This window comes from Streptomyces sp. NPDC002144 (assembly GCF_053593695.1).
Map to the genome: position 1 here is coordinate 57672 of NZ_JBSFDB010000017.1, position 57059 is coordinate 114730.

General features: G+C 72.1%; 49 protein-coding genes and 3 pseudogenes (2 of these 52 cut by a window edge). 24 read left to right on the forward strand and 28 right to left on the reverse strand.

What is annotated here, in order from left to right; genetic code table 11:
• The 3 genes and pseudogenes from ACWCQ1_RS25140 to ACWCQ1_RS25150 form a co-directional block, all read right to left on the reverse strand.
• Positions 1–195: the start of a cytochrome P450 gene (locus ACWCQ1_RS25140; protein ID WP_451027433.1), read on the reverse strand. 1026 nt of this gene lie to the left of the window's left edge; 195 of the gene's 1221 nt are visible here — the first part of the coding sequence; it begins with the start codon at positions 193–195; its stop codon lies off the left edge, out of view.
• An 18-nt stretch (positions 196–213) separates the two neighbouring features.
• A pseudogene (locus ACWCQ1_RS25145) lies at positions 214–495 on the reverse strand (ATP-binding cassette domain-containing protein); the annotation flags it as partial.
• A 143-nt stretch (positions 496–638) separates the two neighbouring features.
• Positions 639–2681 (reverse strand): ArnT family glycosyltransferase, encoded by a 2043-nt coding sequence (locus ACWCQ1_RS25150; protein ID WP_451027434.1) that lies wholly within the window; start codon positions 2679–2681, stop codon positions 639–641.
• Positions 2682–2906: 225 nt separating this feature from the next.
• Between ACWCQ1_RS25150 and ACWCQ1_RS25155 the strand changes: the two genes are divergently transcribed.
• The 3 genes from ACWCQ1_RS25155 to ACWCQ1_RS25165 are packed head-to-tail and all read left to right on the forward strand — an operon-like array spanning position 2907 to position 5406.
• On the forward strand, positions 2907–4034 hold the full coding sequence (locus ACWCQ1_RS25155) for an ABC transporter ATP-binding protein (protein ID WP_133041585.1): 1128 nt from the start codon (positions 2907–2909) through the stop codon (positions 4032–4034).
• Positions 4031–4741, forward strand: a complete 711-nt coding sequence (locus tag ACWCQ1_RS25160) for an ABC transporter permease (protein ID WP_358598516.1) — start codon at positions 4031–4033, stop codon at positions 4739–4741. Before ACWCQ1_RS25155 ends, ACWCQ1_RS25160 begins: the two co-directional genes overlap by 4 nt.
• Positions 4738–5406 (forward strand): ABC transporter permease, encoded by a 669-nt coding sequence (locus ACWCQ1_RS25165; protein ID WP_451027435.1) that lies wholly within the window; start codon positions 4738–4740, stop codon positions 5404–5406. Before ACWCQ1_RS25160 ends, ACWCQ1_RS25165 begins: the two co-directional genes overlap by 4 nt.
• Before the next feature lie 54 nt (positions 5407–5460).
• On the opposite strand, the gene ACWCQ1_RS25170 is transcribed toward ACWCQ1_RS25165, so the two are convergent.
• Genes ACWCQ1_RS25170 through ACWCQ1_RS25185 form a run of 4 tightly spaced genes read right to left on the reverse strand, consistent with a single transcriptional unit; the run spans position 5461 to position 9938 of the window.
• A complete protein-coding gene (locus ACWCQ1_RS25170; protein ID WP_133041588.1) occupies positions 5461–6063 on the reverse strand; it encodes a GTP-binding protein in 603 nt (200 codons plus the stop codon).
• Positions 6050–6469 carry a DUF742 domain-containing protein gene (locus ACWCQ1_RS25175; protein WP_133041589.1) on the reverse strand — a complete coding sequence of 140 codons (420 nt, stop codon included), beginning with the start codon at positions 6467–6469 and terminating at the stop codon, positions 6050–6052. Before ACWCQ1_RS25175 ends, ACWCQ1_RS25170 begins: the two co-directional genes overlap by 14 nt.
• 56 nt (positions 6470–6525) lie before the next feature.
• Positions 6526–7005, reverse strand: a complete 480-nt coding sequence (locus ACWCQ1_RS25180) for a roadblock/LC7 domain-containing protein (RefSeq protein ID WP_133041590.1) — start codon at positions 7003–7005, stop codon at positions 6526–6528.
• Positions 7002–9938 (reverse strand): ATP-binding protein, encoded by a 2937-nt coding sequence (locus ACWCQ1_RS25185; protein ID WP_358598512.1) that lies wholly within the window; start codon positions 9936–9938, stop codon positions 7002–7004. Before ACWCQ1_RS25185 ends, ACWCQ1_RS25180 begins: the two co-directional genes overlap by 4 nt.
• 360 nt (positions 9939–10298) lie before the next feature.
• Between ACWCQ1_RS25185 and ACWCQ1_RS25190 the strand changes: the two genes are divergently transcribed.
• Positions 10299–11264 (forward strand): ABC transporter substrate-binding protein, encoded by a 966-nt coding sequence (locus ACWCQ1_RS25190; protein WP_133041592.1) that lies wholly within the window; start codon positions 10299–10301, stop codon positions 11262–11264.
• Between the two features lie 60 nt (positions 11265–11324).
• Here the strand turns inward: ACWCQ1_RS25190 and ACWCQ1_RS25195 are convergent.
• The 6 genes and pseudogenes from ACWCQ1_RS25195 to ACWCQ1_RS25220 form a co-directional block, all read right to left on the reverse strand.
• Positions 11325–11465: pseudogene (locus tag ACWCQ1_RS25195) on the reverse strand (alpha-L-arabinofuranosidase); the annotation flags it as partial.
• Complete coding sequence (locus ACWCQ1_RS25200) at positions 11464–12426, reverse strand: ROK family protein (RefSeq protein ID WP_358598509.1); 963 nt, start codon at positions 12424–12426, stop codon at positions 11464–11466. The pseudogene ACWCQ1_RS25195 and the gene ACWCQ1_RS25200, both read right to left, overlap by 2 nt.
• Positions 12423–14090: a dipeptide ABC transporter ATP-binding protein gene (locus tag ACWCQ1_RS25205; RefSeq protein WP_451027480.1), complete on the reverse strand. Its 1668-nt coding sequence runs from the start codon at positions 14088–14090 to the stop codon at positions 12423–12425. Before ACWCQ1_RS25205 ends, ACWCQ1_RS25200 begins: the two co-directional genes overlap by 4 nt.
• Positions 14091–14116: 26 nt before the next feature.
• Positions 14117–15001: an ABC transporter permease gene (locus tag ACWCQ1_RS25210; protein ID WP_133041593.1), complete on the reverse strand. Its 885-nt coding sequence runs from the start codon at positions 14999–15001 to the stop codon at positions 14117–14119.
• Positions 14998–15957 (reverse strand): ABC transporter permease, encoded by a 960-nt coding sequence (locus ACWCQ1_RS25215; RefSeq protein WP_451027436.1) that lies wholly within the window; start codon positions 15955–15957, stop codon positions 14998–15000. Before ACWCQ1_RS25215 ends, ACWCQ1_RS25210 begins: the two co-directional genes overlap by 4 nt.
• Positions 15958–15960: 3 nt before the next feature.
• Entirely contained in the window at positions 15961–17700 is a 1740-nt protein-coding gene (locus tag ACWCQ1_RS25220; RefSeq protein WP_451027437.1) for a peptide ABC transporter substrate-binding protein, read from the reverse strand.
• A 182-nt stretch (positions 17701–17882) separates the two neighbouring features.
• Between ACWCQ1_RS25220 and ACWCQ1_RS25225 the strand changes: the two genes are divergently transcribed.
• Complete coding sequence (locus ACWCQ1_RS25225; RefSeq protein WP_133041596.1) at positions 17883–19079, forward strand: ROK family transcriptional regulator; 1197 nt, start codon at positions 17883–17885, stop codon at positions 19077–19079.
• A gap of 16 nt (positions 19080–19095) precedes the next feature.
• Positions 19096–20604 (forward strand): M81 family metallopeptidase, encoded by a 1509-nt coding sequence (locus ACWCQ1_RS25230; protein ID WP_451027438.1) that lies wholly within the window; start codon positions 19096–19098, stop codon positions 20602–20604.
• 19 nt (positions 20605–20623) lie between these two features.
• Here ACWCQ1_RS25230 and ACWCQ1_RS25235 read toward each other — a convergent pair whose 3' ends face one another.
• The 8 genes from ACWCQ1_RS25235 to ACWCQ1_RS25270 form a co-directional block, all read right to left on the reverse strand.
• Positions 20624–21199 carry a GTP-binding protein gene (locus ACWCQ1_RS25235; RefSeq protein WP_358598496.1) on the reverse strand — a complete coding sequence of 192 codons (576 nt, stop codon included), beginning with the start codon at positions 21197–21199 and terminating at the stop codon, positions 20624–20626.
• Positions 21186–21542 carry a DUF742 domain-containing protein gene (locus ACWCQ1_RS25240; RefSeq protein ID WP_133041599.1) on the reverse strand — a complete coding sequence of 119 codons (357 nt, stop codon included), beginning with the start codon at positions 21540–21542 and terminating at the stop codon, positions 21186–21188. Before ACWCQ1_RS25240 ends, ACWCQ1_RS25235 begins: the two co-directional genes overlap by 14 nt.
• 1 nt (position 21543) lies before the next feature.
• Positions 21544–21975 (reverse strand): roadblock/LC7 domain-containing protein, encoded by a 432-nt coding sequence (locus ACWCQ1_RS25245; RefSeq protein WP_133041600.1) that lies wholly within the window; start codon positions 21973–21975, stop codon positions 21544–21546.
• A 13-nt stretch (positions 21976–21988) separates the two neighbouring features.
• Entirely contained in the window at positions 21989–24766 is a 2778-nt protein-coding gene (locus tag ACWCQ1_RS25250; protein ID WP_451027439.1) for a nitrate- and nitrite sensing domain-containing protein, read from the reverse strand.
• 165 nt (positions 24767–24931) lie between these two features.
• Positions 24932–25945 (reverse strand): sugar ABC transporter substrate-binding protein, encoded by a 1014-nt coding sequence (locus tag ACWCQ1_RS25255; RefSeq protein ID WP_133041602.1) that lies wholly within the window; start codon positions 25943–25945, stop codon positions 24932–24934.
• Between the two features lie 193 nt (positions 25946–26138).
• On the reverse strand, positions 26139–26924 hold the full coding sequence (locus ACWCQ1_RS25260; RefSeq protein WP_451027440.1) for an SAM-dependent methyltransferase: 786 nt from the start codon (positions 26922–26924) through the stop codon (positions 26139–26141).
• Positions 26925–27065: 141 nt separating this feature from the next.
• Positions 27066–27500, reverse strand: a complete 435-nt coding sequence (locus tag ACWCQ1_RS25265; RefSeq protein WP_133041604.1) for a DUF6114 domain-containing protein — start codon at positions 27498–27500, stop codon at positions 27066–27068.
• Entirely contained in the window at positions 27500–28153 is a 654-nt protein-coding gene (locus tag ACWCQ1_RS25270; RefSeq protein ID WP_358598485.1) for a DUF6230 family protein, read from the reverse strand. Before ACWCQ1_RS25270 ends, ACWCQ1_RS25265 begins: the two co-directional genes overlap by 1 nt.
• A gap of 679 nt (positions 28154–28832) precedes the next feature.
• Here ACWCQ1_RS25270 and ACWCQ1_RS25275 point away from each other — a divergent pair.
• Positions 28833–29486: a Tat pathway signal sequence domain protein gene (locus ACWCQ1_RS25275; RefSeq protein WP_133041606.1), complete on the forward strand. Its 654-nt coding sequence runs from the start codon at positions 28833–28835 to the stop codon at positions 29484–29486.
• A gap of 18 nt (positions 29487–29504) precedes the next feature.
• On the opposite strand, the gene ACWCQ1_RS25280 is transcribed toward ACWCQ1_RS25275, so the two are convergent.
• Both ACWCQ1_RS25280 and ACWCQ1_RS25285 read right to left on the reverse strand, forming a co-directional pair.
• Positions 29505–30443: a lytic polysaccharide monooxygenase auxiliary activity family 9 protein gene (locus ACWCQ1_RS25280; RefSeq protein ID WP_451027441.1), complete on the reverse strand. Its 939-nt coding sequence runs from the start codon at positions 30441–30443 to the stop codon at positions 29505–29507.
• 197 nt (positions 30444–30640) lie between these two features.
• Positions 30641–31285, reverse strand: a complete 645-nt coding sequence (locus ACWCQ1_RS25285) for a ScbR family autoregulator-binding transcription factor (RefSeq protein ID WP_358598479.1) — start codon at positions 31283–31285, stop codon at positions 30641–30643.
• Positions 31286–31662: 377 nt separating this feature from the next.
• On the opposite strand from ACWCQ1_RS25285, the gene ACWCQ1_RS25290 reads away from it, so the two are divergent.
• Entirely contained in the window at positions 31663–32310 is a 648-nt protein-coding gene (locus ACWCQ1_RS25290; RefSeq protein WP_358598476.1) for a ScbR family autoregulator-binding transcription factor, read from the forward strand.
• Between the two features lie 22 nt (positions 32311–32332).
• Positions 32333–33514 (forward strand): damage-control phosphatase ARMT1 family protein, encoded by a 1182-nt coding sequence (locus tag ACWCQ1_RS25295; protein ID WP_451027442.1) that lies wholly within the window; start codon positions 32333–32335, stop codon positions 33512–33514.
• A 6-nt stretch (positions 33515–33520) separates the two neighbouring features.
• Here ACWCQ1_RS25295 and ACWCQ1_RS25300 read toward each other — a convergent pair whose 3' ends face one another.
• Positions 33521–34783 (reverse strand): cytochrome P450, encoded by a 1263-nt coding sequence (locus ACWCQ1_RS25300; RefSeq protein WP_358598819.1) that lies wholly within the window; start codon positions 34781–34783, stop codon positions 33521–33523.
• Positions 34784–34913: 130 nt separating this feature from the next.
• On the opposite strand from ACWCQ1_RS25300, the gene ACWCQ1_RS25305 reads away from it, so the two are divergent.
• The 12 genes and pseudogenes from ACWCQ1_RS25305 to ACWCQ1_RS25360 all read left to right on the forward strand — a co-directional run bounded on the left by ACWCQ1_RS25305 (position 34914) and on the right by ACWCQ1_RS25360 (position 47485).
• Complete coding sequence (locus ACWCQ1_RS25305; protein ID WP_451027443.1) at positions 34914–35777, forward strand: TIGR03619 family F420-dependent LLM class oxidoreductase; 864 nt, start codon at positions 34914–34916, stop codon at positions 35775–35777.
• Between the two features lie 56 nt (positions 35778–35833).
• Positions 35834–36805, forward strand: coding sequence for an ABC transporter substrate-binding protein (locus ACWCQ1_RS25310; RefSeq protein ID WP_358598467.1), 972 nt, complete (start codon positions 35834–35836; stop codon positions 36803–36805).
• Between the two features lie 17 nt (positions 36806–36822).
• Positions 36823–37599 (forward strand): ABC transporter permease subunit, encoded by a 777-nt coding sequence (locus ACWCQ1_RS25315; RefSeq protein ID WP_133041613.1) that lies wholly within the window; start codon positions 36823–36825, stop codon positions 37597–37599.
• Entirely contained in the window at positions 37596–38429 is an 834-nt protein-coding gene (locus ACWCQ1_RS25320) for an ABC transporter permease (RefSeq protein WP_358598461.1), read from the forward strand. Before ACWCQ1_RS25315 ends, ACWCQ1_RS25320 begins: the two co-directional genes overlap by 4 nt.
• On the forward strand, positions 38426–39178 hold the full coding sequence (locus ACWCQ1_RS25325; protein WP_451027444.1) for an ABC transporter ATP-binding protein: 753 nt from the start codon (positions 38426–38428) through the stop codon (positions 39176–39178). Before ACWCQ1_RS25320 ends, ACWCQ1_RS25325 begins: the two co-directional genes overlap by 4 nt.
• 99 nt (positions 39179–39277) lie before the next feature.
• Complete coding sequence (gene cyc2 / locus ACWCQ1_RS25330; protein WP_451027445.1) at positions 39278–41434, forward strand: germacradienol/geosmin synthase Cyc2; 2157 nt, start codon at positions 39278–39280, stop codon at positions 41432–41434.
• A 101-nt stretch (positions 41435–41535) separates the two neighbouring features.
• Positions 41536–43413, forward strand: coding sequence for an O-aminophenol oxidase PhsA (gene phsA / locus ACWCQ1_RS25335; protein ID WP_451027446.1), 1878 nt, complete (start codon positions 41536–41538; stop codon positions 43411–43413).
• A gap of 89 nt (positions 43414–43502) precedes the next feature.
• Positions 43503–43862, forward strand: a pseudogene (locus ACWCQ1_RS25340) (LysR family transcriptional regulator); the annotation flags it as partial.
• A 117-nt stretch (positions 43863–43979) separates the two neighbouring features.
• Complete coding sequence (locus ACWCQ1_RS25345) at positions 43980–44561, forward strand: PDZ domain-containing protein (RefSeq protein ID WP_358598449.1); 582 nt, start codon at positions 43980–43982, stop codon at positions 44559–44561.
• Between the two features lie 76 nt (positions 44562–44637).
• On the forward strand, positions 44638–45255 hold the full coding sequence (locus ACWCQ1_RS25350) for a LysE family translocator (protein WP_358603282.1): 618 nt from the start codon (positions 44638–44640) through the stop codon (positions 45253–45255).
• 117 nt (positions 45256–45372) lie between these two features.
• On the forward strand, positions 45373–46500 hold the full coding sequence (locus ACWCQ1_RS25355; protein WP_133041620.1) for an aminopeptidase P family protein: 1128 nt from the start codon (positions 45373–45375) through the stop codon (positions 46498–46500).
• Positions 46501–46546: 46 nt separating this feature from the next.
• On the forward strand, positions 46547–47485 hold the full coding sequence (locus ACWCQ1_RS25360; RefSeq protein WP_358603276.1) for an aminoglycoside phosphotransferase family protein: 939 nt from the start codon (positions 46547–46549) through the stop codon (positions 47483–47485).
• Positions 47486–47915: 430 nt separating this feature from the next.
• Here ACWCQ1_RS25360 and treZ read toward each other — a convergent pair whose 3' ends face one another.
• Positions 47916–49661, reverse strand: coding sequence for a malto-oligosyltrehalose trehalohydrolase (gene treZ, locus ACWCQ1_RS25365; RefSeq protein WP_451027447.1), 1746 nt, complete (start codon positions 49659–49661; stop codon positions 47916–47918).
• A gap of 173 nt (positions 49662–49834) precedes the next feature.
• Between treZ and ACWCQ1_RS25370 the strand changes: the two genes are divergently transcribed.
• The 3 genes from ACWCQ1_RS25370 to ACWCQ1_RS25380 all read left to right on the forward strand — a co-directional run bounded on the left by ACWCQ1_RS25370 (position 49835) and on the right by ACWCQ1_RS25380 (position 52313).
• Positions 49835–50386: an FHA domain-containing protein gene (locus ACWCQ1_RS25370; RefSeq protein WP_451027448.1), complete on the forward strand. Its 552-nt coding sequence runs from the start codon at positions 49835–49837 to the stop codon at positions 50384–50386.
• A gap of 164 nt (positions 50387–50550) precedes the next feature.
• Positions 50551–51900 carry a M14 family zinc carboxypeptidase gene (locus ACWCQ1_RS25375; RefSeq protein ID WP_358603298.1) on the forward strand — a complete coding sequence of 450 codons (1350 nt, stop codon included), beginning with the start codon at positions 50551–50553 and terminating at the stop codon, positions 51898–51900.
• The gene (locus tag ACWCQ1_RS25380) at positions 51897–52313 is read left to right on the forward strand and encodes an SSI family serine proteinase inhibitor (RefSeq protein WP_451027449.1); all 417 of its coding nucleotides are present in this window, start codon (positions 51897–51899) and stop codon (positions 52311–52313) included. The genes ACWCQ1_RS25375 and ACWCQ1_RS25380 overlap by 4 nt, the downstream gene beginning before the upstream one ends.
• Positions 52314–52440: 127 nt before the next feature.
• Here the strand turns inward: ACWCQ1_RS25380 and ACWCQ1_RS25385 are convergent, their stop codons facing one another.
• The 3 genes from ACWCQ1_RS25385 to glgX all read right to left on the reverse strand — a co-directional run.
• Positions 52441–53691 (reverse strand): M14 family zinc carboxypeptidase, encoded by a 1251-nt coding sequence (locus ACWCQ1_RS25385; protein ID WP_358603265.1) that lies wholly within the window; start codon positions 53689–53691, stop codon positions 52441–52443.
• A 333-nt stretch (positions 53692–54024) separates the two neighbouring features.
• Positions 54025–56379 (reverse strand): malto-oligosyltrehalose synthase, encoded by a 2355-nt coding sequence (gene treY, locus ACWCQ1_RS25390; RefSeq protein WP_451027450.1) that lies wholly within the window; start codon positions 56377–56379, stop codon positions 54025–54027.
• A 69-nt stretch (positions 56380–56448) separates the two neighbouring features.
• On the reverse strand, positions 56449–57059 hold the final stretch of the coding sequence (gene glgX / locus ACWCQ1_RS25395) for a glycogen debranching protein GlgX (protein ID WP_133041628.1). 1522 nt of this gene lie beyond the right edge of the window; only the last 611 of its 2133 coding nucleotides appear in the window; its start codon lies off the right edge, out of view; it ends in the stop codon at positions 56449–56451.

A 57059-nucleotide genomic window follows, 5' to 3' on the forward strand; every position in this document is an offset into this window, starting at 1 on the left:
GGACACCGTCGACCGGTCCCGGACCAGACGCGGTTCGGTGAGCGCGGCCTTCACGTCCTCGTGCCGGGTGACCAGGCGGACGGGGGTGCTCAGGCCCGGCAGGACGACATGGCCGAGGCCGGGCCGGGAGCGCAGGCCGGCGTAGGCGCCGACGGGGTTCTCGACGAGTTCGGGGGTGAGGGACACGACGTTCATGGCAACTGCCTTTCAGTGGTGGTCGACGGCGGAGAACTGGCCGGTGACGCCGATCGCGGCACGCACGGACTGCGCAGCCTCGCGCACGTCGTGCCCGGCGACGCGGGCCTCGCCGGCGTCGGCGCGGATCAGGGTGGAGAGGATCTGGACGGTGGTGGTCCTGCCGGCGCCGTTCGGGCCGAGCAGCGAGAAGATCGTGCCGCGCGGGACCGAGAGATCGATCCCGTCGAGGACGACCTCGTCGCCGTACGCCTTGCTCGGGCCGGTCACCTCGATGGCCGGTGTCGTCGTCTGGTTCATGCCGCAGAGCGTGCCGGGAGCCGGCTTCAGGGCGGCTTCACGGCGGTTTCAGCGGAAGCCGCGGGCTGAAACCGGAGGCGCGAACGCAAGGGCGGGCCGCCGGCAGGGGAGTCCGGCGGCCCGCTCGCTGGGGGGAGGAGGAGTCAGCCGACGTCGGAGGCGTCCAGGCGGTACAGGCCGCTGTAGGCGCTCACCGCCGTGCCGTGCTTCTTCACCCAGGTGGCGATCTCGGAGCTGGTGGACCGGCCCTCGTCGCCGCTGACCACGACGTAGTGCAACGTGCCCGCCTTCACCAGGGACTTGAGCTTGGCGAGGGTCATCGCGTCGTCGCTGCCCGACCAGCCGCCCATGGAGACCACCGGCTGACCGGACTCCAGGATGATCGAGGAGGCGGTCTGGTCGGTGGCCACGGCGACCAGCCAGGTGGCGCCGTCCTGGTGCTTCCTCAGATACGAGATCATCGCGGAGGAGACCTCACCGTCCATGCCGCCGGCCGTACGACCGCTCTGCGACGGGCTGCCGCTGCTGGTGCCGGTGGCTCCCGCACCGGACGGCGGCTGCCCCATGGACCGCCCACCGGCGTCGCCCGATCCGCTCGGCGCGTTCCCACCGGACCTGCTGCCGCTCGGACCGCCGCCCACGCCGCCGCCCATCCCGCCACCGGTGTTGGGACCGGCCGTCGGGTTGGTGCCGTTGGTGCTCGCGGTGGTCGCCGCCGAGACCGAGTAGGCGGCAGGGCCGGCGAGCAGCGCCACGACCGCCGTCAGCGCGGCGAGACCGACCAGCTTGCGCCGACGCGCCAACCGTCCGGCCACCAGACCGAGCGCCGCCGCGGCGCCGGCGAGCGCGACGACGACCTCCGCGACCGTGTAGAGCGTCCCGGAACCGGACGCCCGCCGCAGCAGGACGACCGCCCAGACCGCGCTGACCGCCACCGCACCCGGCAGCACCCAACCCCACGTCGCCGAACCGTCCTTGAAGGCGCGGTACAGCATCACCCCGCCCGCGCCGGCCAGAGCGGCGATGCCGGGGGCCATGGCGGTGACGTAGTACGGGTGGAAGGTGCCCTCGGCGAGGGAGAAGGTCAGGTAGTGCAGGACGAACCAGCCGCCCCACAGCAGCAGCGCGGCCCGCCCGGCGTCCGTGCGGGGCGCCCGGCCGCGCAGCACCAGCGCGCCGGTCAGGGCGATGGCCGCGAAGGGGATCAGCCAGGAGATCTGGCCGCCCATGATCTCGTTGAACATGCGGTGGAAGCCCGCGCTGCCGCCGAAGCTCGCCCCGTTGCCCTGCGAGCCCACCGAGGAACTCGCCCCGAAGATACGGCCGAAGCCGTTGTAGCCGATGACCAGGTCCCAGACGGTGTTGTCGGTCGAGCCGCCGATGTAGGGGCGCGAGGACGCCGGGATCAGGTCGACGATCACCATCCACCAGGCGCTGGAGACCACCAACGCCACCGTGGCGACGGCCAGGTTGCGGATCCGGCGGCCCAGGCCGCACCGGGCCGCCCACACGTACACCAGGAAGAACGCGGGCAGGACCACGTACGCCTGCATCATCTTGGTGTTGAAGGCGAAGCCGATCGCGACCGCCGACCACACCAGCGGCATCAGCCGGCCGGTCCGCACCGCCTTCAGCAGCGCGGCCGCACCGAGCAGCATCAGGAGGACCAGGACCGGGTCCGGGTTGGTGTCGCGGTTGATGGCGACCGTGATCGGGGTCAGCGTGAGCGTGAGGGCCGCGACGGTGCCCGCCACCACGCCGAAGTCCCGCTTGACCATCCGGTACAGCAGCGCCACCGATCCGCTGCCGACGGCCACCATCGGCAGCATCAACTGCCAGGTGCCGTAACCGAACACGCGGGCCGACAGGCCCATCACCCACAGCGCGAACGGCGGTTTGTCGACGGTGATGAAGCTGCCGGAGTCCAGCGCGCCGAAGAAGAACGCCTTCCAGCTCTTGGTGCCGGAGTAGACGGCCGCGTCGTAGAAGGTGTTGCCGGTGATGGAGGTCAGGTTCCAGGCGTACAGGGCCGTGGCCAGCACCAGGATCGCCCACAGCGCCGGGCGGGCCCAGCGGGGGTCCTCGGGGGCGCCGGTCAGCAGCCTTCTCATGCGGGAGGCGGGCGGGTTCGAGGCCCGGTGCCTGCCCTCCTGGGCCGGCGCGGGAGGCGGGGCGAGGGTCGTCATGACGCGTTCTCCAGTTCGCTCATGGCCATGACGATCGGGGCCCTCACTGTGGGCTCGCTGAGCGGCCGCTGAGCGGGGCGTGAGAACCAGTGGACTCACAGGTCGGTCACAGTGTGATACCGCCTCGGTGCATACCGGTTTTCGCCAGCTTCCCGACTGAATTCGGAAACACATCCGGTCTAGAATCTGCACCCCACGATCCAGTCCCGAAGGGCGTTCGGCGTTTTGATACGGATAGATTCAGTCACCAAGCGCTACCCCGATGGCACGGTGGCGGTCGACAACCTCTCCCTGGAGATACCCGACCGATCCATCACGGTCTTCGTGGGCCCGTCGGGCTGCGGCAAGACGACGACACTGCGCATGATCAACCGGATGATCGAGCCGAGCGAGGGCACGATCACCATCGACGGCAAGGACATCAGCCGGCAGCCGGTGAACACGCTGCGCCGGTCGATGGGATACGTCATCCAGAACGCGGGCCTCTTCCAGCACCGCACGATCATCGACAACATCGCCACCGTGCCCCGCCTGCTGGGCTGGGACAAGGCCAGAGCCCGGGCGCGCGCCCGTGAGTTGATGGAGCGGGTCGGACTCGACGGCTCCCTCGCCAAGCGGTACCCCTACCAGCTCTCCGGCGGCCAGCAGCAGCGCGTCGGCGTGGCCCGGGCGCTCGCCGCCGACCCGCCGGTCCTGCTGATGGACGAGCCCTTCTCCGCCGTCGACCCGGTGGTTCGCAAGGGGCTGCAGGACGAACTCCTGCGCATCCAGGACGAGTTGGGCAAGACCATCGTCTTCGTCACCCATGACATCGACGAGGCCGTGAAGATCGGCACCATGGTCGCCGTGATGCGCACCGGCGGCCATCTCGCCCAGTTCGCCCCGCCCGCCGAGCTGCTGACCGACCCCGCGGACGCCTTCGTCGAGGACTTCCTCGGCGCCGACCGGGGCATCCGGCGCCTGTCCTTCTTCTCCTCCTCCGGCCTCGATCTGCTGACCACCCCGATCGTCGCCGTCGACGCCACCGCCGAGCAGATCGCCGCCCGCACCTCCAAGGACGTGCCCTACCTCCTCGTCACCGACGTCGACGGCCGTCCCCTCGGCTGGAGCGAGCCGGCCGCGCTGACCGCCGGGTCGGTCGACCCGGCCCGACTCCTCTCCCACGGCCGCCCCTTCGAGCACGGCAGGGAGTCCCTGCGTGCCGCCCTCGACGGTGCCGTGCTCTCGCCGACCGGCTGGGCCGTCGCGGTCGGCGCCGACGGCCGGGTCACCGGCGTGGTCTCGCAGCAGATCATCGGCGAGGCCATCCGCGCCGCGCACGCAGAGGGCACCACGGAAAAGGTCGCCGGATGAGCGGCGGCCTCTTCGACATCCCGAGCGACCTGCAGAACACGTACTGGGGCCTGGTCGGACTGCATCTGCGCGAGGCGCTGATCCCGGTCGTCGTCGGCCTGGTGGTGGCGCTGCCCGTCGCCCAGCTCTGCGTGCTGCTGAGATGGCTGTACCCGCCGGTGCTGTGGGTGACGACCGTCCTCTACGCCATCCCCTCGCTGGCCTTCTTCGTCGTGCTCATCGACTACACCGGCCAGACCGAGACCACCGTGATGATCCCGCTGGGCGTCTACAGCCTCGTGGTCTTCGTCCCGGCCATCGTGGACGGCGTCCGCTCGGTCCCGCAGGAGACCCTGGACGCGGCCACCGCGATGGGCCTGGGACCCGTACGGCGTTACTTCCAGGTCCAGTTGCCCATCGCCGCGCCCGCCATCATCGCCGGCCTGCGCGTGGCCACCGTCTCCAGCATCTCCCTCGTCAGCGTCGGCATGCTGATCGGCAACCAGGGCGGGCTCGGCAACCTGCTCAACGACGGCATGATCTACCACCAGTCCCGGCTGATCTGGCTGTCCGTGGTCGGCACGGCCGTCCTCGCCATCCTCGCGGACGCCCTGCTGGTCCTCGTGCGGGTCCTCGTCACCCCCTGGATGCCGCGCGGAAACCGCAAACCCCGCCCCGTCGACGAACCCGAACCCCTGCAGGCAGCCCTGGAGGACGCCGTCCGATGAACGTCCTCCACTTCATCAACAACTTCTTCAGCGACAGCACCCACTGGCACGGCTACGACGGCATCCCCACCCGGCTGCGCGAGCACATCCAGTACTCCCTGATCGCCCTCGCCATCGCGGCCGCCATCGGCCTGCCGGCCGGCCTGCTCACCGGCCACACCGGCCGGGGCGGCAACACCGTCGCCTTCGTCGCCACCGCGGGACGCGCCCTGCCCAGCTTCGGCCTGCTGGTGCTGATGTTCGTCCTCCTGGGACTGGGCCTCACCCCGGTGATGATCCCGCTGGTCGTGCTCGCCGTACCGCCGATCCTGGTCACCACCTACGAGGCGGTGCGCTCCGTCGACCCGTCCCCGGTGGACGCGGCCCGGGGCATGGGCATGGCCGAGTCACGGGTCCTCTTCCAGGTCGAACTCCCTGTCGCGCTCCCCCTGATCCTCAGCGGCCTGCGCTCGGCAGCCATCCAGATCGTCTCGACGGCCACGATCGCGGCCTACGTCTCCCTCGGCGGCCTCGGCCGCTACATCGTGGACGGCCTCTACCAACGCAACTACGAGAAGGTGGTGGGCGGAGCGACCCTGGTGGCCGTACTCGCTCTGGTGACACTCGGGTTCTTCTGGCTGGTGGCCCGCGTGGCTGTCTCGCCCGGAGTGCGGCGGGGCAACTGACCGGCACCGTGGAGGGGCCCGGGGCGCATCTCCGCCCCGGGCCCCTCCCGCGTGTCACCCTCCGCTGCGCGCCAACGCCTGCTCCAGCACAACCAGCAGAGCGTCCCGCACGGACCCCCGCTCCCGCGCGTCGAACACCACCACCGGCACCCGCTCGGCGACGTCCAGCGCCCAGCGGACCTCCTCCAGCGTGTGCTCGACCTTCCCGTCGAACGCGTTGACGGCGACCGCGAACGGGATCTGCTTGTGCTCGAAGTAGTCCACCGCGGCGTAACAGTCGTCCAGACGGCGGGTGTCGACGATGACCAGCCCGCCCACCGCGCCCTCGACGATGTCGTCCCACATGAACCCGAACCGCTCCTGACCGGGCGTGCCGAACAGGTACAGCTTCAGCGTCGGGTCGATGGTGATGCAGCCGAAGTCCATCGCCACCGTGGTGGTGGTCTTGCGGGGCGTGTGGCTGAGGTCGTCCACCCCCGCCGCGACCTCCGTGATGGCGGCCTCGGTGGTCAGCGGCTCGATCTCGGAGATCGAGCCCACGGCGGTGGTCTTGCCCACGCCGAAGCCGCCCGCGATCACCAGCTTGACCGGCAGCGGCGGTGCTACGGCGGCCGCCGGGGCGGCCACGGCGGGGGCGGCCGGTTCAGTCCGAGTCACGGAGTACCCCTCGGGAGTCGGGGATGGCGCGCAGGGCCTCGATGACCCTGCGCAGGACGGAGGCGTCGTGGGTGACGCCGGAGTCGGGCACGTGCACCGTCAGGTAGCCGGCCGCACGCAGGTCCTCGGCGAGGACCCGGACCACGTTCAGGTGCAGCCGCAGCCGGGCCGCGAGTTCCGCGACGGACTGCGGTCGCCGGCAGGCGGCGACGATGTCGTGCTGCTCGAAGTCGAGTTCGTCGAGAACGACGAGACCCTCGGCGGTGGCCACCACCTGGGTCTCCACCGGCACCGGCCGGCCGGCCGCGGTGGGCGCGACGCGGCCGGCGGTGACCAGGAACGGCCGTACGGCGGGGGCGGGGCCGACCGGGTCCGGGTCGCCCGGCGGTGGGGAGCCGTCCGCCATGGGGTGTCTTCCTCCTCGATCGCGCCCTCAGGACGGGTCCCGGGGGCGGCAACCGGTCAGCGCGCGGATGCCGCGCCGACGCTGTTCTTGAGCTGGAGCACCAGCTGCGGGCTGAGGGCGCTGCCGGCCCGGTTGGCGAACAGCGTCATCTCGTAGGCGATGTTGCCCAGCTTGGCCTCCTTGTCGGTGACCACGCCGAGCACGGCGCCGCTGCCGATCGCGGAGACCAGGACATGGCCGCCCTCGAGGTCGATGATGACCTTGTTGAGGGCGCCCAGGCCGTAGTTGCCGGAGGCGCCCGCGGCCAGGGACGTGATGCCGGAGACGATCGCGGCCAGCCGCTCCGAGTCGGCGTGCTCACGCAGCTCGGAGACGGCGATGAGCAGTCCGTCCGAGGAGACGGCGATGGCGTCCACGACGCCCGCGGTCTCGGTCGCGAATCGGTTCAACAGCCAGGTGAAGTCGGCTGCCGCGGCCTGCAGTTCGGCCGGCGTGGTGGCTCCCGCGGGGGGAGTGTCACCTGTCGACGTGCTCACTGCTCGGCTCCTTCCGGGAGGTGGTTCTGGTCGTGCGGGTCGGTGGTCCGACGGGCGGCACCGGACGTGGCGTCCGCACCGCCGGCATTGCCGTTGGCCGCGACGGCACTGTCGCGGTTGGCCCGTTCCACGGCGGCCTCGAACTCGTCGAGTGCGTCGCGGACGGCGTCCGCGTCGGCGGGCCGGGCGACCTGTCGCGCCGCGTGCTGGGCGGCGGCGTCGACGGTCGTACGAAGGGTCGCGCCCCGCACCCGCCGCCGCAGCGGGCGGGCGGAGCCGTCACCGGGGAACGCCGGGCTTGCGCCGCCGCTCGTGCCCTCGGCGGACAACGCCGTCTCGCCGCCCGGGGCTTCGACCGACGATACCCAGTCGCCGGCACCGGAAAGACGCGAGGGCCCCACGTCCTCGGCGGGCCGCGCGGACAGCGCGTCCTCGCTCCAGGGGGAGCGGGTCGGTCGGGCGGGCTCGTGGGAAGCCGGAGCGTCCTCGGCGCGGACGGACGCCGGGGCGTCGGTCCACCCGGAACGCGGTTCGCCGACCGCCTCGTGCGCGTGCGAAGTGTCCTCGGGGCCCGCGTCGGTGTCCCTGGCCCAGCTCGGGCGGGTCGCCTCCTTCGCCCTGGACCGCGGCGGTGCCTCGCTGCGGGCCGGGGGGATGAAGGGCGTGCGTTCAGCGGTGGGCGCGGCAGCCGGAGTGGGGGCGTCGGCCGGAGCCGGAGCCGGAGTCACGGTGTCCGGACGGGACGAGGAGGCGTCCGTGCCCGTGGGGATCTCGCGGCGCGGCACGCGGCGGGGCAGCGGCCCCGGCTGACCGCCCCGCGCGGTGTCGGACGACAACCGCGTGTTCTCCTCGACGGCGGACGACTGCCGGGGTCCGGAAGCGGCTGCCGACGCCGAGGCGATGGAGCCCCGTCGGCCCGTCGAACCGCCGACGGCGACCTCCACCGGGCTCATCGCGAGCAGCAGCGACGGCGGCACCGTCACCTCGGCCGTCACACCGCCGCCCGGGGTGCGGGACAGGTTGACCCCGACGTCCCAGCGCCGCGCCAGGCTGCCGACCACGAACAGGCCGAGCACCTTCGTCGGTACGACGTCCAGTCGCTCGCGGCGGATCAGCCGGCCGTTCTCCTCGGCGAGCCGGTCGGCGCTCATGCCGAGGCCGTGGTCGGCGATGACGATCGCCGCGCCGCCCGGCGCCTCCTCACCGGAGGTGTCCCGCACGTACACCTCGACGGGGCTGCCGGCGGGCGAGAACGACACCGCGTTCTCCAGCAGTTCGGCCACCATCAGCGTGAGGTCGCCGATGATGTCCGGCTCGACCATGACCTCGGTGCGCGCGTGCAGCCGTACCCGCTGGAAGCCCTCGATCTGGCCCAGCGCGGCGCGTACGACGTTGGTCAGCGACGTCGGTCCGGAGTCCAGGACCGTCTCGCGGATACCGGCGAGCAGCATCAGGCTGTCGGCGTTGCGGCGCAGCCGGACGGCGATGTGGTCGATGGAGTAGAGGCGCTCCAGCAGGGCCGGGTCGGTCTCACCGCGCTCCACCGCGTCGATCAACGCGAGCTGACGGGTCGTCAGGTTGCTGACGCGGCGGCCCACGTTGCCGAACATCTCGGCGACGTTGCGCCGGCTGAGCACCTGGCGCTCCAGCAGGGCGATCGAGGTGGTCTGCACGCGGTTGAACACCTCGGACAGCTCACCGATCTCGTCGTTCGCGGTGACCGGCATCTCCCGCAGCCTCGGCGGGCTGTCGTCCTCGGCGTCGTCGTCGGCGACCCGGGCCAGCTCGCGCCCGGCCACGTCGGCGACCTCCTGCGCGGCACGGGTGAGGGCCTGCACCGGCCGCACCACCGAGCGGCGCACCAGCACCGAGAAGGCGATCCACAGTGCGAAGCCGAGCAGACCGATGGCGAGCAGCAGTCCGGCCCGCACCTTCGCGTCGCTGGAGGCGCGGTCGGCGCGGTCGGCGATCTGGTCGATGAGCGAGGTGGTGATCTTCAGCCGGCTCTGCGCCTGCTCGGGGTAGGCGGGGTAGTCGCTGAGGGCGTCCTGGAACGCGGTCTTGATCTCGGCGGGCGTGCCGGCCTGCAGGGTGCTGGGCGCGACCTGGAGTTCGGCGTACGCCTCGGAGATCTCCCGCATCGCGGCGGTGTGCTCGACGCCGGTGAGCTCGTCGGCCTGGTCGGCGGTGGCGAACCGGGCGAAGCGGTCGGCCTGGTTGCCGTAGAGCTCGTAGGCGCCGACGGCGGTGGTGAACTCGATGAGCGCGTTGGTGTCACCGGTGGTCGCCGAGAACACGCCGGTCTCGAAGGAGCCGTGCGCGGCGTCGGCGCGCAGCAGGGAGTCCAGGAGGTTGCCGGTGAAGGTCGCGGCCAGCTCGGCGTTGCGGTCCAGGCCGAGACCGTCGATCAGGGTCTTGGCGGCGTTGTCGTAGGCGGGGTCGATGTTGCTGGCGGGCAGATAGCTCTGCTCGACCGTCCCGCGCAGGCTGGTGAGGCCCTCGACCTCCTTCAGCGCCTGCGCCTCGCTGTCCGGCAGCTCCCCGCCGAAGACCGACCGCACCTTGGCGACCTGGTCGTCCACCGCCCGCTGCGCCTTGCGGTAGGCGGTCCGGGTCGACTCGGCGCCCTTGCCGCCGGCCTCGTAGCGCACGGAGAGCAGGATCGCCAGCTGGTGCTCGCTCTCCACCTCGTTGACCAGGGTGGCCACCTGCTCGCTGTTGCGCACCAGATCCGCCGCGGACGAGGCGTCCTGGGCCTGGCCGATCTGGCCGGCGATCAGATACGAGAGCAGGGCGGCTACGACGGCCAGCGGAACGCCGACCAGGAGGTTGAGCTTGCGCCGGAACGGCCACCGGTCGGCGAACCCCCGGATGCCGCCTCTCGGCGACGGCGGGGCGGGCCGGGCGGTCGCGTCCACCTCTTTCGTGGACACCGGGCCTCCTTCGTGCGGTCTCGGTCGCGCGCGACGACGCGCCTTGACCGATTCTGATCGATGACTGGATCATGAGGAATGGTGCGGATGACACCGCAGCGGCCCCCGCACACCGCTGTGACCGACGCCAACTGCGGTGAGACTACCGTCTCTTTGAATGATCAAGGGCGTCGCCCTACGTCAAGAATCCGTTACAAAGCGCCTCCGCTTCCGCTTCAGTCTGTTCACACCGCATTCACAACCGATCACGCATTGAGGCCAATTGGTGACCAGGCTGCTCTTGACTGAGGGAGAACAGGCTGGATTGGATCAGTTGCAGCGGTTGCTTCTCATCAATCCCCCGAGTCCGGAACGGGAATCGTGACTTCCAAAGCCCCACGCCCCAGGTCCTTCAGGAGCTACCCCGCGGCGGCCGTCGCGCTTGCCGCGACCACGGCCCTGCTGGCGGGATGTGGTTCCTCCTCTTCCTCCGACAGCTCCTCCTCCGACCCGCTGCAGGGCGGCAAGTCGGACGGCAAGACCGTCGTCGTCGGATCCAACAACTTCGCCGAGAGCATTCTGATCGCCGACATCTACGGCGAGGCCCTGAAGGCCAAGGGTGTCAAGGTCACCTACAAGCCGAACATCGGCAGCCGCGAGACGACGTACGGGCTGCTGAAGAACGGCTCCATCACCGTGCTGCCGGAGTACAACGGCGCGCTCCTGGCCTACCTCGACCCGAAGGCCGCGCCCAAGACCGTCGAGGCCACCACGGCCGCGATCGAGGCCAAGCTGGACTCCAAGCTGACGCTCCTGGAGCCCGCCTCCGCGCAGGACAAGGACTCCGTCACGGTCAACAAGGCCACCGCGGACAAGTACAAGCTGACCAGCGAGTCCAGCATCGCGGACCTCAAGAACGTGGCGAAGGACCTGACCATCGGCGCCTCGCCGGAGTTCCAGACCCGGCAGCAGGGCCTGGTGGGCCTGAAGTCGGTGTACGGCCTGGAGTTCAAGGGCTTCAAGGCGCTGGACGCGGGCGGCCCGCTGACCCTGGCGGCGCTGAAGAAGAACACCGTGCAGGCCGCGGACATCTTCACCACGGACCCGAACATCACCAAGGAGAAGTTCGTCGTCCTGCAGGACCCGCAGAACCTCTTCGGCTTCGAGAACGTCCAGCCGCTCGTATACAAGAGCGGTCTGTCCTCGGACGGTGTCGCCGCGCTGAACGCGGTCTCCGCCAAGCTCGACACCAAGACCCTGCTCGACCTGGACTCGCAGGTCCAGCTCGAGAACAAGGACCCGCTGGACGTCGCCAAGGGCTGGCTGAAGACGGCCGGCCTGAGCTGAGCCCTCTCGCACGGTCCGGCGCGGGTGCCCCCCCTCACGGGTGGCACCCGCGCCGCCGTCCATGGCGTGCGGCTTGAGCCGCCGGTACCCGGTGAAGGTACGCAGATCGGCGGAGTCCCACACATGGATGTACTGGCTGACGTACGTCCAGTCGGTGCCGTTGAGGTCGGTCGCCGGCACTACGAATGTGCCGTCCCGCTCATTTCTCCTCGTTCACCTTGCCGCCCGCTGTGGGAGCGGTGGGTGGATCGAGCTCCGCCCGCGCCCGGGCCGCCGCGCCGACGGCCACCGCGTCCTCGCCCAGACCGGCCGGCAGCACCCGCAACGGGCGCCCGCTGACCGGGGGTTCGGCGCTCAACGCTCGCCGGACGGCGGGCTCCAGGAGCGACCAGGACCGGCTGACACCGCCGCCGATCACGAAGGTCGTCACGTCCAGCAGGCCGGCCGTGACCAGCAGCGCCCGGGCCACCGCTGCGCCCGCCGTCTCGAACACCGCGAGCGCGTCGGGATCACCCCGGCCCGCCGCCTCGGCAACGCCGCGGCCCGAGCCGTCGCGGCCCGTGCGCTCCCGGTACCGGGCGGCGATCGAACGGCCCGAGGCCAGCGTCTCCAGATGGCCCCGGCCCCCGCAGGTGCAGGCCAGTTCGCCGAAGCCGGGCACATGACCGATCTCGCCCGCCGCGCCCTCCGGCCCGTCGTACAGGGCGCCTCTCAGCCACAACGCCCCGCCGACCCCGGTGCCCAGCGTCATACCGAGCACGTCCGGCTCGCCCGCCACCGCCCCGGCGGTCACCTCGCCGCGCAGGAACGCGTTGACGTCGTTGTCGAGGAACGCCGGCACTCCCAGGCCCCGTTCGACCGCCGCGGTCACCTCGAAACCGGCCCAGCCGTGAAAGGAGTCGCTCGCCACCAGCACCCGTCCGGCCCGAGCGTCCACCACCCCCGCCGCCCCCACCCCGACACCGAGCAGCCGCGCGGGCGTACGCCCCAGCAGGCGCCGTACGGCATCCAGCGCGGCGCCGACCATCGCCGCCCCGCCCTCGGCCGCTGGCGTCGCCACCTCCAGACGGTCCATGACCCTCAAGTCCCCCGCGCACAGCAGCACTTGGGTGGTCGTGCCGCCGATGTCGACGCCCGCGACCACCCCGGAAGCACGCGTCACGCGGTGGCCCCCGTCCGGTCCTCGGCCCGCCGGCGCCGCTGCACCACAGGATCCGGTACCGGCACCGACGCGATGAGCCGGCGCGTGTAGGCGGTCTCCGGCCGCAACAGGGTCCTCATGGTCGGCCCCTCCTCCTCGACGCGCCCGTCACGCATCACCACGACCCGCTGCGCGAACTGCTGCACCACCGCCAGATCGTGCGAGACGAACAGGCACGCGAACCCCAGCTCGCCCTGCAACTCGGCGATCACCTCCAGCACCGTCTGCTGCACACTCACATCCAGCGCGCTCGTCGGCTCGTCCGCGACCAGCAGCCGCGGCTGAAGCACCAGCGCCCGGGCGAGACTGACCCGCTGCCGCTGCCCACCGGACAGCTCACGCGGCCCCCGCCCCGCCAACTCCCGGGGCAGCCGCACCCGTTCGAGCACCTCGGCGACCCTGGCGCGCCGCTCGGCCGCCGACATCCCCCGCCGGTGCATCCGCAGCGGCTCGGCGACGCACTCCCCGACACTCATCCGCGCGTCCAGCGAGGCCACCGGATCCTGCAGCACCACCCCGACCCCGGACAGCAGGGCCCGGCGCGCGCGTCCCCGGGTGCGGCCCAGGTCGGCACCGAACAGCGACACCGACCCGGACGCGGGCGCCACCAGCCCCAGCGCGACGCGGGCCGCGGTCGACTTGCCCGAGCCCGACTCGCCCACCAGCCCGACCGTCTCGCCGGCCCGCACCGACATCGACACCTCCCGCAGCGCCCGTACGGTACGGGGACCACGGCCGAAGGTCACGGACACGTCCTGGAGCCGGACCACCGGCTCGCCCTGCGCCGAAGGGGCCGGTGCCTCCTTCGGCTCGTCGACCACCAGGCGCGGCACCGCCGCCAGCAGCTTCCGCGTGTAGTCGTGCCGCGGCCGCAGCAGCACCTCGTCCACCTGCCCGCTCTCGACGATCTCGCCCCGCAGCATCACCGCCACCCGGTCCGCGAAGTCGGCGACCACGCCCATGTTGTGGGTGACCAGCAGCACCCCGGTGCCGGAGTCGGCGGCCAGCTCCCGCAGCAGATCGAGGATCTCGGCCTGCACGGTGACGTCCAGCGCGGTCGTCGGCTCGTCCGCGATGAGCAGACCGGGCGAGTTGGCGATCGCCATCGCGATCACGACGCGCTGCCGCTGCCCGCCCGACATCTGGAACGGAAACGCCTTCGCCCGCCGCTCCGGCTCGGGAATGCCGACCCTGCGGAGCAACTCGACCGCCGCACCGGCGGCTTCGGCGCGGGAGAGGGGACGGTGGTTCCGGATGACCTCGGCGATCTGCGCACCCACCCGGGTGAGTGGATCGAGGGCGGTGGCCGGCTCCTGGAACACCATCGACGCCGTACGACCGCGCAACCGGGCCAGCTCTCCCTCGCCGGCCCCGACGACGTCCCTGCCGTCGATCCTGACCCGGCCCGAGACACGGGCGTTGCCCGGCAGGAGACCCATCGCGGCGAGGGCGACGGTGGACTTCCCGGAGCCGGACTCGCCGACGAGGGCGAGGGTTTCACCCGGATGCACGTGCAGTGATATGTCACATAGCGCCGGCACGTCACCCGTCTCGGTCCCGAACGTGACCCCCAGCCCCTCGACCTCCAGCACCCTCTCCGCCTCCGGCACCTTCGCCCCCTCCACCGCCTTCCCCGCCTTCCCTGCGCCCTTCACCCACGCCCCCTCACGTCGAAGGCGTCCCGCAGCCCGTCCCCGATCGCGTTGAACGCGCACACGACGAGGATGATCGCGAGGCCCGGCGGAACGATCAGCCACCAGCGTCCCGAGTACGCGGCCGTCAGACCGGCGGACAGCATCCCGCCCCAGTCGGTCTTCGGCGGCTGGACACCGAGGCCCAGATACGAGACGTAGGCGACGAGCAGGATCGCGTCGGCGACCTGGAAGGTGGCCGCGACGACGATCGTGGACACCGAGTTGGGCAGGATGTGCCGGCGGATCGCCCGTCCGTGCGTGCCACCGGTGGCGCGCAACGTCAGGACGTAGTCACGGCCCTTCAGCGTCAGCGTCTCCGCCCGCACGAGCCGGGAGGGCACCAGCCAGGACACCAGTCCGAGCACGAGGATCAGCCCGAGCGGGTCAGGGGTCGTGATCGCCGACACGACCAGCAGGATGAACAGCGCGGGAATCGCGATGCCCGCGTCCACGATCCGCATCATCACCGCGTCCACCCAGCCGCCGGCGTACCCGGCCACGGCACCCCACAGCGTGCCGATGACGGTGGCGAGCACCCCGGCCGCGAGCCCGACGAGCAGGGAGACCTGCCCGCCGTACATCAGCCGCCCCAGCTCGTCGTGGCCCACGGCGTCCGTGCCGAGCAGATGGGAGCCGCCCGGCCGGAGGTTGACCTGGGTGAGGTCGGTGTGGGTCTGGTCGGTGGAGTACAGCAGCGGGCCGGCGAAGCAGAGCAGCAGGAAGAGGACCACCACCGCGAGACCGGCGACGGCCAGCCTGTTGCGGGTGAACCGGCGCAGCGAGAGACGGTGGCCCGCGAGGGGGTCGGTCGTCGGCGTGGTGGTCTGCAGGACGGCGCTCATGCCTGGCCCGCCTTCACTCGGGGGTCGACGACACGCTGGACGACGTCGGCGAGCAGCGTGCCCACGACCGTGGCGACGGAGATGACGAGGACGCAGCCGAGCAGCACCGGATAGTCCGACGACTGCGCGGCGGACCAGAACAGCAGCCCCATCCCCGGGTAGTTGAAGAGCTGCTCGACGACCAGGGCGCCCCCGAACAGGACGGGCACGTAGTAACCGAGCATCGCGATCACGGGCGTGAGCGAGTTGCGGAAGACGTGCCGGAAAAGGATCGCGTACTGCCGCGCACCGCCCGCCCGGGCGGTGCGGACGTAGTCCTCGGCCAGGTTCTCCAGCGTCGCCGCCCGCATGTACCGGCTGAACACCGCGATCATCGACGCGGCGCCCGTGATCACCGGCAGCACGAGCGCCACCGGATCGCCGAGCACCTGCCCGAGCGTGTCCCCCTGCGGCGCCTGGGAGGGGAACCAGCGCAGCGTCTGGGTGAAGACCAGCACCAGGATCAGGCCCAGGAAGTACACCGGGGTCGAGTACGCGACGAAACTCAGCGTCGTGATCACGTAGTCGGCCGGCTTGTTGCGCCGCACCGCCTGCCACATGCCCAGCGGGATCGCGAGGAGCAGCCCGACGAGCGCGGACAGCACCGTCAGCACCAGTGTCTTCGGCAGCCGTTGCCCGATCAGCTGGGAGACGGCCTCGTTGAGCGTGTACGACGTTCCGAGGTCCCCGTGCCGCAGGGTGCGCAGGTAGTAGAGGTACTGGACGGGCAGCGGGCGGTCCAGCCCCTGGTCGTGGTTGAACGCGGTGATCTGCTGGGCGGTCGCCTGCGGTCCGAGGATCCCGCGCGCGGGACCCCCGGGCAGCGCGTGCAGCAGGCAGAAGACCACGACCGTGACGATGAGGATCACCGCGAGGGCCTGGAGCGTCCGCCGGGCCAGGTAGACGAGGGTCTCCATGGCTCAGCCGGTCCACTTCCACTGCGCGGGGTGGAAGTTGGCGAGCGAGTCCTGGGAGAAGCCGCCCAGTCCCTTCTTCATCACGGAGATCTGGTAGTCCGGCTCCGGCAGCCAGATCACCGGCAGGTCCTTGGCGAGGGCGGCGCTGTAGTCCTGCACGGCCCGGGTCGAACTCGACGTCGTGGACGCGGTGATGAGCCGGTCGACGTCCGGGTTGGAGTAACTGCCGAAGTTCGAGCCGGCCTTGGTCTGGAAGAGCGAGTCACCGGTCGGGAAGGCCGGGAAGTACCAGCTGCCCGCCGTGCCGAAGAAGGACAGCTGCCACTTGCAGATCGACTGGCCCGCGGTGCACTGCGGGGTCTGTGAGAGCACCGAGTTGACCGGCGCGGTCCTGATGGAGAACTTGATGCCGGTCTTGGCGAGCGAGGACTGGATCGCGCTCATCATGTTGTCGGTGACGGTGGATCCGGACTGCGACAGCACCGTCATCTCGAACTTGGTGCCCCGGGCGATCCCCGCACCGCACCTGCCCGGGTCGGTGCAGGTCATCACCCCGCCCTGCTCGGTCCAGCCGTGGCTGGTGAGCAGGGACTTGGCGGCACTCGTCGAGAACGGGTACGGATTGTCCTTCTGCGTCGGCGAGACGAAGTCGGAGGCCTGCCCCTGCGGCACCGGACCGTAGCCGGGCACCGCCGTGCCATTGAGGACGACCTTCGCCAGGCTCGTCTGGTCGATCGACCGCTGAACCGCCTGCCGGGCGTAGAGCTGCTGGAACACGGCACCCATGGCGGGGTTGTTGAAGTTGTACGGCATGTAGGTGATGGCCCAGCCCGACCACGGCTTCACCTCGTAGCCCCGCGCGGTGAAGCTCGCCTCCTGGTCGAGGTCGGTCGCCTCGATGTAGCCGTAGTCGACGCTCCCGGAGCGCAGGGCGTTCTTCTCGGCGTCCGCCGTGGTGAAGGGAAGCAGGTTCACGGTGGGGATGCCGGGCTTCTCCCCGCCGTCGTACTTCTTGTTGGCGGTGAGCACGACCTTGCCGGCCGTCGAGAAGGACTTCACGGCGTAGGGGCCGCTGATGGTCTTCCACAGCGCGTTGGTGGCGTAACCGCCGATGTTCTTGGCCGCGTCGTTGAGGTAGGTCCAGGTCCGCTTCGGGTCGCCCTTGTCCCAGGCGTGCTCGGGGAGCGGGTTGATGGAGCTCAGTTCGTTCGCCAGCATCCACTGCGGGTTGTACGCCTTGTCGAAGGTGATGGTGAAGTGGCGGTCGTCCTGGACGGTGAGGGAGGTCCAGTTGTCCGGTGCCTTGCCCGGGTTGTAGCCCGCCCACTGCGTCTTGTTCGCCTTGATGAGGTCGAACCAGAACCGCACGTCCTTGGCGGTGACGGGCTTGCCGTCGCTCCAGTGCCGGTCGCCCAGGGTGATCTTCACGCTCTTGTTGTCGGCGGCGAAGTCGGCGGCCGTGGCGATCGAACCGGCCTTGTTCCAGGCGATCTTGCCGCTCGAGCCGTCGTAGGCCACCAACGGCTCCCACAACGCGTTGGCGATGGAGATGTTGTTGGTGTTGAGGTGCGCCGCCGTGCCGATCGGCAGGATCCAGTTCGGCGTGAAGTTCGCCGGCAGCGCGTAGTTGATTGAGTCCTTGGCCGCGGACGACGCGCCGCTCGATCCGGAGCAGCCCGCGAGCAGCAGCGTGCCCACGGAGAGTGTGACACCGGCCAGGAGTCTCGTGCGGGCAGGGGACATGGCTCTCCTCGGAACAAGGGTGGGCTCTGCGGGGGTGAGGGACAGTCAACGACCCGTGTGGTCGAAGAAACAGACGCACCGTCGTAAAAAGCCTGTTACTGCTGTTCTGAAAAAAGCGTGGAGGCGGTTTCAGGGGCATACGCTCGTCGCCCCGAACGCCGTCGACGGAAGTTACTTCGTCCATGACCGAAAAAAGTCCGCCGCGCCGCAAACACCTCGTCGGCGTCACCTCGCTCGCCGAGCGCATCCTCGAACTCCTCGCCTCCGGTCAGGCCACGACCCGTACGGAACTGGCCGGACTGCTGGGCGCCGCACCCTCGACGATCTCCTTCACGGTGGGTCAGCTCATGGACCACGGGCTGGTCGCGGAGGAGGGCACGGTGTCGTCCGCGGGAGGCCGGCCGCGCAAGGTGCTGCGGCTGGGCGGCAGCGACGGGTTCGCCGTGGCGGCCGAACTCGGCGGCAAGCACGCGCATGTGGGCGTGGTGCTGCCCGGGGGCGGCCTCACCGACGTCTCCACCGTGCCGTTCCCGACCGCCGACGGTCCCGAGGCGGCCCTGCCCGGACTGGTGGAGACGCTCTCCTCGCTCGCGCAACGGCACGGCCGGGGTCTGCTGCGGGGCGTGGGCCTGTGCCTGCCCGGACCGGTCGACGTGGAGCCGGGACTGGTGACCCTGCCGGCCCGGATGCCGGGCTGGAACCGCTTCCCGGTACGGGACTGGCTGGAGGAGCGGTTCGCGGTGCCGGTCGCCATCGAGAACGACGCCAACTGCATGGCCGTGGGCGAGCACAGCGTACGGCCCGCCGCGCACCGCCAGTCGATCATGGTCAAGGCGGGCTCCGGGATCGGCGCCGGTGTCATCGCCGACGGCCGTCTCTACCGCGGCGGCACCGGTGGCGCCGGCGAGATCACCCACGTCCGGGTCGAGGCCGCCCACGACATCCCCTGCTCCTGCGGGAACACCGGGTGCCTGGAGACGGTGGCCTCCGGCGCGGCCCTGGTGCGCGTCCTGCGCGAGCGCGGCCTGAAGGTGACGTCCACCGAGGACGTCGTACGCCTCGCCTCCGACGCCGACCCGGAGGCCACCCGCGCCGTCCGGCAGGCCGGCCGCTACCTCGGTCAGGTCCTCGCCGCCAACGTCAACTTCTTCAACCCCGACGCCGTGTACCTCGGCGGCATCCTCTCCACGCTGGAGCCGTTCGTCGCCGCCGTCCGCAGCCAGCTCTACGAGGGCTGCCATCCGCTGGTCACCGAACACCTGGTGATCGAACGGGCCGTCCTCGGCGCCGACGCCGGCCTGGCCGGCGCGGGGCAGATGGCCCTGCAGCGGGCCCTGGCGCACGCGCTGCACACGGCGACCGGCAACCATCACCCCTGACCCTCCGGAGGATTCCATGCCGGCATCCCGTCCCGTGATCGCCGTCGCCGGCCTCGGCATCGAGTCGTCGACCTTCTCCCCGGCCCGCACCGAGGCCCCCGCCTTCCACCCGCAGCGCGGGGACGAGGTCCTGGCCCGCTACCCCTTCCTCGCTCCCGGCAGCGAGTTGCGCGAAGTCGCCGACTGGAGAGGCGCGCTGGTCGGCAAGGCGCTGCCGGGCGGCACGGTGACCGCGGCGGCCTACGCGGAACTCTCCGCCGAACTCCTCGACCGTCTGCGCCGGTCGGGCCCCGTCGACGGCCTGTGGTTCGACATCCACGGCGCCATGACGGTCGAGGGCCTGGACGACGCCGAGGCCGACCTCCTCACCCGCGTCCGCGAGGTGACCGGCCCGGACGTCCTGGTGTCCACCTCCATGGACCTGCACGGCAACGTCTCCCGTGACCTCGTCCACCTCAGCGACCTGATCAGCTGCTACCGCATGGCCCCGCACGAGGACGCCATGGAGACGAAGGAACGGGCCGCCCGCAACCTCGTCGACCTTTTGACGAGCGGCGCGCCCCGCCCGGTGAAGGCCTGGATCCCGGTGCCGGTGCTGCTGGCCGGCGAGCAGACCTCCACCCGCATCGAGCCCGCGCGGAGCGTGTACGCGGCCGTCGAGGACGTGGAGGCGGCCGACGGGGTCACGGACGCGGCGATCTGGGTCGGTTACGCCTGGGCCGACGAGCCGCGCAACCGGGCGGCGGTCGTGGTCACCGGCCCCGACCGCACCGCCGTGGCCGCGGGCGCGGAACGACTCGCCCACGGTTTCTGGGCGGCCCGGCGCGACTTCGCCTTCGTCGCCCCGACCGGCACCCTGGACGACTGTCTCGACACCGCCCTGGCCGCCGAAGCCCGTCCGTACGTCATCAGTGACACCGGCGACAACCCGACGGCGGGCGGTGCGGGCGACGTCACCTGGGGCCTGCAACAGGTCCTCGCGCGCCCGGAGTTCAAGGACCCCGACGGCCCGACCGTCCTCTACGCCTCCCTGCCGGGCCCGTCGGCCGTCGACACCGCCGTCGAGGCCGGCGTCGGCGCCACGGTCACCGTCACCGCGGGCGCCGAGGTCGACGACCGCCACGCCGGCCCGCTCACCCTCACCGGCACCGTCCACGCGATCCGGCACGGTGACCGGGACGCCGGAACCGAAGTGGTGCTGCGGGTGGGGAGCGTGCACGTGATCCTCACCCGGCTCAGAAAGCCGTACCACCACGAACACGACTTCACCGACCTGGATCTCAACCCCCGCGAGGCGGACCTCGTGATCGTCAAGATCGGCTATCTGGAGCCGGAGCTCTTCGCCCTGGCCGCCGACTGGAGGATGGCCCTGACCCCGGGCGGAGTCGACCAGGACCTGGAGCGGCTCGGCCACCACCGCATCAGGCGGCCGATGTTCCCCTTCGACCGGGACATGCCGGACCCGGACCTGACGGCGCGGATCGTCGCTCCGTCGAACGAGCCCCTGACCGGCCCCGACGAGTGAACCGGCCCTGGGAAAGCTCTCAGTTGACCGCCGCGGCGATCAACTGGTCCAGCAGCGCGATGAGTACGTCCCGGCACGAACCGCGTTCCCGCGCGTCGCACAGCAGGACCTGGACGTGCTCGGGGAGGGCCAGGGCCTCGCGGATCTCCTCGGGCGGGTAGGGGTGTTCGCCGTGGAAGCCGTTGACGCCCACGACGAAGGGGATGCCGCGGCGTTCGAAGAAGTCGATCGCGGCGAAGCTGGTCTCGGGACGGCGGACGTCGATGAGCACGACCGCGCCCAGCGCGCCGATCGCGAGGTCGTTCCACATGAACCAGAAGCGCTGCTGGCCCGGGGTGCCGAAGAGATACAGGACGAGGTCGGCGCCGATGGTGATCCGGCCGAAGTCCAGGGCCACGGTGGTGGCCTGCTTCTCCTCGATGCCCTCCAGGTCGTCGACGCCGAGGCCGGCGGCGGTCAGCCGTTCCTCGGTGCGCAGCGGCGCGATCTCGCTGACCGACCCGACCATGGTGGTCTTGCCCACGCCGAAACCGCCGGCGATCAGGATCTTGACCGTGTCGGGTGCCGACCGGGTGATGGTGTCAGAGTCGGCCAAGGCCGTCCCTCACTTTCTGCAACAGGTCCAGGTCCGGGGTCCGGGTCACCGGATGGGGCGGACGGAACGTGATCCGGCCCGACTCCAGGAGATCGCAGAGCATGATCACGATCACGCTCACCGGGAGGTCGAGCCGGGCGGCGAGTTCCGCGACGGCGATCGGCTCGGCGCAGTGGCGCAGGATGCGCTGCTGCTCCGGCTGAGGTCGGGTGGCCCAGGTCGGCGGCGGGTCCACCGCGGTAACCGTCGTGATGAGCGTGAAGTCGGCGCGGCTCGGCCGGGTGCGTCCGCCCGTCAGCGCGAACGGCCGTACCAGGCGGCCTGCCGTGTCGCCTCCGCCCACCTCACGCGCCGGAATCGACAGTGGGGCCGATGCCGGCCCGTGGTGCGGCGCTGAGATGCTCACCGATCTTCTTGACGAGCATGTTCATCTGGTACGCCACGACGCCGACGTCGGCGCCCTGGCTGGTGAGGACGACGAGATGGGCGCCGGGCCCGGCGGAGGTGAGGATCAGATAGCTGTGGGCCATCTCGATCAGCGCCTGCCGCACCGGCCCGCCGCGGAAGTCCATGCTGACGCCCTTGCTGAGGCTCATCAGCCCGGAGGCGGTGGCCGCGAGCCGTTCGGCGTCGTCCCGCAGGAACCCGGTGGACTTGCTGACGACCAGGCCGTCCTCGGAGAGCACCACGGCGTGGTTCACCTCGGCGACCCGGTCCACAAGGCCGGTCAGCAGCTGATCGAGCGCGGTATGGGTGGCTGGGATGGGGCGTGTCATGACGTGTCCTTCGTCAGCGGTCGGCGGGGGTGCCTGCGGCGGATGTACCGGTGGCGGGGCTGGATGCGTCCGTGTCGTCCGTTACGGCGGCCTCCTCCTGGTCGTACTGCGTCTCGGCGCCCTCGTCACGTGCCTGGAGCGTCCCCCGCTGGAATCCCCCGAGCGAGGAAGCGGCCTGCTCGGGGGTGAACTCCTCGAACGGGCCCTGCTGTTCACCGCGCGGTCCGTCATCGAGGAGCTCGGCGACCAGACTGGTCTGCGGGACCCGCCGGGGGAGTGGGGCGAGCCCCGGGCGACGGGCGTGTCTGCCGGGCTGCCCGGCGCGGTCCCCGGTGGCCGCCTCGCGCTCGGCCTCACCGCCCCGTGCGGCGGCCGCGGCATGCCGGGCGTCCGACACCCACCGCTCCTCACCCGGATACCGGGCCCGTCCCGGTCGCCCCGGAGCGGGTACGGCCCCTTCGGCGCGTCCGGCACCGGGTACGGCCCCCTGGGCCCGTCCGGCACCGGGTACGGCCTCCTCGGCGCGCCAGTCGGCGGACAGGGCCCCGGCGCGTCCGGCGTCCGCGGTGTCCGCGGTCCCGTAGGGGCCGACCGTTTCCGCGGGTCCGGTGGCGTGGAGGCCGGTGTCCGCCGTGCCGTAGGGGCCGGCCGTGTCCGCGGCCCCGGTCTCGGTCGTGCGGGCGTGTTCCGTGCCGTTGAGGAGACCGGTCTGCGGGCGGATGCCAGGGGCGGTGCCGTTCTGCGCGTACTCGTCGTCCCCGGTCCGCGCGGCCGGTGTCCCCACGGTGCTCTCGTGCCACTCGGGCGCGTCCGGCCCGGTGACCCCGTCCCAGGCCTGTCCGGCGGCCCGGGCCGGCTCCGCCACCTCGCGCACCACGATGTCGTGCGGCACCAGGACGATCGCCGTGGTGCCGCCGTACGGCGACGGGCGCAGGGTGACGGCGATGCCGTGCCGGGTGGCCAGACGGGCGATCACGAACATGCCGAGGCGCAGGTCGTCGGCGAGGGCGACCACGTCGAACTTCGGCTCCACCGCCAACTGGGCGTTGAAGGCGGCGTAGTCCTCCTCGGCCATCCCGAGCCCACGGTCCTCCACCTCGACGACCAGGCCCTTGGCGACCAGCGCGGCCCGGACACCGACCGGCGACGGAGAGGGCGAGTACGCGGTGGCGTTGTCGATCAGCTCGGCCAGCAGATGGATCACGTCGGCCACCGCCGGCGGAGCCAGGTACACGTCCTCGTCGGTGTGCACCTCCACCCGCTGGTACTCGGCGACCTCCCCGACCGCGCTGCGCAGGATGTCGATCAGCGCGACCGGCTCGCGCCAGCTGCGCCGGGGCTGCTCCCCGCTGATGATGACCAGGTTCTCCTCGTACCGCCGCAACTGGCTGGCCGTGGAGTCCAGTTCGTACAGGCCCTTGAGGACGTCCGGGTCGGTGTGCTCGCGCTCCAGCGTGTCCAGCTTGGTCAGCTGCAGGTTCACCAGGTTCTGCGACTGCCGAGCGATGCCGAGGATCACCTTCTGGAAGCCCCGCCGGATGTCGGCGAGTTCGATCGCGGTGTGGACGGCCGTCCGCTGCGCCTTGTTGAACGCCCGTGCCACCTCGCCCAGTTCGTCACGGCCGTAGTCGAGCGGCGGGGTCGCCAGGTCCGCGTCCACCGTCTCGCCCCGGTCCAGCCGCGCCACCACGTCCGGCAGCCGCTCCTCAGCCAGGCTCAGCGTGGCCTCCCGAAGACCCCGCAGCCGGCGCGACAACGAGCGGGTGATCCGCCAGGACATGCCCACGCACAGCAGCAGCGCCACCAGCCCGCCCGCGCTCAGCGACGCGGCCGTCACCAGCAGGCTGTGCGCCTTGTCCCCGCTGCGGTCCAGCAGCCCGGACGTCTGGACCCGGATCATCCGGCCGTACTCGTCGCCGACCTTCGCGAAGGCCGCCGCCCACTGGTCCCGCGCGGCGGGCAGAACCACCCTGCCGTCCGCGCCCGGCCGGGCCGCGAGCACCTTGTCCTCGATGTTCTGGACGCTCTGCCACTCGGGGCTCTGCAGGATCCGCTCGGTCTGGGTCTTGGCGCCGCCCTGCAGCGAGGGCACGATCTGGTCCTGGACCAGCCAGCGCCGCGTGTCGACCAACTGCGTCAACGTCATCCACGACTTGTCGGTCAGCCGGCCGGACGGCCAGGCCTGGGTGAGCTGCGCGTCCTCCTGCGCGACCAGCTCCGCCGCGTGCTCCAGGGCGACCAGCGGGCCGGCCTGTGAGGTCAGGTCGCCGTCGTCGACCTGGGAGAGCTCCTGGAAGGCGTGGATCTGGTCGTCGATGATCGAGCTGTACTGGTCCAGCGCCTGCGCCGCGGTGATGTCGGTCGGGTCGTCCACCTGACCCCGGTAGTACTCGAGGCTGCCCACCGAGCCGAGGACCGAGTACAGCCGGTCCGAGATGCGCGCCGGGGCCATCTTGATCGCGTCCGACTGGCCGACCAGCTTCGCGACCGCCTCGTCCGTCTCCTTGCGCTGCGCCTCCAGCGCGGCCCGCGAGCCGCGCGGGTCGCCGGCCAGCCAGGCCGCCGACAGACTGCGCTCCCGCTGCAGGGCGAGCGTCGCCTCGGTGCCCATCGCGCCGGTCGACCGGCTCAACTGCGTCTGCGAGCGCAGCCGCAGCCCCTCCGCGAACATCTGCGTCGTCGTCACGCCCCACATCGCGGCGAGGGTGACGCTGGGAACCAGGGCCAGCAGGATCAGCGACAGACGTATGGAGCCGAGACGGCGGGGCCGGGCACCTGTCCGTGGAGACATGGTCGTCCTAGGCAGTCAGCGGAGTGGAGCGGAGAGTGACGGGGGTGGCCGTGAGCAGGGCGAGAAGGGGTGCACAGGATGCTAACCGCACAAGTGACCGCACGTGCCACGGGTCTCCGAAATATTTCGCGACATCGGCGTACGAAATGTCGCGCGCCGGGCGGCTCAGCGGGTGCCGCCGTCGGCGAACCGGGCGACGGAGGCGACGTTGGCCTTCGTCACGAACGCCGGGCCGGTGAGCACCGGCGAGACACCGCCGCCGCTGATGTTGCCGTTGGTCCGGTACAGCCACAGCCCGTCCACGGCGAGGTAGCCCTGCAGATACGGCTGTTGATCCACCGCGAACTGCACGTCCCCGCTCTGCACGGCCTTGACCAGGTCCTTGTTGAGATCGAAGGTCGCGACCCCGGCCCGGCTGCCGGCCGTCTGCACCGCCTTGACGGCCAGCATCGCGAACTGGGCGCCGTTGGTGACCACTTCGTCGATGCTCGGGTCCTGCCGCAGCTTGGCGGTGATCGCGGCGGAGGTGGCGGTCGGGTCGGTGCCCTCCACGTAGAGGTTCTCGGTCTGGCCGCCGAAGGTCTTCTTCACTCCGGCACAGCGGGCCTCCAGGCCCACGTTGCCGCGCTCGTGGATGACGCACAGCGCGTGCTTGGCGTCGAGGCCGTTGAGTTTGTCGCCGACGGCCCGCCCGGCGACGCTCTCGTCCTGGCCGAAGAACTCCAGGAGCCCGTCCGGCCGCCAGGAGTCGGTCCCCGAGTTGAGGCCGACGACGGGTATGCCCGCCGACTTGGCCTGGGCGACCGGCCCCCGCATCGCCTGCGGTTTGGCCAGGGTCACGGCGATGCCGTCGACCTTCTCCCGAATGGCGTCGCGCACCAGTTCGGCCTGCCCCGACCCGTCCGGGTCGTTGGTGTACGTCAGATCGACGTCGTCCTTCGAGGCCGCCTCCTCGGCGCCCTTCTTCACCAGGTCCCAGAAGGCGTCGCCCTTCGCGCCGTGCGTGACCATGGCGATCCTGATACGGCCGCCGCTGCCGGCCTTGCCCGCGGAGCCGGCGTCGGACTCCGACTGACCGCCGAAGGCGGAGCACCCCGTCACGAGAAGCCCGACGGCCACCGCGAGGGCGGCGACACGCACGGATCTGTGGGAGGCGGGAGGCGGGGGAGGAGTGTTCATGAGGGTGCGGCACCTCGCTGTGCGGCCGAACTGGAGAAACGGCGAGAGGAGCCCCCGGACGCCGTCCGGCGTGCCGTGCGCCGTCCGGGTGACTCTCGTTGGCCGGAGCCAATCGCGTGTGACCTCCGGTAGTCAAGTGAGCAGCCACTTTCAGTGAGTTGCCGCTGCCGCATCGTGATGAGATGCGTGGCATCTACAGCTTGCGGCCCACCGCCCCGTACATGGCGATGTCCTCGTCGCGGACCGGCTCCGCGGCCGTGCCGTCGGGGTGCCATTTGTGGACCTGGACGATGCCCGGCTCGACGAGGTCGAGGCCCGCGAAGAAGTCCCCGGCCTCGGCGAGGGTGCGCAGCCGCATCGGCATGCCGCGGGCCGCGTACTCCCGGGCGACGCGCCCGACCTCCTCCGGCGCGAAGTCGGCCGTGCCGATGGACATCGCCAGGTAGCTGCCCGCCGGAAGCGGTTCCATGAGCCGGCGGACGATGCCGACGGCGTCGTGCTCGTCGAGCAGGAAGTGGACGATCGCGATGACGGTCAGGGCGACCGGCTCCGACAGGTCCAGGGTCTCGCGGAACGCGGGCGCCTCCAGGACGGCCGCCGGGTCGCGCATGTCCGCCTCGACGTACGCCGCACGGCCCTCGGGCGTGCTGCTGAGCAGTTCCCCGGACAGGGCGAGGACGAGCGGGTCGTTGTCGACGTACACCACTCTCGACGCCGGGGCCGTGGACTGGGCGATCTCGTGGATGTTGGGCGAGGTGGGGATGCCGGAACCGATGTCGAGGAACTGCCGCACCCCCGCCTCCCGGGCCAGCCGGCGCACCGCGCGGTTCATCCAGTCCCGGTTGGCCCGCATGTGGACGGGAAGGGCCGGCCACTCCCGGCACATGGCGTCGCCGGCCTCCCGGTCGGCCGGGTAGTGGTCCTTGCCGCCGAGGATGTAGTCGTAGATCCGCGCCGCGTGGGCCGTACCGGTGTCCATGTCTCTCTCCATGCACCTCCCATCCCACCGTCAACTCCACCTCAACCAGGGAACGTTGGCGCGGAGGCGGACACGACTCGGGCCCCGCGCCCACCACCGTCGTACGACGGTCGAGGCACGGGGTCCTGTCGCTCCGCGGTCCTACAGCTGTACGGCCTCCGCCGAGGACTTCGCTTCCTTCCTGCGCCGTCGCCTGCTGACCCGCGGCTCCTGGTCCGGCAGCCAGCCGAAGGCCATGCAGCTGCCGACGGCGCCGAGGGCCAGGCCGATGAAGAAGCCGCCCAGGTTGGAGGTGAGCCAGGTGCCCAGGGAGGACAGGATGCCGATGATCGAGTAGAACAGCCGCTGCCCCGGGCTGAGGATGGTCAGCAGCCCGCACAGCAGCATCACGGTCGGCAGCAGATACCCGGCCAGGCCCTGCATGCCGATGTGCATGATGACCTTCAACGAGGCCTTCTCGGTGAAGAGGATCTCCGCTCCGCCGAGCGCGAGCAGCAGCCCGCCCCAGAACGGCCGACGGGCCCGCCATCCGTCGAAGGCGGGCCGCCACTCCTGACGTGGAGTGTCCTCGGACATCAGCAACCCGAGTCGCTGAAGCTGAGCTTGAGGCCGGGCAGCTTGAAGACGCCTGCGGTGGTCGCGTAGTTCGTCTGCCGCAGGTTGTCGATGTGCACGGTGTCGGCCTGCTGGCTGAAGACGCCCTCCGGACCCTTCACACCGGCCTTGTTCAGCGTGCTCGCGTCGTTGCCGATCTCGATGTTGTTGAACGAGGCGTCACCGGACAGCTGGGTCGAGTCCGTCGTCAGATTCGTCGCCTGCACCTTGGACGAGCCGCTGCCCGCCTTGATCAGCAGGTTGGTGCCGCCGAGGTCGACGCTCTGGCACAGGCTGTCCAGCGTCGCGTTCTTGATGGCGGAGGTGACGACCAGCACCTGACCGCCGGTGTCACCGGCGTTCGGGCTGTTGTCGATCATGCTGTCGAGCGCGCCGAACTGCTCGAAGCCGGTGCCGTCGAGCGACTTCGCGGTGACCGTGAAGGGCATGCCGGAGATCGAGAAGGACACGCCCAGAGCGCCCTGGGCGGTGAGGATCGCGAGGCCGGCGAGGGCTCCGACGGCGGGGACCGCCATCACCGCGGCGCGGCGCAGCCGGACCCGCCCGCGTCTTGCGGGGTCGGACGAGGAACCGCTTTCCGGGTTCCCGGGTGTGAGGTCGGCGGACGAGGCCATTTCTGCTCCCATGTGCATAGTCAGTGCGGGTTGGGCATCAGCGGCGCGTTGTCCTGGCGCGGACAGCGGCTGCGAGCGCACGCCTCCTCCCAACTCCCGGACGGATGGAAGGGCTTTCTCGTACTCCGCAGTAGCCAACCGGGAAGTTACCCGTGGTTACTTTGGGGGGTCAAGGGAGTTGTGAAAAAAGGATGTTGATTGTGTGCCGCCTGTGGCCCGCCGCTGGCTGGGGCTTTGTCCGGGCGCCGTGCCCTGGCTGTGGAATTCCTTGAACGATCGTCAACTCGCTTTCCAACGCTTGACGTTGACTGACCCTCAGGTCTACAACTCTCCCTGGCTTCCCCCGGATCCGTGGCGCCGGATCCCAGCCACGCGGCACCGTCCGCGTTTCCCGGACCTCAGTTGTCCATCACGGGCGCAGCGCCGCCCGGCACAAACCCTCCACGGCCCGGCACGGGCACTTCCCCCTGGTCCGTCGCCGGGCCGAATCTTCCGTCCGGCCCGGCCGCCGGCCCTCCCCACGGGTCTTCGGCCGGTCACCGGCCGGTCGTCGCTGCCGGTCCGTGACGTACGGAGAAGGCGTCACGGACCGGCAACGGCGAATGGGTACGCGCCTTCGTTTCCAGCCACCCCCCACGTCCCATCACCCCCAACCCCCACTTTCGAAAGAGGCACTCGCATGCGCACTCGCACCCTCCTCACCCTCGTCGGCACCGTCGCCGCCCTCTCCATCCCGGCCGCCATGCCGGCCTCGGCGGCCGACACCCCCGTGCTGACCACCGGCTCCACCGGCGGCACCGCCGTCGCGGTCGGCGACGTCCTCAGCGCGCCGCTGGCCAGCGGCACCTCCGCCACGCTGTACTCCAGCGCGACCGGCACCAGCGGTGTCTCCTGCACGTCCTCGACGTTCACCGCCACGGTCACGGACAACCCCAGCGCCCCCGGCACCGCCACCGAGTCCGTCGGCGCGCAGACCTTCGACAGCAGCAGCTGCACGAGCAACGTCCTCGGCGTGACCGGCGTCACCAGCATCACGGTCGACAACCTGCCGTACACCACCACCGTGGCCTCCGACGGCACGCTCACCGTGACCCCGGCGAGCGGCTCCACCATCCAGACCACGGTCAAGCTGAAGACCCTGCTGGGCTCCATCTCCTGTGTCTACCAGGCCCCCAGCCTGACCGGCACCACCAGCAACACCGACGCCAGCATCAACTTCACCAACCAGCAGTTCACCAAGACGTCCGGCTCGTCGCTCTGCTTCAGCAGCGGCTACTTCACCGCCAAGTACGCCCCGGTGACGGACAACGGCGCGACGGTCTACGTCAACTGACCCTCGCAGCCCCTTAGTTCAGCGTCGACGCAGACGCAGGGCCAGGGCGGCGCCCCCGGTGAGCACCAGCACCGCGGCGGCGCCGCCCGCCATCATGGGCGCGGACGGACCCGAGTCGGCGGTCTCGGTGGCGGCGACGGGGGTGCTGTCGGGCTGCGACGGCGCCGCGCTCTCCGCCGCGGCCGTCGTCGTCCGCTGCGCGGGACTCGCCGACGTGCGCGGCTTCCGGGCCGTCGGCGCGGGTGTCGCGCTCGCGGTCCGGCCGCCGCCGCTTGACGCGGGCGCCGAGGCCGAGGCCCCCGAACCGCTGCTGCTCGCCCCCGGGAACACCACGTCCGAGCAGGAGTAGTACGTGTCGGGCGTGCTGCTGGTCTGCCAGACCGTGAAGAGGACCTGACGTCCGGTGCGGTTCGCCGGGAGCTTCGCGGTGAAGTGGTAGGCACCGCCGGTCAGGGCCGGGTCCTTGACCGAGGCGAACGGCTGGGCCGGCAGGTCGGACCAGGTCAGCGGCTTCGTCGGGTCGTACCCCGGCTTGGTGAGATAGAGCCGGAAGGTGCCCGCGTGCGGGATCGGCGCGGCGTACGTCATGCTCAGCGTCGCGCCCGGCTTCAGGCGCGTCGACGGCCAGTCGGAGCGGGCGAGGTCGAGGCCCTTGAACTCCGCCAGTCCGCCGCTGCACAGCTTTCCGTCCGGGATGGTCTGCCGGTCGCGGCCGTTCACGTCCGAGACCCGTACGTCGTCCCAGAAGGTGAACGGGGCGCCGTTGGCCGCCACCGCCGCCTTGCAGGCCGCCGTCCTGGCGTTCGCCCCGCCGTCCGGCGAGCAGGCGTAGCCCCGGCTGACCGGAGCAGTCGGCGCGCCGTGCGCCTGCGCCGGGCCGGCCGCCCACAGCGGCAGCAGGAACGGGGTCACGACGGCGGCCGCCAGGGCGGTGCGGTATGCGGTCATCCGGACCATCCGGAACGTCTCCTCGGCCGACACGGGAACGGGCTGCTCCCACGGAGTACGGGAAACCGGCGCGGCGCGTTCAGGGTGGGGAGGCGGGACCTTCGACGGGTGGGCCGGTGCGAATGGGGCCGGCCCGTCCGCCCTCCGGGCTCGGTGGTATGTGACATAGCACTGAACGTCTCAGTGCTATGTCACATACCACCACCTCAGGAGGCGCGCGACGCGAGTGACGCCAGTACCCGTGGCCCCCGGTCCGGCGCGGTGTCGATGCGGGGGAGCAGGCCCGGTACCGCGATGCTCGGCAGTACGTGGGCCCACAGGACCGAGATCCGCTGCGCGAGGTCGCCCCTGCCGGTCAGCGCCCGGGACAGCAACTGGATCCCCGCGAAGGCGCCGACCACCAGCTCGGCCGTGTCCCCGGGTTCCACCGACGGCAGCAACTCCCCCTGAGTACGCGCCTGTTGCAGCAGACACACCAGTCGGTCGGTCCACTGCCGGAACGGCCCGCTGTGCTCGACCCCGGGCACGCTGCGATCCACGGCGAGTCGGACGCCGCCCTTCAGCAGCGCGTCGTCGAGCAGGTGCTGACCGAAGACGAAGGTGACGTCGACGATCTCCTGCAGCTTGCACCGCTGCGGCGGAACGGCACCGACGGGCAGCGGCTCGTCCAGCACGGCTCGGGCCAGCGACTCCTTGGAGGGGAAGTGGAAGTACAGGGCGCCCTTGGTCACTTCGGCCCGTGCCAGCACCATCGCGATGGTCGTGGACGTGTAGCCGTGCTCGTCGAAGACCGCGCCCGCGGCCTCGAGGATCGTCCGGCGGGTCCGGACGGCGCGCTCCTGTCTCGCCATAAGTGCCCCTCTGCTGAGCCGAGTTGGCAGTCACTCTCGTCTCATTGGCAAACCAACCGGTCGCCTCGTACTGTAGGCCCTGCGTCCGCTGTGGGGGGATCGAGGAGGGACATGCCTCAACCGACCCTGACGGTCGCCGTCCACCGGCGTCCCGTACGCGGCGGTGACACGTGTCGCGGCAGGTTCCCGTGGTGTGTCCGTACCGCGCGTTCTGTTTTCCTCGGCGATGCCCGGCTTGCGCCCAACTCCCGCCCGGGCAGGGCCGGTCGACGTTCTCGGGGTGCGCCGTCGGCGCCGTCGTACGGTGAGATATCGTGTACGGGGAGTGAGAAACATACTGCACGACCCGTTTTCCCAGTCCCAGGAGTGTTCAGCCGATGGCGAGGCAGTTACGCGCCGAACAGACCCGCGCGACGATCATCACGGCCGCAGCAGAACTGTTCGACCGTCACGGCTATGAATCGACCAGCCTGAGCGACATCGTGGAGCATGCCCAAGTCACCAAGGGCGCCCTGTACTTCCACTTCGCGGCCAAGGAGGATCTGGCCCACGCCATCATGGAGCTCCAGTCCAGGGCCTCGCGCGAGATCGCGGGGGAACTGGAGAGCCGGGGCTACTCCTCCCTCGAGACCCTGATCCGCATCACCTTCCGTATCTCCCGCATGTCCGTCGAGGGACCCATCCAGCGGGCCGGACTCCGCCTCGCGACCGGCGCCATAGAGGTGCGCCCGCCGCTGGCCCACCCCTTCACCGAGTGGCGTGAGCTCGCCTCCCGCAAGCTGCACGGCGCGGTCAGGGAGTCCGACATCCACCCGGACATCGATATCGAGGCCACCGCCCACGCCCTGGTCAGCTGGTTCGTCGGAACCCGCGTCGTCGGCCGTCACCTGGAACCGGTCGCCCGCCAGCCGCGCCGCGTCGCCGAGATGTGGCACGTCATGATCCGCGGCCTGGTCCCGGTCACCCGCCGCGCCCGCTATCTGAACCTCACCGCACGCCTGGAGCGGGAGATCAGGACCGCCTGACCCGCGCGGTACGGTGAGGCGCATGCCCGACACCCCGTCCGCGCCGCCCGTGATCCTCGGCAACGAGCCGGGCTCCTTCCCCTACGGCGTTCTCGCCGAGCGGCACCCCGCGATCATCCGGCAGGTCCGGGAGGCCTTCCCGTACGACCCCGCCCGGCACCGCGCCCTCGACGCCCTGCTGGAGAGCTGCACCAAGGGCGTCGTCGAACCGCTCCCGCCCGACGCCCACGACCGTGACCGCTGGACGCGCTGGGGCCTCGACGCGTACGTCGGCCATTCCTGGTTCGACCTCCCCTGGCTCTGGTCCGAGAGCTACTTCTACCGCCAACTCCTCGACGCCGTCGGCTACTTCACCGAGGGACCCTGGCAGGGCATCGACCCCTTCCGCCCCTCCAAACTGGCCGAGCTGGACGCCCCGGAGACGACGGAGGAACTGACCGCACTCGACCGCCTCGCCGACCTGCCGCCCGCCGAACAGGCACAGGCCCTGCTGCACGGCTCCCTCTGGGGCAACCGCGCCGACCTCGGCTTCCGCCTCTCCGACGCGAGCGCCGGCGCCAAGGAGGCCGCGCCCGGCCTGGTCGCCGACGACAGCGACCTGCTCTGGTCCCTGCTCCCGCCCTCCGGCGCCGCCACCCTGTCCCTGATCGCCGACAACGCGGGCCGCGAACTCATCCCCGACCTGCTCCTCATCGCCCACCTCCTCCGGAGCGGCCAGGTGCGGCGGGCGTTCCTGCACGTCAAGCCGTACCCGTACTACGTCTCCGACGCGACGACCACCGACGTGCTCGACGCGCTGCGGCGACTGACCGGGGCGGAGGGCGCGGCGGCCGCGTACGGCGGGGTGCTGTGGGCGGCGATGACCGACGGGCGCCTCGTCCTGCGCGCCCACCCCTTCGCCGCCGCCCCGCTGCCCTTCGCCGAGCTGCCCGCCGACCTCCGCGACGACCTCGCCCCGAGCGTCCTGACGATCGTCAAGGGCGACCTCAACTACCGTCGCCTGGTGGGCGACCGCCGCTGGCCGCCCACCACCCCGTTCGCCGGGGTCACCACTCACTTCCCCACCCCGGTGGCGGCTCTGCGCACCCTGAAGTCCGACGTGATCACCGGTCTGGCCGCGGAGACGGAGTCCGCCCTGGTGGCGGCGGAGGGGCAGCGCTGGCGGACCGGCGGGACCCACGCGCTGATCCAGGTGCGCACCTGATCCGCCTCAGCACACCTGCGTGGGCAGCGACTTGATGCCGTTGATGAAGTTCGACACCAGTCGCCGGGCCGGTCCGGCCGGGCGCAGGACCGGCAGGGCGTGCAGTGCCTCGGAGTAGAGGACCCGCAGTTGCAGCCGGGCGAAGTGGGCGCCCAGACAGACGTGGGGGCCGTCGCCGAAGGAGACGTGCGGGTTCGGGGTGCGGGCGAGATCGAGACGGTCGGGGTCGGTGAAGACCCGCTCGTCGTGGTTGGCGGAGGCGTGGAAGACGACCACCTTGTCACCGGCGCGGATGCGTCGGCCGGCGAGGGTGGTGTCCTGAGCGGCGGTCCGGCGGAAGGTGAGCACGGGCGGATGCAGGCGCAGCAACTCCTCAACGGCGACCGTCAGTTCGGCCTTTCCCGCGCGGAGTCGCTCGTACGCCTCCGGGTGCTCGGCCAGGATCAGCAGGCCGCCCGGGGCCGCGCTGCGTACGGTGTCGTTGCCCGCGACCGTGAGCAGGAAGAAGAACATCTCCAGTTCCGTGTCGGCGAGTTCGGGCTCGTGGGCGAGCGTCGTCATCACGTCGTCGGCGGGACGGCGGCGTTTGTGGGCTGCCAGCCGCTGGGCGTAGGCGAACATGTCGGCCAGGGCGGCGGGGGAGCGGGGGTCGACCGGCTTGCCCGCCGCGTCGAGCGTGGGGGGACCGGCCTCGTCCGGGTCCTGGTAGCCGATGACGCGCCGGGTCCAGTGCAGCAGCAGATCCCGGTCGGAGTCCGGGACGCCGAGCAGGTCGGACAGGTTGAGCAGCGCGTAGTCGTCGGTGACGGCGGCGACGAGGTCCACGGTGCCGTCCGTCGCCCGCGCCGCCCGCAGGGCCTCGCCGAGCAGCGTGCGGGCCCGCTCCCGGGCGACGGCGGTGAACCGGTCGACACGGCCCGGGGTGAACGCACGGCTGACCAGACGCCGCAACCGGCCGTGCCCCGGCGGATCCTGATTGAGCATCATGCGCCGGATGAACGGCAGATCGGCGGGATCGGGGTCGCGGATCTGCGTGGCGCCGAGATGGGAGGAGTACGTCCCCGAGTCCTTCAGTACACGGACGACGTCCGCGTGCCGGGTCACCGCCCAGAACCCGGGACCGGCCGGCCAGCCCAGCACCTCCGGCTCCTCCTGCCAGGCCACGGGGTGATGGTCGCGCAGCACGCGGTAGGCGTCGTAGGGCACGCCCGCGGCATGGCGCCGCGGATCGAAGACGTCCGGGACGGGCGGGGCCTCGCGCATGGTCATGCGACCACGGTGACCGCGCGAGCGGGGGCCGGGCAAGGGAACGCGCGCGGCGCACGCGTTGTTGCGCTTGTCGCCGGGCCGCTCACCGGCTCGGGTGTCCGCGTTGCCGTACGAGGGGAGACCGAACGACATGCTGCGTATCGGAGTGGCACCGCACCGTCTGTGGCCCGCGCGGGAGGAGGAGGTCGACGGCGTGCTGGAGACCTCCCGCACCGCCGAGCGGCTGGGCTTCGACCATGTCTTCGTCAGCGGTCACGCGCTCGCCGGCGAGACCGGGGTGACCCCCGACCCGCTGGTGACCCTGGCCGCGGTGGCCGGGGCGACCACCCGGGTCGGCCTGGTGACCAGCGTGCTCGTGCTGCCGCTGTACGACCCGGTCCTCCTCGCCCATCAGACGGCCACCCTCGACCGGCTCTCCGGGGGCCGCTTCACCCTGGGCGTCGGCACCGGCTGGGACCAGCGGGAGTTCGAGGCCGTCGGCGTGCCCTTCGCCGGGCGGGGCCGGCGGGCGGACGAACAGCTGTCCGCCGTACGGGCGTTGTGGCGCGACGAAGCTGAGGTACGGCTCGGTGTGCGGCCGCGCACCGAGTCGGGGCCGGCCGTGTGGGTGGGCGGCCAGAGCGATGCGGCACTGCGCCGGGCACTGCGGTACGGCGACGCCTGGCACGGCGCCGGGCTCGACGCGGCCGGGCTGCGGGCGGTGCGCGAGCGGCTCGGAGCGCTCGGGGACGCCGCCGGCCGGGATCCGCGGACGCTGGGGCTGACGGCGGGGCTCTCGCTCGTACCGCCGGGGTTCACGGCTGCCGTACAGGCGCCGGGGCGCCTGCTGGGCGGCCCCGACGCGAGCGCGGAGAGCGTACGTGACGAGCTCGGGGCGCTGGCCGAGGCGGGGCTCTCCGTCTGCTCGCTGTGGCTGCCGGTCGCCACGGAGGCGCTGCCCGACGCCCTCGGGTGGGTGGCCGAGGAGATCCTTTCGCATTTCTCCAAAGAGTGATGCTTCGACGCCTTCTTATGTGGTGATCATGACAATTCCCTGATAGTCATGCCCGTATGGCGTTACGTCGATTGCGGCCGGGAATCGGAAAGCCGGCGGTCGTCCTGGCCGCCCTGACACTGCTTCTCGCCGGCTGCGGCGACAAAGGGGGCTCCACGACGACGGGCGGGGGCCGCACGAGGATCACCGTCGCCGCCCTGCCCCTGACGGACACGGCGGCGGTCTATCTCGCCCGCGACCGCGGACTGTTCGAGAAGGCGGGGCTGGACGTCACCGTCCAGCCCGTCCAGCAGAGCATCCAGGCGCTGCCCGCCCTGGCCAACGGACAGGTCGACGTGATCGCCGGAGCGAACTACGTGACCTTCCTGCAGGCCGACGAGAAGGGCACGCTCGACGTACGCGTCCTCGCCGAGGGGGTGCGGACCGCGCCGCACATGATGGACGTCCTGGTGCCGAAGGACTCCGGCATCAAGACCCTCGCCGGTCTCGCGGGCCGCACGGTCGCCGTCAACATCCTCAACAACATCCAGTCGCTCACCCTGAACGCGATCCTCGACCAGCGGGGCGTCGGACGGCCGGTGTACCGGCAGATCGCCTTCCCCCAGATGGGGCCCGCCCTGCAGCGGGGACAGGTGGACGCCGTACACGCCGTGGAGCCCTTCGACAGCGCGATCCAGGGGCAGTTGAAGGCACGGGTGCTGCTCGACGGGGCGTCGGCGCCCGTCGGGTCGATGCCCATCAGCGGGTACGTCACGACACGGAGGTTCGCCGAAGGTCACCCGGGGGCGGCCGCCGCGTTCCGGCGTGCCGTCGAGGCCGCCTCGAAGATCGCCGCGTCCGATCCCTCGGCCGTACGGGCCGAACTCCCCAAGTACACCAAGGTGACCGCGGACCAGGCCACGTCGATCGGCCTGCCGACGTACGCGACGGCCACGGACATCGCACAGCTGCGGCGGCTGACCGAACTCATGCGGAAACAGGGGCTGTTGAAGAAGTCGATCGATCCGGCGACGTTGCTGGTCAAGTGAGGCGAAGGCGGCGGGAATTGAAGCGACGTCAGGAGCTGGCGCTGGGTGGCCTCGGTGTGCTGCTGGCGTTCGGCGCCTGCGAGGCGGTGGGCCGCGCGGGGATCGTCCGGCGCGGCTATCTGCCCCCGGCCTCCGAAGTGCTCGCCCGCGCGGTGGAGTTGGCGGGCGACAGCGCCTTTCTCACCGGGATCGGCGCGACACTGCGGGCGTGGGCGCTGGGGCTCGGCCTGGCGATCGTGCTGGCGGTGCCGCTCGGCCTGCTGCTCGGCAGCGTGCCGATCGTCGACTCGGCGGTCCGGGTGATCGTCGAGTTCCTGCGGCCGTTGCCCTCCGTGGCGTTGATCCCTCTGGTGTCCCTGCTGCTCGGCACGGGCACGGAGACCAAGGTGGCGCTGATCGTGTACGCGTCGGTGTGGCCGATCCTCCTCAACACGATCCACGGGCTCGGCGAGACCGACCCGCTGGCCAAGGACACCTTGCGCGCCTTCGGCTTCGGCCGCCTCTCCGTCCTCCTGCGCGTCGAACTCCCCGCCACGGCGCCGTTCATCGCGGCCGGCGTCCGGATCTCGGCGGCGATCGCGCTGATCCTCGCCGTCGCCACCGAGATCCTCTCCGGCTTCGGTGAGGGCCTCGGCATCTTCATGGCCCAGGCCTCCCTCGCCACGGACGGCACCCGCGACGTCCTCGCGGGCGTGCTCTGGGCGGGCACCATCGGCCTGGCGATCAACAGCGTCCTGGTCCGGGCGGAACGCCGGTTGTTCCCGTGGACACCGGATCGGAGGGCGGCTGCGTGAGCGGAGGACGGGGGACGGTCGGCCACCCCCACCCCGCCGCACGCCCCGCGTTCTCCTGGCGGCACGCGGCGCTGCGGCTGGTGGTGCTGCTCGTCGCCCTCGGCGCCTGGCAGTGGGGCGCCCAGGCCCGTGGGAGTGTGTACTTTCCGCCGCCGAGCCGTATCGCCCTCCGCGCGCAGGAGTTGTGGTTCTCGGGGCCCGCCCGGCACGCGTTCCTCAGCGCGGCCGGGATCGGGGACGTGCTGCCGAGTCTCGGGCGGATGGCGGCCGGATTCGGGATCGCGGCCGTCGGCGGGATCGCGGCAGGCGTGCTGGTGGGCCGCTCGGCATGGGCGTACGCGCTGTGCAACCCGGTGCTCCAGTTCGCCCGCGCCGTACCGCCCCCGGCGCTCGTGCCCGTCTTCGTCGTCGTGTTCGCCTTCGGCGCGCCGATGCAGATCGCCTCGATCGCGTTCAGCGCCGTGTGGCCCGTCCTCATCAACACCGCCGAGGGCGTCCGCGCCACCGACCCCCTGCGCCTCGACGTCGCCGCCGTCCTGCGCCTGAACCCCTTGGAACGGCTCCGCTTCCTGCTCCTGCCCTCCGCGCTGCCCCACATCTTCGCCGGACTGCGCCTGAGCCTGTCCCTCTCCCTCATCCTCATGGTGTTCTCGGAACTCCTCCCCGGCACCGCCAACGGCATCGGCTTCACCCTCACCGACGCCCAGTCCCGCTCCGACCTGCTCACCGTGTGGGCGGCACTCCTCCTCCTCGGCGTCCTCGGCCACCTCCTCAACACCGCCCTCCTGGCCGTCGAACGACGGATGACCGGGAGAAGGAGACCCACGTGACCCTCCGCCTCGACGCCCTCGGCCAGCGCTACGGCGACCACCACGTCCTGCACGACATCACCCTCACCGTCCCCGACGGCCAACTGCTGTGCGTCGTGGGCCCGTCGGGCTGCGGCAAGTCCACACTGCTGCGCACCGTCGCCGGCCTCCAGCCGGCCCGCGAGGGCACCATCACCCTGGACGACGTGCCCGTCACCGGTGTACCCGACCATCTCGCCGTCGTCTTCCAGGACTACGGCCGCTCCCTCTTCCCCTGGCTCACGGTCCGCGACAACGTGGCGCTCCCGCTGCGCCGCCGCGGCCTCGCCCGGGCCGCTCGACGGGCCGAGGCCGACCGCATCCTGGAGCGCGTCGGCCTGGACGGCGCCGCCCGCCGCCACCCCTGGCAGCTCTCCGGCGGCATGCAGCAACGCGTCGCCATCGCCCGCGCCCTGGTCTGCCGTCCCTCGCTGCTGCTGATGGACGAGCCCTTCGGCTCCCTGGACGCCCAGACCCGCGAGGACCTGGAGGACCTCCTCCTCGAGGTGCACCGCACCGACGCCACCACCATCGTGTTCGTCACCCACGACATCGACGAGAGCGTCTACGTCGGCGACCGCGTCGTCGTCCTCTCGCCGGGCCCCGCCTCCCGCGTCGTCCTCGACCTCCCCGTCGGACTCCCCGGCAAGCGCGACCAGATCGGCACCCGCGGCCTGCCGGAGTTCGTCATGCTGCGGGCGGAGGTGGGGCGGGCCGTGCGGGGAGCGTGAACCCCTGCCCGGTTCCCGGATTCCCCGTCGGTTCACGCGATGGTGTGATCATGTCCCGGCTCGCGGATGCCCCCCGAGGGCCCTGGGTAGGGCCCGGCCATGACGCAGCAGCCCTTCGAACTCCCGCACTTCTACATGCCGTACCCCGCGCGGCTGAACCCGCATGTCGACGAGGCGCGTGCCCACTCGACGGCGTGGGCACGCGAGATGGGCATGCTGGAGGGATCCGGGGTCTGGGAGCAGTCCGACCTCGACGCGCACGACTACGGACTGCTGTGCGCCTACACCCACCCCGACTGCGACGGCCCGGCGCTGTCCCTGATCACCGACTGGTACGTGTGGGTGTTCTTCTTCGACGACCACTTCCTGGAGACCTTCAAGCGCACCCAGGACCGCGCCGGCGGCAAGGCCTATCTGGACCGGCTGCCGCTGTTCATGCCGATGGACCCGGCGACCCCCGTGCCCGAGCCGCGGAACCCGGTCGAGGCGGGCCTCGCGGACCTGTGGACGCGCACGGTGCCGTCGATGTCCGCCGACTGGCGCCGCCGTTTCGCGGTGGCGACCGAGCACCTGCTGAACGAGTCCCTGTGGGAGCTGTCCAACATCAACGAGGGCCGGATCGCCAACCCGGTCGAGTACATCGAGATGCGCCGCAAGGTCGGCGGCGCGCCCTGGTCGGCGGGCCTCGTGGAGTACGCGACGGCCGAGGTCCCGGCGTCGGTCGCCGCGTCGAGGCCGCTGCGGGTGCTGATGGAGACCTTCTCCGACGCCGTTCATCTGCGCAACGACCTCTTCTCCTACCAGCGCGAGGTCGAGGACGAGGGCGAGCTCAGCAACGGCGTGCTGGTCCTGGAGACCTTCTTCGGCTGCACCACCCAGGAGGCCGCCGACACCGTCAACGACGTCCTGACCTCCCGTCTGCACCAGTTCGAGCACACCGCGCTCACCGAGGTCCCCGCGCTCGCCCTGGACCAGGGCCTCACCCCGCCCGAGGTCGCCGCCGTCGCCCGGTACGCCCAAGGCCTGCAGGACTGGCAGTCCGGCGGCCACGAGTGGCACATGCGCTCCAGCCGGTACATGAACGCACGCGCGCGTGCCGCCCGTCCCTGGCACGGCCCCACCGGCCCCGGCAGCTCCGCCGCCGACGTCGGCGCGCTGCTCGCCGCGGCCGGCGCCGAGCGCCTGCGCGCGTACACGCACGTGCCGTACCAGAAGGTCGGACCGTCCCTTCTGCCGGACTTCTGCATGCCCTTCCAGGTCGAGCTGAGCCCGCACCTGCCCGGCGCCCGCGAACGCCTCACCGGCTGGATGCACCGCATGGGCATGCTGCACGAGGGCGTCTGGGACGAGGACAGGCTCGCCGCCGCCGACCTCCCGCTGTGCGCCGCCGGCCTCGATCCCGACGCCACGCCCGAGGCCCTCGACCTTGCCTCCCAGTGGCTCGCCTGGGGCACGTACGGCGACGACTACTACCCCCTGGTCCACGGCCGCCGCCACGACCTGGCCGCCGCCCGCCTCACCACCCGGCGCCTGGCGGCTTGCATGCCGGTCGACGGCGAACCGGTCCTCGTCCCGGCCAACGGCATGGAGCGCGGACTGGTCGACCTGTGGGCGCGCACCACGGCGGAGATGACCCCCGGCCAGAGGCGTTTCCTCAAGGACGCGGTGAACGCCATGACCGAGAGCTGGGTGTGGGAGCTGTCCAACCAGCTGCAGAATCGCATCCCCGACCCGGTCGACTACCTGGAGATGCGCCGCGCCACCTTCGGCTCCGACCTCACCCTCAGCCTGTGCCGCATGGGGCACGGCCCCGCCGTATCGCCCGAGGTCTACCGCAGCGGCCCCGTCCGCTCCCTGGAGAACGCCGCCGTCGACTACGCCTGCCTCCTCAACGACGTCTTCTCGTACCAGAAGGAGATCGAGTACGAGGGCGAGATCCACAACGCGATCCTCGTCGTGCAGAACTTCTTCGGCATCGACTACCCGACCGCGCTGACGGTCGTCCACGACCTCATGACCCAGCGCATGCGCCAGTTCCAGCACGTCGCCGCCCACGAACTGCCCGTCGTCTACGACGACTTCGACCTGTCGGACCAGGCCCGCGAGGTCATGCGCGGCTATGTGGCCGACCTGGAGAACTGGATGGCCGGCATCCTCAACTGGCACCGCTCCGTGGACCGTTACAAGGCGGACCACCTCGCCCGACGCACCCACGGCTTCCTGCCCGATCCGCGAGCCGCTGTCACCGTCCACTGAAACTTTTCGTGCGGAACGGGACATTCAGGGAACTTCGCCGGGATGTCAGGAGTCTTCTGGGACAAGGGGAACAGACAACAGAACACACGGGGGTGTTCGACTTGACCGACATCATCGAAAGGATCACCGAGAACGACGGCACGGGAAGGGCGGCACCGGCACCGGACGAACTGGTGCCGTACGTGACGCCGTTACCGGTCCCGCCCGTCCTGCGGCCGGGCGCGGGCGACGTCCTGCGCGAGACGGAGATCGCCGTCCGCCCCACCTGGGTCCGGCTGCACCCGCAGCTCCCGCCGACCCTGATGTGGGGCTACGACGGCCACGTACCGGGACCGACCATCGAGGTACGCCGGGGCCGGCGGGTCCGCATCGCCTGGACCAACCGCGTACCGAGCGGCAGCGAGTACCCGGTCACCTCGGTCGAGGTGCCCGTCCGAGCGCCCGGCACTCCGCCCGCCACCACCGAGCCGGGCCGCGAGGGCGTCGAACCGAACAAGGACGTCGCGGCCCTGCCCGCCTGGACGGTGACCCATCTGCACGGGGCGCAGACGGGCGGCGGCAACGACGGCTGGGCCGACAACGCCGTCGGGTACGGCGACGCCCAGCTGTCGGAGTACCCGAACGACCACCAGGCGGTGCAGTGGTGGTACCACGACCACGCCATGAACATCACCCGGTGGAACGTGCACACCGGCCTGTACGGCACCTACCTGCTGCGGGACGACGAGGAGGACGCCCTCGGGCTGCCCGGCGGGGACCGGGAGATCCCGCTGCTGCTCGCCGACCGCAACCTCGACACCGACGAGGACGGAAGGCTCAACGGACGGCTGCTGCACAAGACGGTGATCGTCCAGCAGCAGAACCCGGAGACGGGAAAGCCGGTCTCCATCCCGTTCACCGGCCCGTACACGACGGTCAACGGCCGCATCTGGCCGTACGCCGAGGTGGACGCCGCCTGGTACCGCTTCCGGCTGGTCAACGCGTCCAACGCGCGCATCTACGAGCTCGTCCTGGTCGACGAGGACGACAACCCGGTCCCGGGCGTCGTCCACCAGATCGGCAGCGACGGCGGGCTGCTGCCGCGCCCGGTCCCGGTCGACTTCGACGAGGCGCTGCCCACGCTGACCGCCGCGCCGGCCGAGCGCTTCGACCTGCTCGTCGACTTCCGCGGCCTCGCCGGCAAGAAGCTGCGCCTGGTCAACAAGGGCCGTGGCCAGGCCCCGGGCGTGCCCGACCCGGTGAACGACGTGCCCTACCCGGCCGTCATGGAGTTCCGGGTCGGGGCGGGCGAGTGCACGGACACCTTCGAGCTTCCCGAGGTGCTCTCCGGCTCCTTCCGCCGGCTCACGCACGACATCCCGCACGGCCACCGCCTCGTCGTGCTCACCGTGCCCGGCACCAAGGGCTCCGGCGGTCACCCGGAGATCTGGGAGATGACCGAGGTCGACGACCCCGGCGACCTCCAGCTGCCCGCCGACGGCGTCATCCAGCTCACCGGTGCGGACGGCACCACGAAGACGTACCGGCGCACCTCCCGGACCTTCAACGACGGCCTGGGCTTCACCGTCGCCGAGGGCTCCTACGAGCAGTGGAGCTTCCTCAACCTCGCGCCGATCGTCCACCCGATGCACATCCACCTGGCCGACTTCCAGCTGCTGGGCCGGGACGCCTACGACGTCTCGGGCTTCGACCCGGCGGCGGGCGGCACACGCGTGCCGATCGCGTTCGACGCGACGAAGCAGCTGCCGCTCGCGCCCAACGAGCGCGGCCACAAGGACGTCTTCCGGGTGCCCGGCGGCCAGATACTGCGCGTCATGGGCCGGTTCGACGGCGCGTACGGCCGGTTCATGTACCACTGCCACCTCCTCGAACATGAGGACATGGGCATGATGCGGCCCTTCGTCGTCATGCCCGAGGAGGCCATGCGGTTCGACCACGGCGGGGCGCACGGCGGCCACGGGGAGGGGCACACGGGCTGAGACCCCGCCCGCGCCGCGTGCTCCACCGCGGCTCGCGCCGGCGCCCGGGTCATCGGGTGCGGGCGCGAGCCGTCCTCGTCGTGCCCCGGGTCCTCCTGCCGGCCGGCCACCCGCCGGCCCGGCGCCCCGGCCTGCGCCTCGGCGGCCCCGCCGACGCCCGGTGGCTCGACGCCCCGAACGCGGGTCTGCCGCTGGCGCACCTCCGTGCCGCGAACGGCGGCCACGGCTTCCGCCCCGCCCTGCGCTACGAGGGCACCGACGTGCGCACCCTCACCACCCTCACCACCCTCGCCGCCGCGGGCTACGGCCTGGCGGCCCCGGCGGTCCCGGGCGCGACGGCCGTCCCGCTCACCCACCCGCGCGTCGTGCACCCCACGGAACTGGTGTACGGGAGGTCACTCGCCGGGGCGGCGGCGACGCCGGCGCGGGCGCTGGGCGCACGCGGGTGACCTCGCGCCCGCGCCGGGCGACACGCCTCTTCCCGCCCTTGACCGCGGGTCAGTCTCACTCGTTCGTGGCTCGTCGTGCGCCGGTGCCCCGGGTAGTGCTCCAGCCGGAGGCGATCCATGGAACAGACTGCGTTGCGTCCCAAGCCGATGCCCGGCCGGAACCCCGGCGGCGGCGCCCGCCCCGACACCCCGGCCCCTCGCCCGCACGCCGCGCGACGACGCGCGAGACGGCTGAGGGCCGTGCTGTTCGGCCTGTGCGTCGGGACGGTCCTGGTGCTGTCCGGCGTCGGCATCGGCACCGTCGGCGCCACGGTCATCGGCATGAGCAAGCTCGCCGACCTGCAACGGGCGCACACCCCGGTGCCGGCCCGCCCCGTCCCCTCGCCACCCCCCGCGTCCCCGGGCCCGGCCCCGTCCGCGTCCCCGGCGCCCGCCACGGCGACCCTCGGCCTGGAGGCCGTCGACGACCGAGGACCGGGCGCCCTGGTCGTCGGCGTCCACGTCCCCGGCCCCGCCTGCGCGGCCGGCCTGGTCCGCGGCGACGTACTCCTCGCGTTCGGCGGCACCCGCGTCGGCACGGCCGCCGACCTCGCCCGCGCCGTCGCCCATGCCCGACCCGGCACGCGGGTCACACTGACCGTCCGGCACCGCGGCGGCGGATACCAGCGGCTGACGGCCCTACCCGGAGTCGTCACCTGACCCCCCGGAGCCGGCCCGCGCCGACGCGGTGAAAACCGCTGGCCCGGCTGCCCGGGCACCGACCACCATGGGGCCCATGCTGAGCACCCTCCTCGCCTTCCTCGGCGCCTGCACCCTCATCGCCGCCTCGCCCGGCCCCAGCACCGTGCTGATCATCAAGCAGTCGCTGCGCAGCAGGCGTTCCGGTCTGCTGACCGTGCTCGGCAACGAGACGGGGGTCTTCGTGTGGGGCGTCGTCGCCGCCTTCGGCCTGACCGCGCTGCTCGCGGCCTCCGAGGTGGCGTACGACGTGATGCGGATCGTCGGCGCGCTCGTTCTGATCGCCTTCGGCGTCCAGGCGCTGCGCCAGGCGCGGCACACCGGGGACGCCGCGGCCGGCTGGGAGGGCGGTGAGAAGAGCGGCTGGGCCGCCTACCGGGGCGGGCTGCTGCTGAACCTCGCCAACCCCAAGGCGGCGATCTTCGCCATGTCCTTCCTGCCGCAGTTCGTGCCCCGGGGAGCCCCGCACCTGCCCGCCATGATCGGTCTCGCCGCGCTGTGGGCGGTCTACGAGATCGGTTACTACGGCCTGTACGTGTGGTTCGTCGGCCGGATGCGGACCGTGCTCTCCCGCGCCGCGGTGCGCCGGCGCCTGGAACAGGTCTCCGGGGGTGTGCTGCTGCTCCTCGGTGTGCGCCTCGCCCTGGAGAGCTGACGCCATGACCGGCCGAGGCGTGCGAGGACCCGCAGACCGGTCGCGCGGCCCCCGCTGTCCGGGCAGGATGCTGCCCGTAGTCCCTTGTGGTCCCTCAACCCGCCCAGGGAGGCCCGGATGACCGGCACCGCGACCGCGCCCTTCACCGCCGACGACTACCGGGCCCGCATGGACCGCGCCGCGCGCGCCGCGGCGGACGCCGGTCTCGCAGGTCTTCTCGTGGCCCCGGGCCCGGACCTGGTGTGGCTGACCGGCTACACGCCCCCCGCGGCCACCGAACGGCTCACCCTGCTGGTCCTCGCCCCCGGTCGCGCCCCCGTCCTGGTCGTCCCCACCCTGGAGGCGCCCGACGCGGCGCGGGCACCCGGCGCGGGCGCGCTCGGTCTGCGGGACTGGACCGACGGCAAGGACCCCTACGCCGCCACCGCCGCGCTCCTCGACGTCAGCGGGCGCTTCGGGATCAGCGACAACGCCTGGGCGATGCACCTGCTCGGCCTGCAGCGGGCGCTGCCCGGCACCAGCCACGTCTCCCTCACCGAGGCCCTGCCGATGCTGCGCGCCGTCAAGGACGCGGCGGAACTGGAACTGATGGCGGCCGCGGGCGCGGCCGCCGACGCGACGTTCGAGGAGATCAGGAAGGTTCCCTTCGCGGGCCGCACGGAGTCCGAGGTCGGCGCCGACCTCGCCGGTCTGCTGCGGCGCTTCGGCCACTCCCAGGTCGACTTCACCATCGTCGCCTCCGGCCCGAACGGCGCCAACCCGCACCACGAGGTCGGCGACCGGGTCATCGAGCGCGGCGACATGGTCGTCCTGGACTTCGGCGGCCTCAAGGACGGCTACGGCTCCGACACCTCCCGCACCGTGCACGTGGGCGAGCCCACCGACGAGGAGCGCCGGGTGCACGACCTGGTCCGCGAGGCCCAGGAGGCCGGGGTCCGGGCGGTGAAGCCGGGCGTGGCCTGCCAGGAGGTGGACCGGGCCGCCCGCGCGGTCATCGAGGACGCCGGGTACGGCGAGTACTTCATCCACCGCACCGGGCACGGCATCGGCGTCACCACGCACGAGCCGCCGTACATGATCGAGGGCGAACGGCAGCCGCTCGTGCCCGGCATGTGCTTCTCGGTGGAGCCCGGCGTCTATCTGCCCGGCCGGTTCGGGGTGCGGATCGAGGACATCGTGACGGTCACCGAGGACGGCGGCCGGCGGCTGAACACCACCGACCGCGAGATGGTCATAGTGGACTGAGCGTCCCAGGAGCCCCCGCACATCCCCGAGTGACAACGGCGCGACCATGACCCAGGCACCGACACCCACCGCGGACACCGTCCGCCGGCTGGTCAGTTCCCTGCTCAAGGACGGCGGGGGGACGGCCGGTCCGGAGCTGCGGCCCGTCGCGGAGGGCGGTGAGCACTCCACCTGGTGGGTCGGCACCCGCCATGTGCTGCGGCTCGCCCCGGACCGCGAGGCCGCCCTGCGCCAGCGCCGGGAACTGCGGCTGCGCGACCTCGTCCGCCCCCACCTCCCGCTCGCCGTCCCGACCAGCGTGGCGCACGGCGAGTGGGCGCCCGGGCTGACGTACACGCTCGACACCAAGGTTCCGGGCGGCACGGCGGAGGAGCACGACGTCTCCGCCGTCGGCGAGGCCGACCTCGCGGGGCTGCTCACCGGGCTGCGCGAGGTGCCCGTACGGCAGGCCGAGACGCTCGGTGTCCCGCGCACCGCCCCGCGCTCCCTGGAGGGCCTGCGCCGGGCCGCCGAGAAGGCCGCCCACCTGCTCGCCGGAACCGACGAGTTCGACCCGGTACGGCTGCACCAGCTCACCTCCGCCGCCGCCGTCCAGCTCGCCGCGCAGCCCGGCACCGCGGTCCTCGTCCACCGCGGCCTTCGGGGCGAGCACCTCGTCGTCAGCGCCGACGGGCGGGTGCGCGGGGTCCTCGACTGGACCGACGCGGCCGTCGGCGACCCCGCCGAGGACATCGCGGGCCTCGCGGTCGCCGTCGGCTCCCCGGCCGCCGTCCGCGCCGCCACCCTCGCCGGCTACGGCGCCCGCCCCTGTCTGCGCGGCCTGTGGCTGGCCCGCTGCGACACGGTGATCCGCCTCGCCGCCCACATCGAACGGGACACGACCCCCCTCCCCCTGCTCGGCCTCCAGCTCCACCGAGCCTGGGAGCCGATCCTGCTGGAGCGCGTGACGGAACTACGGGAGGCCGACGGAACCGAAGACTTCTGACACCACCGACTCGGACCCACCCGCACACCACCCGCGCCCGGGATGCGCAGGACCCCTGGATCGGCGGCCTGCGCGGGGGTCCCAGATCGACTTCGGTTCGGCGGCTCGTGCGGGGGCCTTCGGTTCGGCGCCAGCGGGTGGGATGTGGAGGAGCTCTGGTTCGCGGCCGCTGCGGGGTCCTGCAGGGACTTCGGTTCGGCGGCTCGTGTGCGGGATGTGCGGGGAACTCGGTTGGGCGCCCGCGCGTGGGATGGGCAGGAGCCCTGGATCGGTGGCCTGTGCGGGGCCCGGCAGGAGCCCCGGTTCGGTCAGGCCCCGCGCACGCCCGTCCCGCCCCGCCGCCGGTCAGCGGCGTTCGGGCCCCGGCGGGTTCGGCGGCCCGCGCGGGACCTGGACGAGCACCCGTTCGGCGGGGCGCCGTGGGGTTTCGTCAGTTCTGGAGCAGGATTACGGCCGACTCGGCGGGGACGTGCAGCACACCGTCGGCACCCGGGGGCCGTACCGGTTCCCACGCGGCCAGTACGCGGGCCTCGCGGGGGCCCAGTGGGATGGCCGCCGGTTCCTTGGCGAGGTTCACCGCGACCCGCACGTCACCGCGGCGGAAGGCGATCCAGCGGTCCTGCTCGTCGTAGGCGACCTTGGTGTCGCCGAGGTCGGGGTCGGTGAGGTCGGCCTGTTCGTGGCGCAGGGCGATGAGACGCCGGTACCAGTCGAGCACGCGCGCGTGGGGCTCGCGCTCCGGCTCGCTCCAGTCGAGGCAGGAGCGGTCCCGGGTCGCCGGGTCCTGCGGGTCCGGCACGTCCTCCTCGGCCCAGCCGTGCGCCGCGAACTCCCGCCGCCGGCCCCGCCGTACCGCCTCGGCGAGCTCCGGGTCGGTGTGGTCGGTGAAGAACTGCCAGGGCGTGCCCGCAGCCCACTCCTCGCCCATGAACAGCATCGGTGTGAAGGGCGCGGTCAGCACGAACGCGGCCGCGCAGGCCAGCAGGCCGGGGGAGAGGGTGGCGGACAGACGGTCGCCCTGGGCGCGGTTGCCGACCTGGTCGTGCGTCTGGGTGTAGCCCAGCAGCCGGTGCGCGGCCACGCGCGTGGTGTCCAGCGGGCGCCCGTGACGCCGGCCCCGGAAGCTCGAGTACGTGCCGTCGTGGAAGTAGCCCCTGGTGAGCGTCTTGGCGACCGCGGCCAGCGGCGCGCGCCCGAAGTCGGCGTAGTAGCCCTGCGCCTCGCCGGTCAGCGCGGTGTGCAGGGCGTGGTGGAAGTCGTCGTTCCACTGCGCGTCCAGCCCGAGGCCGCCCTCCGCGCGCGGGGTGATCAGCCGCGGGTCGTTCAGGTCGGACTCGGCGATCAGGAACAGCGGGCGTCCCAGATCGCCGGAGAGGGCGTCCACGGCCGTCGACAGCTCCTCCAGGAAGTGGCACGCGCGTGTGTCCGCCAGCGCGTGCACCGCGTCCAGCCGCAACCCGTCGATCCGGTAGTCCCGCAGCCAGGACACGGCACTGTCCACCAGATACGTCCGCACCTCGTCCGACCCCGGCGCGTCCAGGTTCACGGCGGAACCCCACGGCGTGTGGTGCGTGTCCGTGAAGTACGGCCCGAACGCCGGCAGGTAGTTGCCCGACGGCCCCAGATGGTTGTGCACGACGTCCAGGACCACCCCGAGTCCCAGCTCGTGCGCCCGGTCGACGAACCGTTTCAGCCCCTCGGGCCCGCCGTACGGCTCGTGCACGGCCCACAGCGAGACGCCCTCGTACCCCCAGCCGTGCCGCCCCGGGAAGGGGCACAGCGGCATCAACTCGACGTGAGTGACGCCCAGTTCAACGAGATGGCCGAGCCGTTCGGCGGCGGCGTCCAGGGTGCCCTCACGGGTGTACGTGCCCACGTGCAGCTCGTAGAGCACGGCGCCCGGCAGCGGCCGTCCGGCCCACTCGGAGCGCCACGCGTACCGGCCCTGGTCGAAGACCGCGCTCAGCCCGTCCGGGCCGTCCGGCTGGCGGCGCGAGCGCGGGTCGGGCAGCACGGGACCGTCGTCCAGCGCGAACCCGTAGCGCGAGCCGTCCCGCGCGTCGGCCTCGCCCCGCCACCAACCCTCCCGCTCCGGATCGCGCTCCAAAGCGCGCGCGGCGCCGCCGCAATGGAGCGTCACACGGCCGGCCTGCGGTGCCCACACATCGAACTGCACGGACGGTTCCCCTTCGTCTGCTCACCGGGAGGTAGCCCGTCCATGGTGCTTCAAACGAGATCAGCGCGCTTTCGAATCCTCCCTTTCCCCGCCGGTGTCGCGCGATACGCGCGCGTGGCGGCCGTTTTCTCGTTTTCTGGACACCCGCGGTTCACTGACCGACAATCACCAACGTGACGTCGTCCTTCGAGTTCAACACGTACCCCGCGCGACTGTCCGACGCGGAGCGCGACAAGGCGCTGAAGGTGCTTCGGGACGGCGTCGCCATGGGGCGGCTCTCGCACGACACGTTCATCCGCCGCATGGAGCTGGCGCTCGCCGCCCGCCGCTCCGACGAGCTCCTGGCCCTCACCGCTGACCTGCCCCAGGAGAGCCGCCTGGCGCGCCTGGTCTTCGGCAGCGTGGAGGCCGTCTCCGGCTTCACCGTACGGCTGCGCAGGGCCTGGCAGGCCGAGCGGCTGCCCAAGCTGCTGCTCCCGCACCCGGCGGGCGGCCACCCGCTGCGCATCGGTCGGGATCCGGCCAACGGACTGCGGCTGACCCACGAGACCGTCTCCCGGGTGCACGCCGAACTGAGCCGCCAGGGCGGCATGTGGGTGCTGAGGGACCTCGGCTCCACCAACGGCACCACCGTCAACGGACGGCGGGTCATCGGCGCCGCCGTGGTCCGCGAGGGCGACCAGGTCGGCTTCGGTCGGATGTCGTTCCGGCTCGCCGTCGACTGAGCCACCGCTTAGCTTTGGCCTGAGCATGACACGGCGTTGAGCTGCTGTGATGGCTCAAATCCCTTTCCTCTCCGCGGTGTTGACGTACCCCCCAAGTCGTGACTGACTGTGCGTACGTCATGCACGTCAGGTGAACCGACGGCACAGCATCGGGGAGGTGTGCCCTGCCGCCCCTCCTGCGCTATCCGACCGTCGACGAGCTCGGCGCGCGGGCGGCGGCACTCGTCGCCCGTCGCCCCGGTGACGCCCGTCTGCGCCGCGTCGGCACATCCCGGGCCGGCACCCCCATGTGGCTGCTTTCCGTCGGTCACGGCAGCCGTCAGGCCCTCGTGGTCGCCGGTCCGCACGCCAACGAACCCGTCGGCGGCGCCACCGTGCTGCGGCTGGCCGAACGGGCCCTGGCCGACCCGCGGTTCACCGAGGGCGCGGACGCCACCTGGAACCTGCTGCTCTGCCTCGACCCGGACGGCCTGCGCCGCAACGAGGGCTGGCTGTCGGGCCCGTACACCCTCGGCCGGTACTTCCGGAACTTCTTCCGGCCCGGCTTCCACGAACAGCCCGAATGGCTGCCCGCCGGAGCGGCGGCCGCCGCCCTGCCGGAGACCCGCACCCTGCTCGACCTCCAGGACGAGCTGCGGCCCTTTCTGCAGTGCTCGCTGCACGGCGTCGACGTCGGCGGCGGCTTCGTCGAGCTCACCCGCGACCTGCCGGGCCTCGCCCAGCGCGTCGCGCACACCGCGGCCCGCCTCGGCATCCCGCGCGAACTGGGGCCGTACGACACCCTGTACTGGCCCAACATCGGTCCGGCCGTCTACCGCATCCCGCCGCCCCGGCCCGGCGACCTGGCCGCCGCCATCACCGAGGCCGCCGTCGAGTCGACCTGGTACCACCCGCACCGGCACGGCACGGTCACGGCCGTCGTCGAGGCACCCATGTGGGGCGTGGCCGCCGTCGAGGACAGCTCCCCGCCCGCCGACCGCGCCGCCGTGCTGCGCACGGTCAGCCACACCCTGCGACGCGACGCGCAGCTGCTGGAGCGGCTCCTCGCGCGGCTGCGCCCGCACACGACGGGCGCGCCGGACGCGGCCCGCCTGCTCGCGCCGGTGGACGACTATTTACTGGTCTGCCCCGGCCTCGCCGACACCTGGGACCCCGACATCGCCGACGGGACGCGCCCGCTCCCGCCGCTGAGCACCGCCCATCTGGCCGCCCTGCGCATCGCCGGCCGGCGGCTCGCCCTGCGCACGGCGGGGCTGCTGCACCAGCTCGTCACCGGCGCCGGGCGCGATCCGGCCGGGGTGCTGCCCGACCTGGACCGGCTCATCGGCGAGTGGTGCGCCGACTACCTCGACGGCTGCGGGGCCCGCTGGATCCCGGTCGCGCGCCAGGTCGAGTACCAGTCGCGCGTCGTCCTGCACGCCTTCGAACTCGCCGAGCGGTACGCGCCCGCGTGCTCCCGTTCGGGTGAGCCGGGGTGGGGTTCCGGGGCCGCCGTGCCGATGCATCTGGAATGACGATCAGCACCACAGCGAAAGCGGTACGCGGCGCCCTGCTGGCGGCCGCGCTGCTCCTCGCCGCCGCGCCCCAGGCCCAGGCGACCCCCGGCCACCACCTGCCGGGCAGCTGGCTCTACCTCACCGTCACCAAGGGAGACTCCCGCTCCAGCGACACCCGGGGCACCCTGCTGCTGTGCGATCCGCCCCAGGGACACGCGCGCGCGGTCGAGGCGTGCGCCGAGCTCGCGGCGGTCGACGGCGACATCGGCGCGCTCCCGGCCAGGGACGTCATGTGCCCGATGGTCTACGCGCCGGTCACCGTGCACGCGCGGGGACAGTGGAGCGGCCGGGAGGTCGAGTACGTCCAGACCTTCCCCAACGCATGCGCCCTCGGGGCGCGCACGAGGGAGGTCTTCGCGCTCGACGGGTGACACGCGCGGTGCGCCGCGGGTCGCGGGGTCCCGTACGCGCGCGGTGTGTGGCGGGTTGCGGGGTCCCGCGCGCGCCTGGTGTGTGGCGGGTGGCGGCGCCCCCGTACGCGCGCGTGGGCGCCGTTGCTCAGGCCGTTCCGTCGCGTGCGTGCAGGGCGGCCGCCACCACCGTGCGGGACTGGTGCTCGACCTGGTGCTCCAGCGGTACCCAGCGGGCCCGGAAGCGCTCGGCGAAGGAGTCGCTCCAGGTCGACACCAGCCGCTCCAGGTGCGGCGCCGCGCGGTCGTCGGTCTCCCGCAGGACCCGCAGCAGCATCGCCGCGGCCCGCAAGGGCAGCCGCCGCCCGAACGCGTCCACGCTCCCGACGTACGCCATGGTGTCGTCGGCGGGCGGGGTGTGCATCCAGTCCGCGGCCAGCCCCGGAACCAGCTCCAGCGCCCACCTCGCGGCCCGCAGCAGCGGCCCGTCGACGCCCTCCAGGCGGGGCAGCGCGTCAGCGAGCACCCGCTCCACCTCCAGCCCGTCCCGTAGCAGCCGGCGCGCCAGCCGGCGTATCGCGGCGGCCGGCGCGGGATGCGGCGCCGGGTCGTCCACCAGGTCGCTCGCCCACATCGGCACCTCGACGACCGCGGTCAGGCCGCCGTAGCGGTGGGTGTGGTACCAGGTGCTCTGCCGCGCGTCGTCCGGCATGCTCGGGTACGCGGCTCCCGCGCCCGGCGACGGCATCACATGCACCCCGGGCCCGGACGCGGACCAGCCCGCGGCGTCCGAGGCACCCGTCTCCACCGGGATGTGCAGCTGGGCGGCGGACTTGGCGAACGGCTCGGCGAGCCCCGGGATGTCCTTCGTCAGCTGCACCCAGCTGCCGCCCAGGTCGGTCCCGTGCAGCGTCACCTGGAGGTAGGGCCGCAGCTCGTCTATGACCCGGGTCAGCGTCCGAGTCTCGGGCGGCAGCCGGTCCGGCGGCAGTACCGCGGGTGACCATTCCGGCTGCTCCTCGGCGGCCGGCCGGAAGAAGCCGAGGTGGTAGTCGAGCAGGGTGCGCGGCGCCGGGGTGACGTGCAGGCTCGCGCCGTCGGGGTCGGCGCAGAGCAGGAAGTGCCAGGAGGTGTCGGTGCGCAACTCCCGTTCCCGTAGGACCCGTTCGGCCAGGGCGAGGAGGGTGGAGCCGCCGGTGGGCTCGTTGGCGTGGGCGCCGGCGACGACCAGTACGGCCCGTCGGGCATGGCCCACGGACAGCAGGTGCAGGGGGCGCCCGGCGCGGGAGACACCCACCTGTCTCAGCGTGCACAGGGTGGGCCGATGGATGGCCAACGCCCTCGCGGACGAGACGAGTTGGGGCACAGTGGGGTAACGCAGCTGCGGCAGGAGACTCACCCCCGTCCAGTCCGCCTGGCTTCGCAATCCGCAGTACCCCACGGTCTCCGCCCCCTGTCAAGGTCGCCCCGGGGGAGCCTCCAGGGGCGCCCAGATGCATTTACCGCCGGCCGGAACAACCCCTTCGCAAGGGCACACGCGCGCGACCGCTCCCCACACACGCCCGCACGCGCCGTTTCCCTGCGCGCACCCCGGAAGCGCACGCGGGTGCAAGCGGGGCGCCCGGACAACACCACGGCGCAGGACGACGGCGCGCACGCCCGGCGTGAAGTTCGCGATATGTGACCCCGTCGCGCTCCCGACCCTGGGTCCCGACCCGCGGTCCCCGGGTCCTCAGTCGGAGTCCGTCCGCTCCAGCAGCGCCACCGGCAACCGTGCGAAAAGCTCCTCCACGCGTGCGTGCCCCGTGAACTCCCGCTCCGGAGCGAGGACGTCCGCCCAGCGTCCCGGTGGCAGCGGCAGCACCGTGTCCCGCCAGCCGTCGGCCTCCGCGAGCCGCAGGGACAGGCGGGTCACCGCCGTGACGGCTTCCCCGGAGCGCGCGAAGGCCAGACAGTGCTCCGCAGCGGGTCCCTCCGCGGCGAGCGGCGTGTAGGCCGCCGCTTCCCCGAAGGCGCCGGGCCGCCGGGCGCGCAGCCCGAGGGCGGCCGCCGTCAGCGCGCCCTTGTCGCCGGGGGCGTCCGGCGGGAAGGACACCGGGCGACGGTTGTCCGGGTCGACGAGGGCCAGGTACTCGGCCTCCGTGCCCTGGTAGACGTCCGGCACGCCCGGCATCGTCAGGTGGACCAGGGCCGCACCGAGCACGTTGGCCCGGATGTGCGGCTCCAGCGCCTCCCGCAGGGCGGTGACGTGCTCGCCGGGCGCCCCGCACGGGCCCGCCGCGACGAACGCCGCCACCGCCTCCTCGTACGCCGGTTCCTGCTCGGTCCAGCTCGTGAACAGCCCCGCCTCGCGCACATGCTTCAGCAGCGCCTGCCGCACCCGCTCCTCGTCCGCCGGACCGAGCCCGAACACCGTCTGCCAGGCCGCCCACGCCAGCTGCGCGTCCGGCACGCCCTCACCGGTGCGCGTCACCTCCGCCAGGACGTCCGCCCAGCGCCCCGGGCACTCGGTGAGCACCTCAAGCGCCGCCCGTACGTCGGCGCTGCGCTTGGTGTCGTGCGTGGAGAGCACCGTTCCGCTCGCCGGCCAGTCGCGCTGCACGCGCGCGCAGTACGCGTGGAACTCCTCCGGGGACAGCGCCGGGGCGCCCGGATTCCCGCCCACCTCGTTCGCCGACAGCAGCGGCACATAACGGTAGAACGCGGTGTCCTCCACGGACTTGGCGCGCAGCGCGGACGCCGTCTGGGCGAACCGGGTGCGGAACTCGACGTACTCGGGACCCTCACCGCCCCGCCCCAGCAGCAGGCCCCGCACCACGTCCACCGCTCCGGCCTCCTCCGGGACGACGAAGGCGAGCCGTGCCTCGGCCGCGGCCTCCTCGGTGAGTACGGAGGCGGCGTCACCGGAGGCGTAGGGCCGGTAGACCTCCAACCGCACCAGCAGCTCCGTCAGGGCCGTGCGCAGCGCCCAGGGAGCCCGGTCGCGCAGGTGCGGGTCGGGCGAGGCGGCGCACAGCCTGCTCACCACCCGGGTCAGCCGGTCGACCTCGGCGGCCAGCTCGTGCGTGAGCACCTTGTACGCCGCCCGGCGTACCGTCGCCGCCCAGTCGCCGCCCCGGTCGGTCTGCGGGGCCGCGAACCGCCGGTACTGGCCGAGGAGTTCCCCGAAGCCCGCCGGGTCGGTGAACAGCCCGTCGACGTGCCGCAGGGCGTCGTACCCGGTGGTGCCCGCCACGGGCCAGGAGGCCGGCAGGTGCTCGCCGTCGGAGAGGATCTTCTCCACGACCGTCCAGCGGCCGCCGGTCGCCTCGTGCAGCCGCCGCAGATAGCCGTCCGGGTCGGCGAGCCCGTCCGGGTGGTCCACGCGCAGCCCGTCGACGACCCCCTCGTGCAGCAGCTGGAGGATCTTGTCGTGGGTGGCCTCGAAGACCTCGGGATCCTCCACCCGCACCCCGATGAGCTCCGAGATGCTGAAGAAACGCCGGTAGTTGAGCTCGGTGCGGGCCAGCCGCCACCACACCGGGCGGTACCACTGGGCGTCCAGGAGCTGCGGCAGCGGCAGCTCCTCGGTGCCCTCGCGGAGCGGGAAGACATGGTCGTAGTAGCGCAGCACGTCCCCGTCGACGCGCAGCTCGCCGACGACCGAGCCGAGGGGTCCGCCCAGCACCGGCAGCAGCACCTGCCCGCCCTGCGCCTCCCAGTCGATGTCGAACCAGCGCGCGTACGGCGACTTCGGCCCCTCCCGCAGCACCTCCCACAGGGCGCGGTTGTGCCGCGGCGCCATCGCCATGTGGTTCGGCACGATGTCCACGATCAGCCCTAGCCCGTGCTCGCGCGCCGTGCGCGCCAGCGCGCGCAACCCCTCCTCACCCCCCAGCTCCTCCCGCACGCGCGCGTGGTCGACGACGTCGTACCCGTGCGCGGAGCCGGGCACGGCCTCGAGGACGGGGGAGAGATGCAGATGCGAGACGCCCAGCGAGGCCAGGTACGGCACCGCCGACGCCGCGGCCGCGAACGGGAACTCGGGCTGCAGCTGCAGCCGGTAGGTGGCCGTGGGCACCGGGGGGAGGGGACGCTCAGGTGTCATGCAGAGCTACGTACCCCTCCCGCCGGCTTTCGTGTCATGGCGCCCGCCACGCGTGCGTGCCCGTGTCGCTCACACGGGCCGCTGCAGCACCGTGAGGCTCCGGTCCACCAGGGTCAGCCGGTCCCCGGCCTGCACCTTCGGGCCCGTGTCCGGCGGTACTCCGTCCGGGCGGGCGGTGTCGACCACCACCTGCCACTGCCGGCCGTGGTTGACCGGCACCACGAAGTCCAGCGTCTCGGGCGAGGCGTTGAACATCAGCAGGAACGAGTCGTCGGTGATCCGCTCCCCGCGTGCGCCGGGCTCGGAGATCGCGTTGCCGTTCAGGAACACGGTCAGCGCCGAGGCCTGCGCCGAGTCCCAGTCCTGCTGGGTCATCTCCCGGCCCTCGGGGGTGAACCAGGCGATGTCCGACAGCTCGTCGTGGGTGCCCTCCACCGGCCGCCCGTGGAAGAAGCGCCGTCTGCGCAGGACGGGGTGGTCCTTGCGCAGCCACACCATCGCCCGCGTGAAGGCCAGCAGCTGGGTGTCGAGCCCCTCGGGGTCCGGGGAGTCCGGGTCCGGCCACCGCACCCAGGACAGTTCGTTGTCCTGGCAGTAGGCGTTGTTGTTGCCCTGCTGGGTGCGGGCGACCTCGTCCCCGTGGCTGATCATCGGCACGCCCTGGGACAGCATCAGCGTGG

What these genes read in the sequence shown, in the direction of transcription:
- ACWCQ1_RS25280 (WP_451027441.1), bottom strand. Translation starts at nt 30,443, where the DNA reads ATGGTCCGGATGACCGCATACCGCACCGCCCTGGCGGCCGCCGTCGTG.
- ACWCQ1_RS25355 (WP_133041620.1), top strand. Translation starts at nt 45,373, where the DNA reads ATGACCGGCACCGCGACCGCGCCCTTCACCGCCGACGACTACCGGGCC.
- ACWCQ1_RS25275 (WP_133041606.1), top strand. Translation starts at nt 28,833, where the DNA reads ATGCGCACTCGCACCCTCCTCACCCTCGTCGGCACCGTCGCCGCCCTC.
- treY (WP_451027450.1), bottom strand. Translation starts at nt 56,379, where the DNA reads ATGACACCTGAGCGTCCCCTCCCCCCGGTGCCCACGGCCACCTACCGG.
- ACWCQ1_RS25245 (WP_133041600.1), bottom strand. Translation starts at nt 21,975, where the DNA reads ATGACACGCCCCATCCCAGCCACCCATACCGCGCTCGATCAGCTGCTG.
- ACWCQ1_RS25260 (WP_451027440.1), bottom strand. Translation starts at nt 26,924, where the DNA reads ATGGACACCGGTACGGCCCACGCGGCGCGGATCTACGACTACATCCTC.
- ACWCQ1_RS25160 (WP_358598516.1), top strand. Translation starts at nt 4,031, where the DNA reads ATGAGCGGCGGCCTCTTCGACATCCCGAGCGACCTGCAGAACACGTAC.
- ACWCQ1_RS25250 (WP_451027439.1), bottom strand. Translation starts at nt 24,766, where the DNA reads ATGTCTCCACGGACAGGTGCCCGGCCCCGCCGTCTCGGCTCCATACGT.
- ACWCQ1_RS25305 (WP_451027443.1), top strand. Translation starts at nt 34,914, where the DNA reads ATGCTGCGTATCGGAGTGGCACCGCACCGTCTGTGGCCCGCGCGGGAG.
- ACWCQ1_RS25300 (WP_358598819.1), bottom strand. Translation starts at nt 34,783, where the DNA reads ATGACCATGCGCGAGGCCCCGCCCGTCCCGGACGTCTTCGATCCGCGG.
- ACWCQ1_RS25310 (WP_358598467.1), top strand. Translation starts at nt 35,834, where the DNA reads ATGGCGTTACGTCGATTGCGGCCGGGAATCGGAAAGCCGGCGGTCGTC.
- ACWCQ1_RS25225 (WP_133041596.1), top strand. Translation starts at nt 17,883, where the DNA reads ATGACCGAAAAAAGTCCGCCGCGCCGCAAACACCTCGTCGGCGTCACC.
- ACWCQ1_RS25345 (WP_358598449.1), top strand. Translation starts at nt 43,980, where the DNA reads ATGGAACAGACTGCGTTGCGTCCCAAGCCGATGCCCGGCCGGAACCCC.
- ACWCQ1_RS25360 (WP_358603276.1), top strand. Translation starts at nt 46,547, where the DNA reads ATGACCCAGGCACCGACACCCACCGCGGACACCGTCCGCCGGCTGGTC.
- ACWCQ1_RS25215 (WP_451027436.1), bottom strand. Translation starts at nt 15,957, where the DNA reads ATGGAGACCCTCGTCTACCTGGCCCGGCGGACGCTCCAGGCCCTCGCG.
- ACWCQ1_RS25290 (WP_358598476.1), top strand. Translation starts at nt 31,663, where the DNA reads ATGGCGAGGCAGTTACGCGCCGAACAGACCCGCGCGACGATCATCACG.
- ACWCQ1_RS25165 (WP_451027435.1), top strand. Translation starts at nt 4,738, where the DNA reads ATGAACGTCCTCCACTTCATCAACAACTTCTTCAGCGACAGCACCCAC.
- ACWCQ1_RS25350 (WP_358603282.1), top strand. Translation starts at nt 44,638, where the DNA reads ATGCTGAGCACCCTCCTCGCCTTCCTCGGCGCCTGCACCCTCATCGCC.
- ACWCQ1_RS25380 (WP_451027449.1), top strand. Translation starts at nt 51,897, where the DNA reads ATGACGATCAGCACCACAGCGAAAGCGGTACGCGGCGCCCTGCTGGCG.
- ACWCQ1_RS25175 (WP_133041589.1), bottom strand. Translation starts at nt 6,469, where the DNA reads ATGGCGGACGGCTCCCCACCGCCGGGCGACCCGGACCCGGTCGGCCCC.
- ACWCQ1_RS25150 (WP_451027434.1), bottom strand. Translation starts at nt 2,681, where the DNA reads ATGACGACCCTCGCCCCGCCTCCCGCGCCGGCCCAGGAGGGCAGGCAC.
- ACWCQ1_RS25285 (WP_358598479.1), bottom strand. Translation starts at nt 31,285, where the DNA reads ATGGCGAGACAGGAGCGCGCCGTCCGGACCCGCCGGACGATCCTCGAG.
- ACWCQ1_RS25255 (WP_133041602.1), bottom strand. Translation starts at nt 25,945, where the DNA reads ATGAACACTCCTCCCCCGCCTCCCGCCTCCCACAGATCCGTGCGTGTC.
- cyc2 (WP_451027445.1), top strand. Translation starts at nt 39,278, where the DNA reads ATGACGCAGCAGCCCTTCGAACTCCCGCACTTCTACATGCCGTACCCC.
- ACWCQ1_RS25295 (WP_451027442.1), top strand. Translation starts at nt 32,333, where the DNA reads ATGCCCGACACCCCGTCCGCGCCGCCCGTGATCCTCGGCAACGAGCCG.
- ACWCQ1_RS25230 (WP_451027438.1), top strand. Translation starts at nt 19,096, where the DNA reads ATGCCGGCATCCCGTCCCGTGATCGCCGTCGCCGGCCTCGGCATCGAG.
- ACWCQ1_RS25210 (WP_133041593.1), bottom strand. Translation starts at nt 15,001, where the DNA reads ATGAGCGCCGTCCTGCAGACCACCACGCCGACGACCGACCCCCTCGCG.
- ACWCQ1_RS25265 (WP_133041604.1), bottom strand. Translation starts at nt 27,500, where the DNA reads ATGTCCGAGGACACTCCACGTCAGGAGTGGCGGCCCGCCTTCGACGGA.
- ACWCQ1_RS25270 (WP_358598485.1), bottom strand. Translation starts at nt 28,153, where the DNA reads ATGGCCTCGTCCGCCGACCTCACACCCGGGAACCCGGAAAGCGGTTCC.
- ACWCQ1_RS25220 (WP_451027437.1), bottom strand. Translation starts at nt 17,700, where the DNA reads ATGTCCCCTGCCCGCACGAGACTCCTGGCCGGTGTCACACTCTCCGTG.